39 protein-coding genes (1 of these 39 only partly in view) are annotated in these 43,553 nt (G+C 37.7%); 14 read left to right on the top strand and 25 right to left on the bottom strand.

Annotated features, from left to right (window positions below):
* Positions 1 to 404: 404 nt before the first annotated feature.
* Positions 405 to 1,187 (top strand): YdcF family protein, encoded by a 783-nt coding sequence (locus tag ACR1PO_RS18535; RefSeq protein WP_433987736.1) that lies wholly within the window; start codon positions 405 to 407, stop codon positions 1,185 to 1,187.
* Between the two features lie 35 nt (positions 1,188 to 1,222).
* On the opposite strand, the gene ACR1PO_RS18530 is transcribed toward ACR1PO_RS18535, so the two are convergent.
* Entirely contained in the window at positions 1,223 to 2,098 is an 876-nt protein-coding gene (locus ACR1PO_RS18530; protein WP_433987735.1) for a YDG/SRA domain-containing protein, read from the bottom strand.
* Positions 2,099 to 2,323: 225 nt separating this feature from the next.
* Entirely contained in the window at positions 2,324 to 2,719 is a 396-nt protein-coding gene (locus ACR1PO_RS18525; protein WP_433987734.1) for a VOC family protein, read from the bottom strand.
* A gap of 99 nt (positions 2,720 to 2,818) precedes the next feature.
* On the opposite strand from ACR1PO_RS18525, the gene ACR1PO_RS18520 reads away from it, so the two are divergent.
* Both ACR1PO_RS18520 and ACR1PO_RS18515 read left to right on the top strand, forming a co-directional pair.
* The gene (locus tag ACR1PO_RS18520; protein ID WP_433987733.1) at positions 2,819 to 3,373 is read left to right on the top strand and encodes an SMI1/KNR4 family protein; all 555 of its coding nucleotides are present in this window, start codon (positions 2,819 to 2,821) and stop codon (positions 3,371 to 3,373) included.
* A gap of 27 nt (positions 3,374 to 3,400) precedes the next feature.
* Positions 3,401 to 3,994 carry a hypothetical protein gene (locus ACR1PO_RS18515; protein ID WP_433987732.1) on the top strand — a complete coding sequence of 198 codons (594 nt, stop codon included), beginning with the start codon at positions 3,401 to 3,403 and terminating at the stop codon, positions 3,992 to 3,994.
* A gap of 302 nt (positions 3,995 to 4,296) precedes the next feature.
* Here the strand turns inward: ACR1PO_RS18515 and ACR1PO_RS18510 are convergent, their stop codons facing one another.
* From ACR1PO_RS18510 to ACR1PO_RS18490, 5 genes are all read right to left on the bottom strand, one after another.
* On the bottom strand, positions 4,297 to 5,256 hold the full coding sequence (locus ACR1PO_RS18510; protein WP_433987731.1) for a DUF6624 domain-containing protein: 960 nt from the start codon (positions 5,254 to 5,256) through the stop codon (positions 4,297 to 4,299).
* A gap of 122 nt (positions 5,257 to 5,378) precedes the next feature.
* The gene (locus ACR1PO_RS18505) at positions 5,379 to 6,617 is read right to left on the bottom strand and encodes a hypothetical protein (protein ID WP_433987730.1); all 1,239 of its coding nucleotides are present in this window, start codon (positions 6,615 to 6,617) and stop codon (positions 5,379 to 5,381) included.
* Between the two features lie 132 nt (positions 6,618 to 6,749).
* Entirely contained in the window at positions 6,750 to 7,457 is a 708-nt protein-coding gene (locus ACR1PO_RS18500; RefSeq protein WP_433987729.1) for a hypothetical protein, read from the bottom strand.
* Positions 7,458 to 7,624: 167 nt separating this feature from the next.
* A complete protein-coding gene (locus ACR1PO_RS18495) occupies positions 7,625 to 9,118 on the bottom strand; it encodes a BspA family leucine-rich repeat surface protein (protein WP_433987728.1) in 1,494 nt (497 codons plus the stop codon).
* A gap of 485 nt (positions 9,119 to 9,603) precedes the next feature.
* Positions 9,604 to 9,888 (bottom strand): bacteriocin-like protein, encoded by a 285-nt coding sequence (locus ACR1PO_RS18490; protein WP_002979306.1) that lies wholly within the window; start codon positions 9,886 to 9,888, stop codon positions 9,604 to 9,606.
* Between the two features lie 449 nt (positions 9,889 to 10,337).
* Here ACR1PO_RS18490 and ACR1PO_RS18485 point away from each other — a divergent pair, with 449 nt between their 5' ends.
* The gene (locus ACR1PO_RS18485; protein WP_433987727.1) at positions 10,338 to 11,126 is read left to right on the top strand and encodes an XRE family transcriptional regulator; all 789 of its coding nucleotides are present in this window, start codon (positions 10,338 to 10,340) and stop codon (positions 11,124 to 11,126) included.
* A gap of 70 nt (positions 11,127 to 11,196) precedes the next feature.
* Here ACR1PO_RS18485 and xth read toward each other — a convergent pair whose 3' ends face one another.
* Positions 11,197 to 11,976 carry an exodeoxyribonuclease III gene (gene xth, locus ACR1PO_RS18480; RefSeq protein ID WP_433987726.1) on the bottom strand — a complete coding sequence of 260 codons (780 nt, stop codon included), beginning with the start codon at positions 11,974 to 11,976 and terminating at the stop codon, positions 11,197 to 11,199.
* A 192-nt stretch (positions 11,977 to 12,168) separates the two neighbouring features.
* On the opposite strand from xth, the gene ACR1PO_RS18475 reads away from it, so the two are divergent.
* A complete protein-coding gene (locus tag ACR1PO_RS18475; protein ID WP_433987725.1) occupies positions 12,169 to 13,401 on the top strand; it encodes a YaiO family outer membrane beta-barrel protein in 1,233 nt (410 codons plus the stop codon).
* On the opposite strand, the gene ACR1PO_RS18470 is transcribed toward ACR1PO_RS18475, so the two are convergent.
* The 7 genes from ACR1PO_RS18470 to ACR1PO_RS18440 form a co-directional block, all read right to left on the bottom strand.
* Positions 13,398 to 16,835, bottom strand: coding sequence for a sulfatase-like hydrolase/transferase (locus ACR1PO_RS18470; protein WP_433987724.1), 3,438 nt, complete (start codon positions 16,833 to 16,835; stop codon positions 13,398 to 13,400). The genes ACR1PO_RS18475 and ACR1PO_RS18470 overlap by 4 nt on opposite strands.
* On the bottom strand, positions 16,829 to 17,896 hold the full coding sequence (locus ACR1PO_RS18465; protein WP_433987723.1) for a HEAT repeat domain-containing protein: 1,068 nt from the start codon (positions 17,894 to 17,896) through the stop codon (positions 16,829 to 16,831). Before ACR1PO_RS18465 ends, ACR1PO_RS18470 begins: the two co-directional genes overlap by 7 nt.
* A 9-nt stretch (positions 17,897 to 17,905) precedes the next feature.
* Positions 17,906 to 18,262 (bottom strand): response regulator transcription factor, encoded by a 357-nt coding sequence (locus tag ACR1PO_RS18460; RefSeq protein WP_433987722.1) that lies wholly within the window; start codon positions 18,260 to 18,262, stop codon positions 17,906 to 17,908.
* Between the two features lie 12 nt (positions 18,263 to 18,274).
* Positions 18,275 to 22,183: a response regulator gene (locus ACR1PO_RS18455; protein ID WP_433987721.1), complete on the bottom strand. Its 3,909-nt coding sequence runs from the start codon at positions 22,181 to 22,183 to the stop codon at positions 18,275 to 18,277.
* Positions 22,184 to 22,584: 401 nt separating this feature from the next.
* Positions 22,585 to 23,400 carry a ferritin-like domain-containing protein gene (locus tag ACR1PO_RS18450; RefSeq protein WP_433987720.1) on the bottom strand — a complete coding sequence of 272 codons (816 nt, stop codon included), beginning with the start codon at positions 23,398 to 23,400 and terminating at the stop codon, positions 22,585 to 22,587.
* A gap of 24 nt (positions 23,401 to 23,424) precedes the next feature.
* Entirely contained in the window at positions 23,425 to 24,135 is a 711-nt protein-coding gene (locus ACR1PO_RS18445) for a ferritin-like domain-containing protein (protein ID WP_433987719.1), read from the bottom strand.
* Positions 24,136 to 24,210: 75 nt separating this feature from the next.
* Complete coding sequence (locus tag ACR1PO_RS18440) at positions 24,211 to 24,780, bottom strand: fasciclin domain-containing protein (protein WP_433987718.1); 570 nt, start codon at positions 24,778 to 24,780, stop codon at positions 24,211 to 24,213.
* A gap of 291 nt (positions 24,781 to 25,071) precedes the next feature.
* Between ACR1PO_RS18440 and ACR1PO_RS18435 the strand changes: the two genes are divergently transcribed.
* A complete protein-coding gene (locus tag ACR1PO_RS18435; protein ID WP_332386717.1) occupies positions 25,072 to 25,641 on the top strand; it encodes an RNA polymerase sigma factor in 570 nt (189 codons plus the stop codon).
* A 1-nt stretch (position 25,642) separates the two neighbouring features.
* Positions 25,643 to 26,464 (top strand): anti-sigma factor, encoded by an 822-nt coding sequence (locus ACR1PO_RS18430; RefSeq protein ID WP_433987717.1) that lies wholly within the window; start codon positions 25,643 to 25,645, stop codon positions 26,462 to 26,464.
* Between the two features lie 89 nt (positions 26,465 to 26,553).
* On the opposite strand, the gene ACR1PO_RS18425 is transcribed toward ACR1PO_RS18430, so the two are convergent.
* From ACR1PO_RS18425 to ACR1PO_RS18415, 3 genes are all read right to left on the bottom strand, one after another.
* Positions 26,554 to 27,954 carry an alkaline phosphatase gene (locus ACR1PO_RS18425; protein ID WP_433987716.1) on the bottom strand — a complete coding sequence of 467 codons (1,401 nt, stop codon included), beginning with the start codon at positions 27,952 to 27,954 and terminating at the stop codon, positions 26,554 to 26,556.
* 76 nt (positions 27,955 to 28,030) lie between these two features.
* Positions 28,031 to 29,233 (bottom strand): GTP-binding protein, encoded by a 1,203-nt coding sequence (locus ACR1PO_RS18420; RefSeq protein WP_433987715.1) that lies wholly within the window; start codon positions 29,231 to 29,233, stop codon positions 28,031 to 28,033.
* Positions 29,234 to 29,236: 3 nt separating this feature from the next.
* Positions 29,237 to 29,575, bottom strand: a complete 339-nt coding sequence (locus ACR1PO_RS18415; RefSeq protein WP_433987714.1) for a MerC domain-containing protein — start codon at positions 29,573 to 29,575, stop codon at positions 29,237 to 29,239.
* 87 nt (positions 29,576 to 29,662) lie between these two features.
* Here ACR1PO_RS18415 and ACR1PO_RS18410 point away from each other — a divergent pair, with 87 nt between their 5' ends.
* Positions 29,663 to 30,052, top strand: a complete 390-nt coding sequence (locus ACR1PO_RS18410) for a Fur family transcriptional regulator (RefSeq protein WP_002979333.1) — start codon at positions 29,663 to 29,665, stop codon at positions 30,050 to 30,052.
* Positions 30,053 to 30,103: 51 nt separating this feature from the next.
* Here ACR1PO_RS18410 and ACR1PO_RS18405 read toward each other — a convergent pair whose 3' ends face one another.
* Complete coding sequence (locus ACR1PO_RS18405) at positions 30,104 to 30,589, bottom strand: hypothetical protein (protein WP_332386722.1); 486 nt, start codon at positions 30,587 to 30,589, stop codon at positions 30,104 to 30,106.
* Between the two features lie 523 nt (positions 30,590 to 31,112).
* Positions 31,113 to 32,321 carry an SH3 domain-containing protein gene (locus ACR1PO_RS18400; RefSeq protein WP_433987713.1) on the bottom strand — a complete coding sequence of 403 codons (1,209 nt, stop codon included), beginning with the start codon at positions 32,319 to 32,321 and terminating at the stop codon, positions 31,113 to 31,115.
* Positions 32,322 to 32,523: 202 nt separating this feature from the next.
* Between ACR1PO_RS18400 and ACR1PO_RS18395 the strand changes: the two genes are divergently transcribed.
* Positions 32,524 to 33,015, top strand: a complete 492-nt coding sequence (locus tag ACR1PO_RS18395; RefSeq protein ID WP_332386724.1) for a hypothetical protein — start codon at positions 32,524 to 32,526, stop codon at positions 33,013 to 33,015.
* 62 nt (positions 33,016 to 33,077) lie between these two features.
* Here the strand turns inward: ACR1PO_RS18395 and ACR1PO_RS18390 are convergent, their stop codons facing one another.
* The 3 genes from ACR1PO_RS18390 to ACR1PO_RS18380 are packed head-to-tail and all read right to left on the bottom strand — an operon-like array spanning position 33,078 to position 34,685.
* A complete protein-coding gene (locus ACR1PO_RS18390) occupies positions 33,078 to 33,305 on the bottom strand; it encodes a hypothetical protein (RefSeq protein WP_433987712.1) in 228 nt (75 codons plus the stop codon).
* Positions 33,306 to 33,321: 16 nt separating this feature from the next.
* Entirely contained in the window at positions 33,322 to 33,780 is a 459-nt protein-coding gene (locus ACR1PO_RS18385; RefSeq protein ID WP_433987711.1) for an NUDIX hydrolase, read from the bottom strand.
* A 50-nt stretch (positions 33,781 to 33,830) separates the two neighbouring features.
* Positions 33,831 to 34,685 carry an AraC family transcriptional regulator gene (locus ACR1PO_RS18380; protein ID WP_433987710.1) on the bottom strand — a complete coding sequence of 285 codons (855 nt, stop codon included), beginning with the start codon at positions 34,683 to 34,685 and terminating at the stop codon, positions 33,831 to 33,833.
* Positions 34,686 to 34,774: 89 nt separating this feature from the next.
* On the opposite strand from ACR1PO_RS18380, the gene ACR1PO_RS18375 reads away from it, so the two are divergent.
* The 5 genes from ACR1PO_RS18375 to ACR1PO_RS18355 all read left to right on the top strand — a co-directional run bounded on the left by ACR1PO_RS18375 (position 34,775) and on the right by ACR1PO_RS18355 (position 39,503).
* The gene (locus ACR1PO_RS18375; RefSeq protein WP_433987709.1) at positions 34,775 to 35,758 is read left to right on the top strand and encodes a polysaccharide deacetylase family protein; all 984 of its coding nucleotides are present in this window, start codon (positions 34,775 to 34,777) and stop codon (positions 35,756 to 35,758) included.
* 278 nt (positions 35,759 to 36,036) lie between these two features.
* Positions 36,037 to 36,426 (top strand): DoxX family protein, encoded by a 390-nt coding sequence (locus tag ACR1PO_RS18370; protein ID WP_433987708.1) that lies wholly within the window; start codon positions 36,037 to 36,039, stop codon positions 36,424 to 36,426.
* Between the two features lie 410 nt (positions 36,427 to 36,836).
* Complete coding sequence (locus ACR1PO_RS18365; protein ID WP_433987707.1) at positions 36,837 to 37,775, top strand: NAD-dependent epimerase/dehydratase family protein; 939 nt, start codon at positions 36,837 to 36,839, stop codon at positions 37,773 to 37,775.
* Positions 37,776 to 37,897: 122 nt separating this feature from the next.
* Positions 37,898 to 38,806, top strand: a complete 909-nt coding sequence (locus ACR1PO_RS18360) for a helix-turn-helix domain-containing protein (protein WP_433987706.1) — start codon at positions 37,898 to 37,900, stop codon at positions 38,804 to 38,806.
* A gap of 7 nt (positions 38,807 to 38,813) precedes the next feature.
* Positions 38,814 to 39,503: a type 1 glutamine amidotransferase domain-containing protein gene (locus ACR1PO_RS18355; RefSeq protein WP_433987705.1), complete on the top strand. Its 690-nt coding sequence runs from the start codon at positions 38,814 to 38,816 to the stop codon at positions 39,501 to 39,503.
* A gap of 284 nt (positions 39,504 to 39,787) precedes the next feature.
* On the opposite strand, the gene ACR1PO_RS18350 is transcribed toward ACR1PO_RS18355, so the two are convergent.
* On the bottom strand, positions 39,788 to 41,305 hold the full coding sequence (locus ACR1PO_RS18350; RefSeq protein WP_433987704.1) for a TSUP family transporter: 1,518 nt from the start codon (positions 41,303 to 41,305) through the stop codon (positions 39,788 to 39,790).
* 5 nt (positions 41,306 to 41,310) lie between these two features.
* A protein-coding gene (locus ACR1PO_RS18345) for a TonB-dependent receptor (RefSeq protein WP_433987703.1) crosses the window boundary here: on the bottom strand, positions 41,311 to 43,553 show its 3' portion. Its footprint extends 634 nt past the window's final position; only the last 2,243 of its 2,877 coding nucleotides appear in the window; its start codon lies off the right edge, out of view — the gene reads right to left on this strand; the stop codon is at positions 41,311 to 41,313.

Raw genomic sequence — 43,553 nt, 5'->3', positions numbered from 1 at the left:
AAAGAGAAGAGGGTTTTTGTCTGCTTTTGGCGGCCGAAACACACAAGATTAAATCCTTCTCTTATATTTAATTGGAATTTTTTGTTTTTTCTTTACAAAAATGTCTGTCCAAAAATATATGAAGTACGGTCATAAAAATGGAAATACTTTTCTGCTTTTTCATTAGGGTAGGAATTTTCTCTTTATTAACACACTAAAAAGTGTGTTGTTTGATGATTGCAAATGTATAAAATAATTGTATAAACAGAAAGGTAAATTGATGAAATTATTCTAATAAAGTTTAATGGTTTGTTGCTGTCAATGGATTATGATGATTCTGTAGAGATATAACTGAAAAGCTTTACTCAGGAAATTGCCTTATCTTTGAGGATCTGATGTTTTCAAAACTAATCAATATATCATAGATGAAATTTCTACTGGACCTTTTATTTCGTGTTTTACAGCTTTTTACAGAACCTTATTTCTTGCTATTTCTTGTGATCGTGCTCATTGCTCTGATGAAAAAAAATAGTAAACATAGAAAACTGAGAATGGGAATGGGCATATTTGCCGTTTTGGTGGTCATTTTTATAGGAAATGGTTTTCTGGGCAAACTGATTTCAGGATATCTGCAGAAAGGCTACCTCAATGTTTCTAAAGTCAGGAATACTACTTCTCCGCATCCCGTTATAGTTGTATTAGGCGGAGGGGTTGTAGATATAGACCATATAGAAAAGCTGCATACAATGTCTTATTCAAGAATGGTAACGGCCTACCAGCTGTATCATGCATACAAAACAGATCATAAATCCTGTAAAATATTAATTTCAGGAAAGGGAAGAGGGAGTATCAGTGAAGCGGAATTATTTCGGGAGAATTTTAAAAGAATGGGGGTGGCAGATACTGACATTATTAAGGAAGATAAAAGCATGAACACGTATGAGAACGCAAAATATTCCAGCGGGATTTTGAAGCAGATGGCTCCTTCCAGTATAGATCTGGTGACCTCTGGCTTTCATATGAAAAGATCTGTTTCTCTGTTTCAGACATTTGGATTACATCCTGTCCCGAACGCATCGGATTTTATTGATACTGAAATTACGCTGATTCCTAACAGCTACAATGCTGCTTTTACTTTTGTCATGCTTAAAGAGGTCCTGGGAATATGGCAGGTGCAGCTGTATAACAGTTTGGGATTGAATGGATAAAAAATGTAAGATTATTTTAACTGAGAGACAAATTTTTATTCAAAACCATGCGTTTGACGGTGATATTGTAAGTTAGAAAGATTTAATTTATGGTTATTATTAATTATCAGCTGTCCAGATAAAGCTCCAATTAATTGTAAATTATCAGTAATTGAAAACACACCTTTATCAAACATGATATGGTGGTTAGGGCAAAGACAAATAAGATTATCAGGATTATCATCTCCATCATGAGGTTTACCTAGCGGTTTAATATGAGCGCCTTCAGCATAATGACCTAATTTAGTTGGGATGGAGATCAGGCAAACTTGGCATTTGAAGTTATATAATTTTTTTATTTGCCACGCAATTTTAGTATCGCGTACGATTCTTAAAACAGTGCTTTCTGTTCTTTTTTTGACTTTTTCAGAATAGTCAAGTTGAATTTGACGAGTTGTCTTTTTTATTTTATTATTACCAGAATATTCCAGACGAAATCTGCAAATTTTAAAACCACTTTTACCAGTTTCCTCCCAAGCATCAACAACACTATATAACCCAGCATATGTATAACCTTCTGGAGGTGAAAATTCAGACTTATGTGTTGATCCGCGTATAACACGTACAGGTAATCCTTGATCCATATTTATTAAAAGTCCTGCATTTCCTTTTTCCCAAGTTTGATCTTTTATTTGTTTTCCTGTATTACTATCATTGCCACCAGCTCCTGTGTAAACAATTTCTTCTCCGAAATCTAAGTCATCTTCATAACCTCCAGAAAGAACAATAGCAGCAGTACCTTCTTTCGCATTCCCATCAATTCCTGCTCCCCAATTTCTATGAAAACTTGTAGACATCATTTCTTTTCTATTATTAAAATGATAGCCTTCGTCAATACCTTCAATCTCACCAAATATAATAGGTTTACTCACGGTTGTTTTTATTTAACTACAAATTTATGATTTTGAGTTAAAAAAATAATCATAAGCAGGTTTTTATAGTATATTTTATGGTTAATATACATGCTTATGCAAAAACTAAAAGCCCAAATAAAGCCCTGTTTTTCAAACCAGTAACTATGCTATCTGACTGAAAATAGAGTGGATATATGGGCAAAAATGCTTTCAGGTCTAACATCTGAAAATATGGGTTAAAAACTACATAAAAAATACATTAAACTTGTGTCCATCAGGATCCGCAAATACAAAACCATAATAATTTTCCCCAAAACTTTCAGGTTCTGAGACGATGGTTCCGCCTGCGTTTTTGACTTCATTGGCCCAACTGTTTACCTGTTCTTTACTTTCTGCAGAAAGGGTAAATATGATTTCGTTGGAGTTTTGCGGATCTCCAAAGTTCATGGTATTTAAATTTCTTTCGATGATATTTTTTAAGAAAAAATGGATGACGAATTCATTTACTCCGAAAAAAAAGCTGACCAGTTCATTGGAACTGTGCGGATTATTAGGCTTGAATCCCAGTTCTGTATAAAATTTCTGTGTGCGTTCAAGGTCGGTTACAGCCAGATTGGCCCAGATCATTTTAGGTTTCATATTATTTATATTTTGGTTAGGATAAAGATATTATGTTTAGCTATCATAAAAACTGTCATGTGGCAAGATTTTGTATTTTTAAGATGTAAATGAAAAATTATGGAAAATACTCTTCAGGAATTGGATATTCATCTCAAAAGAATAAGACCTGATTTTTACAATAGCTTACAGGATTCATCCGGGGAGAATGCTATAAATAAACTGGAAGAGAAATATAATATACGGATTCCTCAGGATTTGAAGACATTATATCTGTGGAAAAACGGGCAGGAGAGTAGTTCTTATGATGCCTTTGTGAACAATTCTATTTTTATGCCGTTGGAGCAGTCGCTGGATACTGCTCAGGAACTTACCTCAATGATTGGGACGGATTTTGACATCAAAAACTGGTGGAACCGCCATTGGATTCCGATCTTTCATAATGGTGGCGGAAGCTATATCTGTTATGACTCAGAAGGAACTTTTACCGGGAATAAAGGTCAGATTCTTGAATTCTGGAACCGGGACGCCGACAGAAATGTAATTGCTTCCAGCCTTGAAAACTTTTTAAGAAAGCTCAACGATTATTATAAAGGATTATCTGCAGATCATACAGATGAATTTTTTACTGTGGAGAAAGAAAATGGTTATCCTTTAAATTTCCCGTTATTGTGATTTAACATAATATATAAATGGAAAATAATGAATAAAAATATCATCTATAAAATCAATGCATTAGGAGGAAATGCGGAGACTAACAATGCTTCTGAAAATTTTGCGGAAAACTGGAAGAATATAAGGTTCAGCAATCATCTTTATCATAAAGACTGGCAGCTGTACGGGATTGATGAATTTTATGAATCCCATAAAGGGCTTTATGACCGGGATAAGCAGAAATTTTTTGAAAATCTGTTGGGACATTATTTTTCTGATCATGATCAGGCATATGGACAGCATTTTTACAAGAATTGGTTTTTCACGCCATTTAAAGAAAATTCAGATGATTATGAAGAACTGGACGGACTTGTAGAAGAAAAAGAATTACGTGAAGTTGTAGAAGGTGCTGAAATGGAATTTATCTGTATATTTTATTCTTATGGATATCCTGATCATTTTTTTGTATGTACGACAGATCCTGATCAGGCGAATCCGACCGTTTACAGCACAGACCATGAAGTATATTTCCAGGAAATTGAAAACAGGGGAAAACTGGAAGATTTTCTGGACAGATTCATGACCCAAGAAGAGTTCTCAGAAACCGTTACAACATATCTGGAAGAAAAAAATAATGAATAAGGGATTCTCAGGCGATTAATACTCTATTTCAGGATTATTATAAAAAGTCCTATAATTTATATTATGTTAAATTGTATGGTGTTTTAGTTTCAAAGATTCAAAGCACATCTTAGATTGCATTGTTTTTAAGTTCTTGATTATTGCATCAGGTTTTCAAGTAATAATCAACTCTATTCCTGGTTTTCCTGAATAGCTTTTGTTCATCTATCTGTGTTGATGTTTGCAAAAATGGCGGATTAAGGAATCTTTAAATGGAACCTTAATCCGCCATTTTTGCAAACTGCTGTTAACAGTCGTATTTTCTATTTATTTTTATTTAATTTTTCTAGTTCTGGTAATTCACTTTTGTATTTTTCAACATCCCAAACTAAATCCCAATTTTTAACGTAGTCAGAGATTGGACCTAAGCCAACTTCTGTTCTTCTTTTATCCACATTGTCAGGATCAATTAAAGGTAAAACATAGTAAGTTTTATTATTCTGATTGATTCCTATCTGACTTCCGTATATTTGTTTTCTGCCTTCCCGGATTTCTATTCTGTCAATTAACAAAGCTAAAGAACCCGGACTTGCATTTCCTTTTGTTACAGCCTCTTTCATCATCGGCAAATATTTTTTCTGCGTTTCCAGATCTGAATGTTGAATGACAAGAAATAATGCACTGTTGGCTTGTGCGCCTACTTTGTCTTTACCAACCCAGCCTTTTTCATCCAATATTTTTTTTACTTTTATTAAATTAAGTGAGTCTTTCTGCATTGTTATTTTCCAAAGGTCATTCATTTCCTTAGATTGTGGACCGAATTTTTTTTGCGTTTCATCCATTTGCATTCTGTATTTTTGGTCTTCCTCAAGAATTGCCAATAATTCAGCCTGCAGGGGTTTGTCATAATTGGCTTCTATTGCCGCTACTTTTTTTTCTAGCTTTTCAATAGTTTTCCCCCACTCCTTTTTTGAATGTAAATTTTCTAAATCAGTATCAGAATTTAAGTGCTTTAGATTGGTCCAGCCTTTATCTATTGACAGGTTCAGCCATTTAAATGCTTTTTTTGTATTTCCTGCTAAAGCAGATGAGCATGCGCCATTATATAAGTCACTGGGATTTTCGCTTTCAATTTTAAAAGCTTTATCATATACATCAGCTGACATTTTATAATTTTTTGCTCTGTATAATTGATCGGCCTCACTTATTAATTTTGAATATTCCTGAGCATTAATGCCTGTGAATAAAAATAATAATAACAAAGTATAAATCGTGTTTCTCATTTTTTCTGTATTTAATTCTTAAGTTTTAGATGGTTACATTTTTTTTCAAATTTACATATTAGGTCGGTTTAATTTATATGACTTAACTCCATTATTTGAAATTATTTAAGTTTATATATATCTTACCTGTTGAACGGATATTCATTAACCCAATGAAATCCTCTTTTATTTAACGGGTAATCTTCCTTTTTCTTTCTTATTGTTTTTATTTTCACAGAATCACGGCCTTTATTTCCTGTAAAAATAATACTATCTTTTTGAACACTGTAATGCAGGTAGGCATATATGTTCTGTTCATATGTTTTGCGAAGCATAAGTGTTTTTTTTCCGGTATCTAAAACACTCTGAAATATTTTAGTACTGTCATTATTCAGAATTATATTTGTCTGCCCCGGATAACTGATTACTATTTTTTTCCAGCCCAGAGAATCATTGCAAGGTATTTTCTGGTTATTGATAATATACTGATCAACAATATATGCTCCTTCCATTGGGACTGCCGGCGGTGTATAAAACAGCGCAGATGAAGAGCTCGATATAAAAAAAGCTATTACAAGCCATTTGAGTGTAGTAAGTGTAATTCTCTTCCATTTTTTGTCGGATGTTCTTTTTTGAAAACGTAATTGCGATGGCTGATGCAGTACAAAAAAACGATATAAGGCGATGGCATCACCGCTTACAATAAAGACACAAAACAAAACAATATGGCTGGAAAATATTTTTACCGGAACGTCATAAAAGAAATTCAACAGTGCCACATTGATCATCACCGTCATGGAAAAAAGTGCGCCAAAAGTTTTGGTTCTCCTGAAAAGAAGCAAAAGCCCCCCAATAACTTCCAGCAATCCGGAAACAAAGGTATAACCAGTGGAAGCTCCCATCATGGTCCATACCACACCCATTGGCGACATATCTCCAACTCTTTCTTCCAGCCTGCCAATTGTGTTAGCGGGAAACTGCCCGTCGTGAAGTTTTGCAAAACCATACGAAAGCATGACCATAGCAACATAATAGCGTGCGATTACTACCGTAAACCAATGAAAGTCTTTAAATGTTCGCTGTTTTTTATCCGCAAGAAGTATAACGACTGCAGTTATTACAGCCAAGCCTACATTTACAAGCACTACCCAATAATCCAATGTAGTATCGCCACTGCCGGTCATTTCAATATATTTTACCTGCTTTTGGTGAAAAACATTTTTACACAACCACAAAACGCTACTCTTATAGACTCCCCCAAAAGGTGAAAACTGTGAGGTAAAAATAAAAAGGTACACATAAGAAATAACACACAAGCGCAGGAAACGTACTACAGCATTATGCTTTCTTTGATTGGAAAAATTGATAGATTTTGTATCCATTTAGTAATATTTATTTTAAGGAAAAGAGTTCTGCATTTAAGCACATAATTTTAAATCATTTTTTGAGATTGATACTCTTTGAAAATGATCTTAGCATGCCATTTCTTCTTCCCAAAAATGTAAATATAATTCTTAGTTATTATTGTTAATAATCGGAGCAAGCTCTTTTTTCAATTCTTCAAATTTCTCCTTGCTCATCATATCAATTTCCACGAGTTCTTTTGCTTCTTTTAATTTTGCAATCGCTTCTTCCCTGGTCATTTTTCTATTTTTTAAAAGAATTTCGCCAGACTCAATTCCTAACTCCGTATCCATGACACTTAAATATTTATTAATTCCAAAAGCCCTGTCATTTATTTCTCCCAAAACCATAACTACGTACAAAGGCTTATTTTTGCTGCCTCTGTGATAAGTTTTTATTTCTCTGACAATAACTTTGGTATTTTTTAAGCTGATATCTGCCATATTCTGTGCTTCACCACCCATGGCAGACATAATACTTCCAAATCCGGCTGGTCTTCCCATTTGTATAAATTCATAAGTCTTTTTGGAAGTACTTCTCGATTGCGAAATCCCTCCTCTTGCTTTATTTCCATAACTTCCGGAATAGGTTCTTGTACTAAGTTCCTCAGAGGTAGGAGATCCTAATATTAAAGTATCACCTACCTTCACACTGTTTTTACTCGTTGTTATATATTCCTTAACCTGAGCGCCATTTTTAATAGTGTTGAAGAAATTAATATCCTGAGTATTTTCGTAGGTCAGTAAATCAATATTTTCCTGAGCCTGAATATTTACTATCGATAAAAGAATAGTAAAAAAAGTAATTGCTTTTTTCATAATTATTATTGTGTATATTGGAATTCGATTCTTAGTTTGCAGTTGGTTATTCTAGTTTACACAAATATAACACAGTTATTTATATATAAAATATGAAAAACCATAAAAGCTCCAAAATCCGCAGATTTTGGAGCTGAATTTAAAAAGGTAATCTTTCGGCTAATCTGTTATTGTTTGGTAATTTTATTGAAAAAAGTATCACCTTTAAAGATATAGTCTCCTGAAGGATATTCAGTCAGATCGACGGTATTTTTCCCTTTTCTGAACAATATATTTTTAATGAGGTTACCGTTATTATCATATAAATAAACATTTTCATCTACTGAGGATTCCACATTGATCACTCCTGTCGTTGGATTAGGATAAGCGGAAGTTTTTGTTTTTGGGGAAGCTTCTCTTGTTGACAGAAAGCAACCTGAAATATAGGAATCTCCGATAATATTAAACCCTTTGTTGATCAGCTGGGCTCTGGCCAGCATCGCTTGCGGTGTAGAATAAACCAATCCTGCTGCATCTATAGTTCCTGACGTTATTGTTGAGTTCGCCCATGTAGGATTATTATTCAGAGCGATGAGAAAATTGCTGTAGTTCGTACATGATAAGCCCGCATTTTTAAATCCGAAATAGATTGAATTCCAGCTGAAGTTCTGAAGCTTGGTATTCCACGCAGAAATATCCTGGTCAAAATGCGAAGCACCTGCAAACATATTAAATCCGGCGAAATAATCAACCTTACTTACATCCCAGTTTCCGATGGGCTGATTGAATGATACTGCATTTTCAAACATATGCTCAAAATCTGTTACTTTACCTGTATTCCAGTTATCAAGTGGCTGATTAAATGCTGCGGCATTATAGAATGTATAGCGGAAATTGGTCGCATTTTCTGTATTCCATGAATTTAATGGCTGGTTGAAAGCTGTGGCATCTGCAAACATGGAGGAGAAATCAGTTCCGGATGTTGTGTTCCATGCTGAAATATCCTGATTGAAAGAAGAGGCAGAAGAAAACATGCCGCTAAAATTGGTTACTTTTGAGGTATCCCAGTTTCCGATATTCTGATTAAACAGTGTCGCTCCGCTGAACATACCGCTCATGTCCGTAATACGGAATGGATTCCAGTAAGAAAACGAAGTATGGCCTGTCAAAGATGAACAGTTAAGGAACATTTGTGATAAACTGGTTATCTGTGTCAAATCAGGAGTATCTGCAGCCGTTACGTTAAGATTGGGACAGTTGGCGAATGCTCTGTCGAATTGCTGAAGCCATGTCGTATTTCCCCACTGGCTGAGTTCTATGAGTTCCTGATTTCCACCCGGAGGAATGATGTCGGTATTGGCCCTGAATCCGTAAAATGATCCGTTACCGCTGGATACTTTTAATTCGTAAGTGGCCTGCAGAGGATCTGGATGGAATGATGGCCCGAAATATATGAGTAAAGGTTCATTGCTGCTAGAGGTTGTATAATCAAACATCCCATTATGCTCAGGATATCCTACTTCGTGCCAGTAAATGGTGTAATCGGTTCCTGTGCCACCGAATCTTATTGAATGATCAATGACGCCGTTTGCATTGGGTTTCCAGATGGTAGTAAATTCATTCTGCGCATACGAAACGCAAAATAAAAGGAGAAAAATGATTATTAGTTGTTTTTTACACATAATTTAAAAAAGTTGTTTTAAGGTTAAAATTGGGTTAAGTAAGACAATTAATTTCCCGGGATTCTTTATCTTATTTCTGATACAAAGATACTGGCGCACAGCGACAAAACTCGTCGTGTTATAATTTAATGGCTTGTTTTTTTAAGTTTTTTTTGATGTAAAAACCCTCTGAAAATTACCCGGAAATGGTAATGACACAATTTGTTTTGTAATGCTGATTTTGATAAGAAAGGATGCCATAGAAACATTGGCAAATGCAGACTAAGTAAAGGAAAAAAGAGGGTGTTATTCAGATTTACAGATTACAGCAAATACAGACCTGGTTATAACTCTTCATACCTGCCCTGTTGATAATAAGTTGCTGAAATGATCGGAAATAAAGAAATAAATAGGAATAAATATTCTTAAAGAAATTATGGACTAAGGGCATAAAAAAACCGCTCTGAAAAGAGCGGTAAATTTTTTAATGTCAAATTGTTTGCTGGTTAGCAAGTAGAACCGCACTCAAGTAATTTGATGTGGATTACACCGTTAACAACACATTGTGTCTGGCATAAAGCGTTAGTTACAACAGTGCTTACACCGCCTACTACTCCACCTACTGTAGATCCTACGCCAGTTACAACACCACCAACGATAGTACCTACACCGCCTACTACTCCACCAACTACACCTCCTAGTCCACCTAGAAGTCCGCCGATTGGATCTAGTAATCCGTTACCTGAAATAGCTTTTAATTCGTTTCTGTCCAATTTTTTTAAGTTTTTCATAACTATAATTTTATATGATTATTACATCACGAATATATGAATAATATTTATACCATTGCAAATTATTTTAAATAAATTAATTATTTGTTTTTATTGTTTAATATTTCATTAATATATGGTCATTTTAATAAAAATATGATTTTCACTTATATGTGATTGATTTTCTAAATGTTAAAAAACATAATTCAATTTATGAAATTTGGAGTTATTATTTTTGTATTAAATTATATTTATTGTTGTTTATTTTTTAATTCATGTAAAATCATTATAATTCCTCTTAAATAAGGCTTGAGAGGATGGGAAATGAGTCTGTAAACTGCTGCCATTCATTCATTTTGGAGGAGATTGTCAAAATAATAGATAAAATTTGCTCCCTTCTGATAGCAAAACCTACCTGAATCATTGATAACGGAATCAAATTTTGTATTTTTGCTGACATACTTTAATCAATGTCAGTTTTTTCAAATAATATACGCTTTTTAAGAGCCAGAAGAAAGCTCTCCCAACAGAATGTAGCCGATGAATTAATGATTTCAAGAGTACGGTATTCAAAATATGAAAACGGAATATCCGAACCTCCTATCGAGCTGCTGGTAAAAATCTCCAAATATTTTCATGTAAGCATTGATCTTATGCTGTCTGTAGATCTGGAGAAACATCCGGTGGATGAAATGCTGAAACTTCCGGATAACAGGATCGTTCTTCCGGTAGCGGTAGATACTCATGGAAATGATACCATTGAAATTATTCCTCAGAAAGCTTCCATGGGGTATCTGGAGGGATACAGCGATATCGAATACATTGAAAGTCTTCAGCGTATTGCACTTCCTTTTCTTAACAACGGAAAATACAGGGCTTTTCCTGCAGATGGTGATTCTATGCCGCCGTTCAGAAACGGGTCTTATATTGTAGGGAAATATATAGAGGGCATCAGTGAACTGAAAGAAGGTAAAACCTATGTTTTTGTTACGCTGAATGATGGTATTACTTACAAGCGTTTTAAAGAAAGGAAAGAAAATGCAATCTGTGTAAGTGCTGACAATTCATTTTATGAGCCTTATGATATTCCTTTTGAAGAAGTAGTAGAAATCTGGCAGTATGCTTCAGGAATTTTCCCCGAAGATTTTGAACCGGGTGATTATGAAAACTATAATTTCAAAGAAATGTTCCGGGAACTGAGAAAGGATATCAGAGATCTTGATAAAAAGATCACAGGCCGCCGTCGTAAACAGTCATAAAATCAATATCTATTATAAAAATGCTCCTGGTATAAAACCAGGAGCATTTTTATATAGTACGTTTATGGTATTATAACTCCTCAGAAAGTTCAATCCATACGGGAGCATGGTCGCTGCTTTTCTCCCAACCCCTTACATGACTGTCTACTCCACCGCTTTGTAACCGGGACTGCAGATACGGACTTAATAAAATATGATCCAGCCTTATCCCTGCATTTCTGTCATAAGCTTTGTATAAATAATCCCAGAATGTATAGATTTTTTCGTTCGGATAGAGGCTTCGTATAGAATCCAGCCAGCCTTTTTTCTGAAGATCTTTATATGCTTTTCTTACTTCTGTCCGGTATAATGCATCATTTTCCCAGCGTTCGGGTTTATGGACATCAACAGGCTCCGGAATAATATTAAAATCGCCGATAAGAATGGCAGGAAGTTCCATTTTAATGAGCTGATCGGTTCGTTTTTTAAAACGTTTGAGCCATGATAATTTATAATCAAACTTAGGTCCGGGATAAGGATTTCCGTTAGGAAGATACAGACAGCATACCACTATCTGATCTATAATAGCTTCTATATAACGGCTTTGAATGTCCTCAGGATCACCCGGTAATGACCTTTGCACTTCTGTAATTTCTTTGTTTTTTGCCAGTATGGCCACTCCGTTCCAGCTCTTCTGTCCATTCCAGATGGCCTGATATCCGGCGTTATTGATGTCCTGCAAAGGAAAACGTTCCTGAGGTGCTTTTAATTCCTGAAGGCAGACAATATCCGGTGAAGCTTCTTTCAGCCATTTCAATAAAACAGGCAGGCGGCCATTGACTCCGTTTACGTTATAGGTTGCTATTTTCATGATGAAGGTTTTTGGAAAATCAATTTTTTTTAATTACGACAATAATTATTCCATCATAAATATCTATTAGGTGGTATTTTATGAAATAATAATCTAAAAAAATAAGTTTTGATGAATAATCTCTGGGCTGTGAGGTAAAAGTTCAATATATTTGTGATACAAGATATAGCTCATTAATACTAAAATTCCCCGATGAAAAGATATCCAGCCTTTTTATTAGCATTACTTTTTCCTGTTACAATGTATGGACAGCAGAGTCTCACTGCTGACGAATTGTTTGCTAAAGCCCGTACCACGGCCTTTGAACAGAAAGACTATACAACTTCTATAGCGCTGGCTAAAGAAGCATTGGAAAAAGCGCCGAATTATACGGATATTTCAGTTTTTCTTGGGAGATTATATACATGGAATAAAGATCTGGCTGCGGCGAGAGCTGTATTTGAAGACCTTGGAAAAAGAGGTGTTCAGGATGAAGATTATTTTCTGGCCTACGCCTCATTGGAATACTGGAATGATCAGAATACAAAGGCTATCGAAATTATTGATAAAGGACTTTCCTATCATCCAAAATCTGAAGCACTTTTGCTGCTGAAGGCGAAAGTATATTTTGGGATGGATCATTATGAGGAAGCTGATCAGGCTGTAAAGACTCTTTTATCCATCAATCCTAAAAATACGGAAGCAAGGGCTCTTGCTGTGAGAATAAATGATCTTTCTTCTAAAAATGCGGTTGGAATAGTTTATAATTATTCCCATTTTGACAAACAGTTTGATGACGACTGGCATATTGTGGGAGTAAGCTATAAGAGAGTAACTCCTATTGGTTCTGTGATTCTTCGCGGGAACTATGCCAATAAGTTTGCACAGGGAGGAACGCAGATTGAGCTGGAAGCTTATCCGAGACTTTCGAAAATGTTTTATCTGTATGTTGGCGGAGGATATTCTGATGATGTCGGTCTTTTCCCGAAATACCGTACCGGAGTTTCCCTGAATGCCAATCTTCCCCACAGCTTTGAAGCTGAACTAGGTTACCGTCAATTGTATTTCAGCAACAGCATCTGGATGTATACTGCTGCTGTAGGGAAATATTATAAAAATTTCTGGTTCAATCTGCGTACTTATATTACGCCGGACAGCAAAAATATTTCGCATTCTTATACGGCAACGGTACGATACTATACAAAAGGTGCCCAGGATTATTTTGCTTTTCAGGCCGGAACGGGAATCAGCCCTGAAGAAAATCGTAATAACCTCCTGGAAAATGAAACTTTTAAGCTTAAAACCTTTAAAGTAGGTGCTGAATATAATTTCTCTTACCGCACCAATCTGTTTTCTGTAGGAACCATGTATTATAATCAGGAATTCCGTCCGGGTGAGAAAGGAAATCAGTTTGATATTACTTTGGGCTACACCAGAAAGTTCTAAAACTTTGATTTCATTTTTTTCTTAAAGTTAACCATTACCGAATCAGGCATCAGTTTTTTAGTAGAATAAAACTTTGCATTCATACTTTTATACTGATTGAATCTGCCATTGATTTTAGTCATGGCTGCTGCATCACTGGAAGGATCTTCTTCCAGGTTCTTAAGCGTGAAAAGCTGTCCGTCATGGATATAATACTTTTCAGATACGAAATCAATAAGCTGGTTTTTACTCTGCATCATAGGAATTCCGGCCTTGCTGATTTCAGCATCTGCAGAAAAGCCTCTTCCCACCCATGTCACGGTAGAAGGTGTTTTGATTTGATAATTATTCCTGTAATAGGCCAGAATGGAAGGTGCAATATCAAAATGGCTCACTGTTTTATAAAAACGTTTTGGTTCCTTTAATAAAGGTGAATAGATTAACAAAGGAACATGGTACCTGTCAATTTTAGACTGTAAAGTAATTTCAGGCATACTGTGATCTCCTGTAATGACAAAAATTGTATTGTTATAATCCGGGCGTTTGCTGTAATTTTTGAAGAAACCTTTAATCGCATCATCGGCGTTCAATACTGAAATGAGCTGATCTTTATGAGCGGTTGCCCATTTTTTCTGCTCTGGAGTTAGAATCCCGGAATTAAGCCTTTGATTGTACAACTTTTCATAATAACCTTTATTATTGATTAAAAAAGGATTATGGGTTGAAAGCGTAAGGATCATATTGAAATACGGTTGATTCCATGGTTTTTGCTGCTCCTGCATTTTACCAAAAACGGCCTGGTCTTCATATCCCCAGCTCTCTCCGTTGCTGGCAGGAAGTTTACGGTACGGACTGCTGAATAATGCTTCATCCACAATATGATCTACTCCACTGTATTCCAGAAATTCGCGATACCGGTCGAATGATGTATGGCCTCCATAATAGAACCCTGTTTCAAATCCGTTCGCTTTAAGAATATTGTAAAGATTGAAGTTTTCTGGTGTTTTTTCTATTTCAAGAAATCCGTTTTTCCCGAAAGGAAGTGATCCGGTCAAGGACGGCAATGCTCCGAATGTTCTTCCTGCTGAACTTAAACTGTTTTCCCAATACAAACTTTTATTAGACAGAGAATCAAGGTAAGGAGTAAAGTTACCGATGTATCCTTTGGGCGATGTATACGCATGTCCGAAGCCTTCCATTATAAGGAAAACAAGATTGGGAACCTTCCCGGATCTGTTAAAATATGATCCCAGGAAATCCGGGGTATTTTCTTTTCTCCAGAACGGAAAGTTTTTATCAAGCATTTCCGCATTGGCAGCATAGTCTTCATTTTCGCTTAGCAATTCAGTAAGCTCCGGATGATCACTGATGAAATTATCTTCGTTGGATTTAAAGAAATAAGCCCATTTACTTTTTGCTGCATTCTGATTAAACTCACTTTCAGAGCTCAGAATTTTGGATCCTACGATATCGGAAGGAATAAAAAAGGCTGCTAATCCCAATACCATGATTATCAATCCCGGATATATTGTTTTTAAAGCGGTTTTCCCGGCAATCCATAAAGGAATCAGTGAGCCGGCTATTAAAATTCCCAGTAATGCAAAGTTCTTGAAGTTGAGCATTCCGCTGGCCTGTAAGATTTGCTTTATTTCTTCTTTGCTGTAATATAAGATATCTGCCCCCAATACATTACGTGTTTCAGAAAAATACAGGAATAAGATATATTGGGTAACAGCTACAATGAGCAGGGTTACTATCCCCAGAATCCTTGCCCAGCCTTCTTTGATAAAATTGATGATCAGATAAATAAATCCGATACAGAAGGTCAGTCTAAGAGCAAATAAAATATTTTCTGTGAAAAGATGGCCAATGATAGCCGGAGTTTCAAATTTTGGAAAGATATACTTATACCATAATGATTCTGCAACTATGCCAGCCAAATATAAGGCAAGGAAAATCAATGCCAGTATTCCCCACTTTTTAAGCCCCACCTGAAGAATAGCGTATATTCTTTCTTTCAGAGGTAAATTTTGTGTACTTTGATTAAAGCCTTGTCTGGTCATTTCACCCCAGCCGTGCGATTTTTTAAAATAATCTATAAACCCGTTTACACCCGCTTTCACCACAATAGGATGGAAATAAAAAGGTTCGGAAAAGGCGGTGAAGATTAATCTGAGAAAGTCTTTCCTTTTGGTATAAACCTGATGGCTTACAAGATCCACCAATATAGCATAGATAGAATACAGAAAGCCCATTGAGATCACAAGAGCGAACAGAATTACAAAAAACGGCCAGTTGATAATTCCCAGCAATAAAAAGATGATAAAGATAATATACCCTGAAAATTCGATAAGTGGTCCCAAAAATTCAAAGAAAAACCAATACGGAAGACTGATCATTCCTAGTTTTCTGTATTTCGGATTGAACATCAGCTTCCTGTGTTTCCACAGGGTTTCCATCGTTCCGCGCATCCATCTGTTTCTTTGTTTTCTGAGAATATCTTTGGACTCGGGAACTTCTGTCCAGCACAAAGGATCCGGAATGGTAAGCACTTCATAAGGTTCGTTCCTTTCTTCCATGTATTTCCTCATTCTTACCACCAGCTCCATATCTTCTCCCACTGTACTTTTATCATAACCTCCACATGCCAGCACAATTTTTCTGTCAAATACGCCAAAAGCACCGGAGATCAGAATCAGACCGGACGCACGGGACCATGCCATACGACCGAGTACGAAAGCTCGTATGTATTCCAGTGCCTGTGTTCTCCCCAGCAGGGTTTTCGGCATGTTGACACTTACTACTTTTCCGTTTTCAATGACACAGTTATTGGCCAGACGAATTACTCCACCGCAGGCGATGAACTTTTTATCGGTCTGCTCCAGCATGGGTTTTGCCAATTTTAAAATCGAATCCTGCTCCAGAATACAATCCACATCAATGCACACCAGATATTCCCCGGAAGAGATATTGACTCCCACATTTAAAGCATCTGCTTTTCCACCATTTTCTTTATCAACAACAATAAGCTTTTTAAAGGCCGGATTTTTACTTTTATAAACTCCTCTTACGGGATTGGTTTCTATTTTTCCCTGAATGAAATAAGCCACCGATTCCAGTTCATAAGCTTCGATCAGCTTTTGTATGGAATCATCCTTACTTCCGTCGTTTACAATAATAATTTCCAGATTATGATAGTAAAGGGATAACAGGGAACGTACATTTTCCACAATGGTCATGCCTTCATTATAGGCCGGCGCAATAACGCTGAATACCGGGGCATTGGGATTGGCCGCAATGATACTGTAATCTGTAAATGTATTTTCTTTTTTGTAACGCAGCACAGCGCCCAGTGCATATATTCCTATCCACCCATAGATAAGGGTTACTGCTGTTCCGTAAATTAAAAACAGCCAGATAACAACTTCATAGGTGATGTGTGAGAATTCTAACATACTTTTTCCTGTAATGCGTATTTAATGATTTGAATTAATTCTTCAGAAGAAGTTTCCTTCTGTAATACTTCTGCCAGATACTCATGCTTTTCAAGTGCACATAAAGCTTCTGCGGCATACACTTTCAATCCTGAATCACTGCCATTCAATAACTGATCTTTCAGAAAATCCGTACTGCGCTGATCTTTTGACTTTTTCATGACTTTAAGGATCTCTTTCTGAACTTCAACCGGCTGGTGCGGATAGATTTCTATAAGATGGGCAATCGTAGAGGAGTTTTCCAGTGATAATAAAGTCTGTACCGCCTGTATCCGTATTTCAGGAGAAGAATGGTCCAGCAGATTAATAACAGAAGGATAAAGGGATAATATCTGAAATTTCCTTAACAGTTTAAGGGTGAAAATAACTACAGAATCATTAGATCTTTCCATCCAGCTTTTAATATGATCTCCTGAGTTATCAGGAATCTGAGTAATTGAAATTAGTAAACGAAGCTGCTGCCATTCTGATATGGTGGATGTAATGCTGCTCAGGAAATGAAGGCCTTCAAATCCTTTAAAGTGAACCATTGCATATTGTGCTTCCTGATATACCTGAGCTGAAGGATGGCTTAAAAATGGAGCTATTTTAGGCAATGCTTCTTCTACATTCATAGCGGTAAGTTCCTGTATCCCTCTTGCAATTAAGTGCACTTTTTTTTGACAGAGCTTTTTTAACGCTTCTTCCTGAAGTCCATATTTCCGGAATAAATCTTTCAGTTTGTTTTGAGCTGCTCCGGAAAATTTCTTCTCGGATTCTGCCAGCTTCTGAAGGAACAAATTTCTGAATATAGAACTGCCTGATGCTGACGAGAAATTATCATCCGGAGACATTTCGTCTTCACCATATACAATCACTTCTGAGATTCTTTTATTGATTACTTCTGACCATCTGAAAGCCTGCACGGATTCTCTGTACTGGTAAAAACTGTAGATCAGCACTGCAATAATCAGCAGTAGAACCAGAGACAGCATCCCCAGAAAAACAAGAAAAAGAAAATGTACAGAAGTGGTGAGAAACATGGTTATCGTTTATTTTGAAGAAAATCTTTTTATTCTTAGTATCAATTCATTGGGACTGAATGGTTTTACAATAAAATCCGCTGCTCCGAGGTCAAAAGCATTCAGTACCACTTCTTCCTGTCCCATGCTGGAAAGCATGATCACCGGGATCTGCTTGCCCATGGTTTTAATAGCTGAAAGTATTTCAATTCCGGAAGCAAACGGCATCATAATATCTGTGATGGCCAGGTCTACATCTTTTGTTTTAAGGGTTTCTATAGCGTCTTTTCCGTTACGGGTAAGAATCACTTCGTGCCCTTCTTTTAATAATTTGTGCTCAATCGTTTTTAGAATCAGTTCGTCGTCTTCGGCGATTAGAATCAGCATAATTTTATTTTTTTATTGTATTAAATTTTTAATGAATTGTAATCCTGTTGTGATCTCCCGGATAATTTCTTTTTCCATGGAGGTAAAATCCATGCCAGGTTCTGTTTTCTTTTCCCAGTCAGCTGTACGTTCAGTAAGTTTTATCAATCCTGCCGTTCCTGCCGTTCCTTTAAGCTTGTGAAGGATCATTTTCAGGGCTGTGCTGTCTTTTTCTGCAGTGCTTTTTCTGATATTTTCTTCAGCCTGAGTAAGTTCCTGTATCACAAGGTTCAGAAATATTTTTTTGAAATCTTCATCATCATCACCCATATGTTCATTCAGAAGTTTTATATCAAAATATTTTTCCTTATCTGATGATTCTTCCGAAGGAATGTCATTTTCATTAAGAATGTATTTTTCCAGTATTGCCAGCAGATCTGCCTGTCTTAAAGGCTTAGGCAGGAAGTCATTCATCCCGGAATCCATACACTTTTCTTTTTCTCCCAGTACATTTCCTGCAGTCACACCAATAATCGGAACACCGGCATACTCCGGAAGTAACCGGATTTGTTTCGTTGCTTCAATACCGTCCATTACCGGCATCTGAACATCCATTAAAATGATATCAAATATTTTTTCTTTACACTGCTCCAATGCCTGAAGACCATCAGTAGCTTCTGTGAGCTGTGCATCAGGGATTAATGAACGTACCATTTTATTATTCAGCACCATATTCACAGGATTGTCATCTACAAGTAAAACCTTAGCAGACTGCATTAACTTTGGTGCTTTTGTTTCCGGCTGCGTGTTACTGTTTATCTCTTTTTCAGTATTTTTTACAGCAAGCTTCAGCGTTTTATAAAGCTCTTCAGATTTGATCGGTTTTAACAGAAAGAACGAATTGTTTTCCTGGCGGAAAGAATTGATCACGTCATGCTCTTCAGAAGAGGTATGAAGAATAATCAGAGGAGATGATTCATTTTGTTTATCAAACAACTCCCTGATTTTTTCTATGGTTTCCAGTCCTGAAATGACCGGCATATGATAGTCCATCAGAATCACATCAAAACGTTCTCCTGCAAGCAGTATCTGAAGGGCTTCCATTCCGTTGGCGGCAAGCTTTGAGTCCACATTTTTATAAGCGAGCATATGCTGAATAATGATCCTGTTGGCCTCATTATCGTCTACAATCAGTACCTTGTTTATCTTCAGATCTTCATCTTCCTGGTGTTCAGACATCTCGTAAGGAACCTGGATGTCAAAATAGAATGTAGATCCTTTATGAAGCTCACTTACCAATGACAGACTGCTTCCCATATAGTTCAGGATATTGTTGGAAATGGTCAATCCAAGGCCGGTTCCTCCGTACTTTTTGCTGATAGAGCTGTTTTCCTGGGTGAAAGCATTGAAAATATGCTTTTGTTTTTCTTTAGGAATACCAATTCCGGTGTCTCTTACAGAAAATCTCAGGGTAATATTTTTACTCTCAATACTCAGTTTTTCTACTTTAAGTTCTATTTCCCCTTCCTGGGTAAACTTCACGGCATTTCCAAGAAGATTGATCAGAATCTGTTTGAGTCTCGATTCATCCAGCCAGATGGTTTCGGGAAGTCCCGGTTCTATATTTAAAAGTAATTCTATATTCTTTTTCTGAGACTGATAAAGGATTACATTGATTACCTGGCTGACAATATCATATACATTGGCTTTTTCAATGGAAAGATCCATTTTTCCGGATTCTATTTTGGAGAAATCAAGGATATCATTGATAATGTTCAATAGATTTTCACCGGATTCATTAATATAATTAAGATACTGAGTCTGTATTTCGTTCAATGGTGTCTTTAACAGAAGATCCGAGAAACCGATAACACCATTTAACGGAGTCCGGATTTCATGGCTCATATTAGCCAGAAATTCTGACTTCGCCCTGCTGGCAATGTCTGCCATTTTCTTGGCATTTTTAAGTTCCTTATTGATCTTCACAGAAGCTGTAATATTCTGTGCAGAAACAATAATCCCACCAATAACATTGCTGGAAAGATACCAGGGAGTAACCTCCACATTATAATGCTGAATAGATTCCTTGCCGGGAATTTCTATCGCCATATCTTCATTCTTGTAGGCTTTTCCTGCCAGGGCATCCCGGTATATTTTTATTCTTTCATCGGGTACATCCGGAGAAATCTTAAACATGTTCTCCCCGATGAGCCTGATGTCGTTCATCTGGAATTCATCTTTCCAGCTGCTGCTTACTGACAGATAATTAAGATCCTTGTCAAACATGGCTACCGTAGCAGGAACATAGGCAACAAATGCCTGAAGCATAGCCTCTTTTCTGGCCAGTTCGAGGTAAACTTTTTTGAAGTTGTCAATATCCTGTATGATTCCGTAGACTCTGGTACATACTCCTCCTTCAAATTCCGGTATTCCTTTTACCCTTACCCAGATCATGACGCCGTCATTTCTTATCAGCTGTAATTCTTCATCGTAGGGAACGCCTTCTTTCACAGCTCTCTCGAATAAGGATTCCAGCTTTTCCCGGCTGTTTTCACTGTAGAAGCCCAGCGCATTCTCAAAATCCGGCTGGAAATTTTTATCTATTTTATGAATTTCTCTGGTAGACTGTGACCAGATTACAGTGTTGTTTTTGAGATTGACTTCCCAGCCTCCCACCTGGGCAACGGCACTGGTCTGTTCCAGCATCTTTTTGGTATGAACCAGATCTTTTTCCAGGGTCACTCTTTCGGTAACATTCAGTGCGGTACTGACTACGTACGGTTTTCCTTCCTTATTGATCTCCACAAGGTTATGGTACATCCATATTACTTCATCACCTCCTTTTGTTTTCAGGATCATGGTCCCGAAATCTTCACGGTTTTTGTTGATGCGCTCCAGATATTGTTCAAGAAGATACCAGTTTTTTTCAGGAACCAGGTCTTTTAAATTCAGATCTTCCACCTCTTCGGCAGAATATTGAAGAGTTTCTCTTCCTTTTTCATTGACGGCGATGATATTTCCTTCCATATCATGCATACTCATCAGTCCTATTGCATTTTCGAAGAAGCTTCTGAAACGGCGTTCGGAGCTTTCCAGTTTTAGTTTTTCTTCAATACGCTGGGTAATATTGATTCCGAAGCAAAAAATATCTGAATGGCTCTGGTTCAGTTTTAAATACCATTCAACAATAATGGTTTGGGTATCACTGATATTGGTAGAAGTGGTAAAAGTAACCTCTTCATCCGTATCAGGAAGATTTTTAGAGAGCAATTGCAGCTGGGAATTATGACTGCCTACCAGGTCAAGGAAATTCTGATTAAGAACCTGGCTTTTATTTATTTGAAATGCGTTTTCAAAAGCAGGGTTAATGTCTTTCAGGAAAAAATCTTTGTCCAGCACACAGATCAGGTTATTTGAAATGCTGAAGGTTTGCTGAAAATATTCGGCCTGGATGTTTTTCCGTTTCCCCATCAGAAGTTTCGTGACCGCTTCCCCTATTTTTTTTAGGGTAGAGATCTGGTCTTCCGTAATAGTTTTAGGCTTATAATCAATTACGCAAAGCGTTCCCAATGCAAATCCTTCGTCATCTAACAGGGGTACTCCTGCATAAAACCGGATTCCGCCTGCCAGTATGAGTGGATTATCAGAAGATCTTTCATCCAGTAAAGTGTCATTAATGACTACGATATCCCCACTTGCGATAGAATACTGACATACTGTATTTTTCCTGTCTACAAAATCCAGGGCAATCCCTACACAGCTCTGAATGGTTTGGGTTTCGCTTTCCATCATGGCAATAAGCGCTGCCGGGCAGTCGGTCACCAGACACGCTGTTTCTGCAAAAACGTCCAACTGGGGATCTTTTTCCAGGTTTAAAAGATCAAAAAACTCCAGTTTTCTCATTCGGTCTTCTTCATTCGCAGGAATTGGGTACTTCTTCATATGTTATTTCAACGGTTAGAGATTTTTCTTTTTTGATTATTAAAAAATGATAATCAAGTCCTTAAAGTTTATATTTTTAATATTTTTAAGTGCTTTAAATTATTATTTTAATAAGTAAAGCAAAATACGAAATAATTTTGTATTCCGTTGCAGTAAATTTGTTAATAAAGGAATATGCATGGTTATTTTAAAAGATTTAAAGAAATTTTAAAGATATAAAGAAGTAATAAACAATATAAAATAAAAAGTACCACATGTGATCATATGGTACTTAGTGTTTGAATCAGGATGAAAAGTAATGCTTTAACAGTGTTTTTTTAAGGCCTGACGATTGATTTTTAAAGTCCATTTCCGGATGAGCCCGGAAATGGACACACCACTTATCATCATCCAAATCACAACTATACTATGAACAGAGAGGCAATAGTCTGTGCATCGCTGCCGCTTAAAATCTCATCATAAGCTGCAGAACCGGCTGCAGCTCCAAATAAGGTTCCTGTATTGAAACCCGCCTGATTGGTATTATCTTCTCCTGCATAAACAGGATTGGTTGCAGAAGGCATACTTCCCCCATCGGCAAGCTCTATCCATCCTTTGTTTGCTCGCATTCTTCTTACCTGCGAAGCATGTCTGGCTTCTACAGAATGAATCTGTAAGGCTGCCTGAAGCACAACCTTATTGGACATTACATTTCCTGCCTGTCCTTTATATGCCCTTACTCCCGTATCTTCAAAGGCCTGAGCAAGAATCAGAAACTGATTATAATCTGTAAAAGGAGTAAAATTTCCCCCAGCGGTAAAATCAAAAGTCGGTTTGTTTCCCGGAGTCGTTCCTAAGGAAGTCAGTGTACTTTTCAGAAAACCTACATGAGCAGATTCATGCTTTGAGATCTGCATAAAAACGGTCCTGTCTGCATTCGGAATAAGTCCCGGTGTAGACAATCCTATGCTGTAATATTCATTTTCAAGGTATTCCAGCACCAATGCCAGCTGCAATGCATCTGTAAGGGTACTTTTTAAAGCCATACCTGCAAATGCTGTTTTTGAGGTTTCTGCTTTAGCCGGAGTTGCCATCAGTGCACCCAGTCCAAGCGGAACTGCTGCTACTGCTGCTTTTTTTCCGAATAGAGACATATTGGTAATGGCCTCAAGTCTTGATGCTTCCGTTGTGAAAAATTTATCATGGGAAAGCTTATCCAGTAATCTAAGAATATTCATAATGTGAGTTTTTAAGGTGAATGATTAGTTGATGCCTCTTTCTTTCCAGGTAAAAGGTGTTTTGATGAATGCTCCGGCAGCCATTACGACATCTTTGGGCTCTTTTGCGAGGTCAAGTCCATTGGCATCTATCGCGTCATCTCCTGAAAAATCTGCAGAGCCGGGATTGATGATATTTCTGATAGCGGAAGCATGTCTGGCTTCTACAGAAACTATTTTACCGGCAATAACAAGGTATGCCGGGTTGGAAATATATTTTCCCGCGCCATTATAAGCGGCTACCCCCGTATCTTCCAATGCTTTTGCTGTGGCCAGAACTGAGCTCCTGTTATTAAAATTCACATTCGGATACTGGAATTCGAGCTTAGGCAGCACATGATCTGTAGCTCCGCTGATGGCAGCTTTGAAGAAATCCCTGTGTATCACTTCATGATGGTACAGATCTGTAAAAAGTTCTTTTTCAATACTGGAAATTCCCGCATAGAAATTGTTAACTACTTTCGTATAAAAGTCGGCTTCAAGCTGTTCAAGTGCATAGGCGTAATTTAATACTCCTACATCCCCTGTTCCAAGGTCATACTTGGATTCTTCTATCATCTGGAAATCATCATTATCATCACAACCGATAATGGTAAGGCCTGCGATGGCCAATCCTACTCCACTTAATTTTAAAAAGTTTCTTCTGCTGGTATCAAGGGTAGCTCCCTGATTAGAAACGTGAATGGTTCTTTTCATACTATTTATTTTTTAGTGTTGGGTTTAAGAGAAAGAAAAACAGCATACTGATATGCTGTTGAATCTCACAAGTTGTTATGGCATCAGAACTGTATCGATAACATGAATCACACCATTAGACTGGTTTACATCCGCAATGGTTACTTTCGCGTTGTTTCCTTTAGCATCTTTTATATAAAGGTCTTTTCCTTTGGTCCAGAAAGTAAGTTCCTCTCCCTGTACCGTTTTCATCATACTTTTTCCTTTTCCTGCTTTTACGGCTGCCCAGATTTCTTTAGCACTGTATCTTCCGGGAAGAACATGGTACGTTAATATGCTGGTAAGTGTTGTCTTATTTTCAGGTTTTACAAGGTTTTCAACGGTTCCTTTGGGAAGTTTTGCAAAGGCCGCATCTGTAGGTGCCAGTACTGTAAAAGGTCCTGCCCCCTCTAATGTTTCTACCAATCCGGCAGCTTTCACTGCTGCCACAAGTGTTTTGTGATCTTTGGAATTGACAGCGTTTTCAATAATATTTTTGGATGGATACATGGGGGCTCCTCCCACCATTACTGTTTTTTCTTTCATCATTTGTGCAGTTACCTTCCCGCTGAAAGCAAATGATAGAGCTACCATTGCCAAGACTGTGATTTTTGATTGTGTGTTCATTGTATTGATTTTTTTATTGATTATATTTATTTGTGCTTTAATGTCATTTACGAGGTTGGTTTTATTTTAGATTGAAAAAGATTGAAATTTATTTCATCTATTTGATTTTCAGCTGGTTATTTTTTTATATTGTAATTTAATAAGTACATCAGGACGTTTTCTGAATTATCTTTCTATTCTTTTCTGAATGAAATATCTTGTATTGAATATTTTTAAATGATTTCTTTAAAATTGTGTATGAAATAAAAGATGTTTAGGATTTTGTTGACTATATGTTTTATTTTATTACATTTGGACAGAAAAATAAAAGCTATTAAAACAACCTATTCTGAAGAAGAGCTTATCGTTTTATTAAAAGAAAAAAACGAAACTGGTTTTCATTATCTGTATGACCACTATTCTGGTGCGCTGTACGGAATTATTCTTCGGATTGTTCAGTCTAAAGAATATACTGAAGAAGTTATTCAGGATGTTTTTGTTAAAATATGGAACTCCATTCATCAGTATGATGCTTCCAAAGGGAGGTTTTATACCTGGATGATCAATATTGCAAGGAATACCGCTATTGATTATTTAAAGTCTAAAGGATTCCAGAATGAGCTTAAAAACCAATCACTTCCGGATTTCGTATATAATACTGCAGAACTTTCAACAACGAATAATTCTTCCGACTATATCGGATTCAATAACGTTCTGGAAGGGCTGGAAGCAGATAAGCAGGAACTTATTGATCTTGCTTATTATCAGGGATATACCCAGCATGAGATATCTGAGAAGCTGAAGATACCCCTGGGAACTGTAAAAACAAAAATGCGGAATGCACTGATGAAATTAAAGGATTTGCTAAAAGATTATCAATAAATTGAACACTAAAGAATACATATCATCCGGAATTATAGAATCTTATATTCTTGGCCATGCTTCTCCCGAGGAAGCAGGGATTTTGGAGTGTGTGATGAAGAACAATGCTGAAGTAAAAGCAGCTTTTGAAGAAGCGCAGAAAACTTTGGAAGATCTTGCTACGGCACAGACGGTAGCACCTCCGGTTGATCTGAAATCTAAGATATGGAACAAAATTCAGAAGGAACAGACTGTTGAGGAAGTTATCCCTGCCCTTTCAGCAGATATTCCGGAAGCAAAAGATCAAAACGAAGATATTCCGGAGTATAAAGCTCAAGTAAATACCCCCTGGAAAACGTATGCAGTAGCAGCTTCTGTACTGTTTCTGGTAAGTGTTGCCGGTAACTTGTACTGGATGAACACTCAATCTGCGAATCAAAAAGAGATGGCTCTGCTGGCAGCAGATAAAAAGCATCAGGATGAGGCCATACAGAAAATGAATCAGAAACTTGAGATGTTCTCCAATCCTGATATGAAGATGGTTATGCTGAAAGGAGTAGAAAAGCATGCGGATGCCAAAGCAATGGTTTTCTGGGACAAAAAAACAAAAGAAGTCTATCTGAATGCTGAAAAGCTTCCGAAAGCTCCTGAGGGAATGCAGTATCAGCTTTGGGCTATAGAAAACGGAAAGCCGGTGAGTGCAGGAATGTATACCGAAGATAAAGACAGCAGAATTGCTTTAGCCAATATTCCCGATGCCCAGGCCTTTGCCATAACTCTTGAAAAAGAAGGAGGCAGTAAAGTGCCTACCATGGAAAATATGTTTGTAATGGGGGAAATATAGCCTTCTTATAATAAAAACAAGGCGGACACAATCAAATCCGCCTTGCCATCTCCCAAATAATTAAATATGAAAAAATATGAATGTTTTGTTTATACAGGGCATGCTTTCAGCATCAGATCATGCAGATCTGTATTTTTAATAAACGGCTGTAAAATTTCATTTCCCGGGCCATAAGCCGTTACTTCCACGTAATCTCCGGAATGGTCCATACTGATCCATCCAACAGAATTCCTGCTTTTCTGAATTTCCGAATATAGTTTAAAAGGCAGCTTTTTATAATTATAAAGACCTCCTTCTTCCCCTTTTTCAAGACCGTTGTAAAAGCTCAGCAGATGTTTGGCTTCATCATCATTCAGGATAATTTTGTTACTTTCATAAATCCAGTCTTTAATATCATTCATTGAATAGTCTTTCTGAATCTTGTTCAGAATATATTCATTGGTATATTGATACCCTGAAATACTGTTAAAGTTTTTGGTGGCATCCGTACCATAAATAGTTCCGGGATTGGCATTACCATGATCTGTAGTGATGATTACCAGGGTGTTTCCATCTTTTTCAGCAAAATCCAAAACCGTTTTTACGGCTTCGTCAAATGCCAGCTGATCGTGAATCAATGCAGCAACGTCATTGGCATGGGCTGCCCAGTCTACTTTTCCGGCTTCTACCTGAAGAACAAAACCCTCCGGATGATCCTTCATCTGGTTAATAGCTGTATCGGCCATTTCAGCAAGAGTTGGAGTATTTTTATATTCCTGCAGATGAGCCCTGTCAATACTGTACGGCAGCGCTCCTGTACTGAAGATTCCTAACAGCTTCTCTCCTTTTCTGACTTCTTTCAGGTCGTTTTGTGTTTTCAGAATCCGGTATCCCTTTTTGCGATAAACAGAATAGAGATCTGTCTTGTCTTCTCTTTTGGCAGGATTGAAAAACTCGTCACCTCCGCCTAAAAGCACATCCAGTTCCAGGCCGGCATAGATCTCAGCGATTTGAGGTTCTGCATTTCTTCTGGAAGAATTTACACAAAAACCAGCAGGAGTTGCATGGGTAACGGTAACGGTAGTCACACAGCCTGCTTTCTTGCCTCCTTTTTTATATTGCTGCCATATCGGAAGATGCTTCTCACCGTTAGGTCCTATATTCAGTGTCCCGTTTTTTACTCTTATCCCTCCTCCAAAAGCTGAACTTGCAGCAGCAGAATCTGTTACTATAGAGCTTGCTGAGGCTGTATCCATCAGGGCACGGGTTACTTTTTTCTCATGATACAGATTGAGCCAGTTACTTCCCCTTCCTAAAATATTCCGGGAATACAGGTCTGCCATTGAAAGTGTTCCCAGACTCATCCCGTCACTGACCATAAAGATGATATTCTTTGCCTCTCCGGTCTTCGTTTTTTCACTATTCTTTCCGAAGCTCCAGAGATCAGCGGGTGATAAGGTTAATAATCCTGAAAGTATTGCAGAACCTTTTAGAAATTTTCTTCTGTCCATATTGTTTTGAATAATGTACCAAGTTATCGCATTTAACTTTTTACCGATACATTGTTGCATTAATTAAAAGTTAATTTTAAATATCCTTTGGAAAGGGATCTTCAAAGCCTTGTTTTTTGTCAAACAATTCTTTTTCCCTTTCATTGATAAGGCAATGCTGAAGATCAGACAGCATTTGATCTTTATCCAGATTCTGCCCAATAAAGACCAGTTCATTAACCCTGTCACCCCAGTTTTTGTCCCATCTTTTTTCAATAAAACTTTGATTTTCCGTAAATGAAGAATACTGTACTCTATGGCTTAGCGGCATGCTGCTCCACCATACCCCTGCCTTTTCCAAACGGAAAGATCCTCCTGCCTGAGAAAAGTTCAGGGCATCATCAGGTCTTGACGCCAGCCAGAACAGACCTTTCGCTCGTATTGTTCCTTCAGGATAATGATGGTTCAGGTATTCCCATAATCTTACCGGATGAAAAGGCTTTCTGTCTCTGAAAACGATTGAACTTATTCCATATTCTTCCGTTTCGGGAGTGTGGTGCTCCGATTGCAGTTCTTTTTGCCAGCCGGCAGATGATTGCGCTTTGTCGAAATCAAAAAGCCGTGTATTTAAAATCTGCTGAGGATCAATTTTACCAAACTCTGAGTGTAAGAGAACCGCATCCGGATTTAACTTTTTTATGGCAGCCTGTAAAAAGCCAAGTGTTTCCGCATCTATAAGATCTGTTTTGTTTAAAATAATCACGTTGGCAAATTCGATCTGATCGGTCAGAAGATTAACAATTGTCCGGTAATCGCCTTCCATATCCGTAAGATCACGGTCCATCAGCAGTTCATTAGAACCGAAATCTTTTATGAAATTAAAACAGTCTACTACCGTTACCATGGTATCTACATAACTGAAACGGGAAAGGTCTATTCCGCTTTCTTCATCAATGTAGGTAAAGGTTTGAGCCACAGGAACCGGTTCACTGATTCCTGTACTTTCAATAAGAAGATAATCAAAACGGTTTTCGCCGGCAAGGCGTTCCACTTCTACCATCAGATCTTCACGAAGTGTGCAGCAGATGCATCCGTTGCTCATTTCTACCAGTTTTTCTTCTGTTCTTGAAAGGGTATTTTGATTTTCAACAATAAGGGCATCAATATTCACTTCGCTCATATCATTCACAATGACAGCTACCTTCAGTCCTTGCCTGTTGTGTAAAATATGGTTCAGTAATGTGGTTTTACCGGCTCCCAGGAAACCGCTCAGTACCGTTACAGGAAGTTTTTTTGTCATTTTTTAATGTTTGTGATTTTTAAAATTGATAAGGTGGCCGGTTATTAAGCCTGCAGTTCCGATATAGATCAATGGCACATGAATCTCCAATAGTATATCGGTGAGGATGGAAATAGAGATGAGAAAAACAGAAGTCCAGAATAAAATCTTTAGCCAGCGTTTTTCTATCTTTTTGGTTACCCTGAAAACAACAACAGCCCCAATACAAAGAAACACGAGATCAATATAAGGATTGTGTGATATTCCTAAGGGAACAATTAATAATAACGGGAAAACAATACAATGAATCAGGCATAGAACAGCAGCGGAGATTCCTACAGCATCAAGAATTTTTGATTTCATAATAGTCCAGAATTAATTTTCTTATTGTAACTTTGTTGCAAAAGTAGAAATAAAAAATTAAATATCGCAACTTTGTTGCATTAAAATATGAAACAGGTCAGAAATACGCATGCCAAGACTGAAATTTTAAACCTTATCAATGGTTCGGATGTAGCCCTTACGCATTCTGATATTCAGAAGAAATTAGGTGATCTGTGTAACAGGGTAACCATTTACAGGGTATTGGAAAGGCTTGAAAACGAAGGTGCCATACACAAGATCGTTAATATTGACGGGGTGGTAAATTTTGCAAAGTGCAGCGGAAAATGTACACATGAACAGCATTTTCACAATCATGTTCATTTCAACTGCAAAGAATGTCATTCTGTAACGTGTATTGAAAATGCGATTCCGGAAATCAGTTTGCCGGAACACTTTATTGCACAGGAGTACAATTTTATTATCAGCGGGATATGTCCGAAATGTGCTGATGCTTAAAGCGAAAAGGTAAAAAAGCGTATTGATCTGCTTTTTTACCTTTGTGATTTGTTATAAGGAAGAGATATAGACTTCTATTTTGGTTCCATCATAATTGAAGGTACCGTCAGCATTCTTTTTACCTAATACCCATTTCATGTCTACAGGTACAGACCATGCAGATCCTAATGAAAATCCATTAACGGATCTGATTTCATTTCCTTTTCCTGTAGTAACTGCTGAATGAAACCAGCTTTTATCAATCAGTCTGTAGAAACCGATTGCTTTTCCTGCCGGGATTGGCGAATATCCGTCCCATTTTTCCCCTGCCGGATAGTTAAATACGGTTAACCATTTTTGCCCGGCTGATTCTGCCAGTTGAGAAGGGCTTATAGATGCACCGCGCATATATAATGCATACGCTACAGCATCATGACATACTCCACTGTTGTATTTCGAAATATTTTCTGCTCCTGAAAGAAGAGCATGCGCAACGGGCGCTCTTTCAGATAAGGATAGCTGAGCCTTCCTGGCTCCTTCCGGTGTGATAAATGACATATAATAATATTTTGTTTGGTGTGGTAAAGATACACCTTTCAAATTTAATCACTTATGTTGGATAATATTTTAAGTTTTGGCTGAAGCCGTTGATAGGGTCATTAATCAATAAGCGGGTTAAAACCCGCCTCTATTGATACATAAACCTGTATTATATCTGAGAATGGTATGAATATTCAATAGGAACGGGCTTTAGCCCGATCTAACAATTGCATCCAGATAGTTCGGCTTCAGCCGAAACTTAATATCGTATAGGTTTGGCTGAAGCATTTGAAATGGCGGATGATGAAATAAGCGGGTTAAAACCCGCCTCTATTGATACATAAACCTGGTATTATATCTGAGAATGGTATGAATATTCAATAGGAACGGGCTTTAGCCCGTTCTAACAATTGCATACAGATAGTTCGGCTTCAGCCGAAACTTAATATCGTATAGGTTTGGCTGAAGCATTTGAAATGGCGGATAATAAAATAAGCGGGCTTTAGCCCGCTTCTATTGATAAGTATAATTAAGGATTCATTTAGCAATAGTACATACATTCATAGCTGAAAAGCTTTCCGTCTTTAAAGGTAAAAATAAAAAGTCCTGCATCCCCATTCTGGATATGATATTCGTGTGGAGAGGAAATCCAGCGTGATGAAAGCAGATCCCCAAAACGGGTTACAAAACTCCTTTCATCATAATTGGAATCCATACGCTCATTTCCTAAAACCAAAGCTTCACCGTTGGTAAAAGACATTTTGTAGATGCTTCCGGAAATTTTTCCTTTATATTCTTCAAAAGCAACGATGATGTCAGGTGTTTTATAGAAGTATTGAGGTTCCCATCCGCATTCCGGCATATCGGGAATATCATTCACTCTCTGCATTTCCAGTTTTTTCATCTGGGAGTCTGTTATTTTGCCGTCAAAAAGTGCGGTTTCTTTCCATAAGAAATGCATGTTCAGGGTTTTTAATTTCTTTTCATAGTCCTTTGTTCCAGGTTTTTTTGCAAACTGCTCTGCCAGAAGAAGTTCAAAGTCGATATCTGTTTTCGTGTTTTCTATACCGGCATTGGATTCTTTCCAGTACTGTAAAGCCTGTTTAAGATTTTTATCCTCCATCCAGGCGATTTCACGTAACCTTCCAGCCTGCGTCAATTCTTTTTCTTTGTTTTTACCTTTTACTGCAAGATAGTCTTTCAGCACTTTTTCGTAGGTAAGTTCAGAACCAAGGTACTTCATCTGGATATATTCCGGATTTTCATGGAAATGATCACCAATATAAACCCAGCCATCCTGATATAAAGGAACATAATCAATACAGACCAACTCATTTAAAGCAGCTCTCCGTACCGGCGTACTTTCTGTTGTAGGACCTTTTCGCACCCGAAGTTCCGATACCTGTATATAGAAATGCGGACATTGCTGTCCCTGCGGCCCACGGTAGAAATACTGGGCTGGTTCGCCGGAAGATTTATTACCGTGCATGGTTTTTTGTAAAGGCTGGCGGTCTATGAAACCGATATCCCCGTTGCTTACCTGTACTTTGTATTGTGTCTGGGTAGAATCCAGAAGATAAACAGGTGCTTCTGTAGAAAAGATTCCTAAAAGATCTTTATTATTTCCTTTTTCACGGAAGAGATGTCCCCATTCTGATGTATAAACCGGCTTTTCACCTGGTTTCTGAGCCATAGTATTGTAAAAGCAGCATTGAATGATGCCGGTTCCTAATAATATCTTTTTCAACATATTGTCATTGGTGCAAACCTTTTTAGAAAAGGTTTTGTTATTATTATACTGTTATTTCCTTCAAAATTACTGAAAAATCAAGGGCTTTCCTACGATTATTGTTATTCAGAATCGGTATAAATTCCATGCTATTCATCATCTCCCATTGGGTAAAGTAAATAAAAATACTATTTTTATCGGCCAAAAAAAGTAAAGACTAATTATGCCGACTGATGCTTCTCATAAGCTGATTCCGATGACCACTTTCGTGCTGGAGTATTATTCTCACGAAGGGTATGCCGATCTTCAGATTTTGAATCTGATGAATAATTATGCCAATTTCTTAAAGAAGCGCTTGACTCTTGGAATGTTTGTTCCCGTAGACCGTAAAGGGAATATTCTGAAAGAACCTAAAAATTATACGGAATGGAAATCCCTGGGGCATAATGACGGGAAAAGAACGGATGTTGCCGGATTTGAAGAATATGCAGAATATCAGAAGGCAGAACAGAACTGTATGTTTGAGGGCTTTAAGGTAGATTATAACGGATATTCAAAGGTGAGAATCATCGCTGCATATGATCCTTCCATTGAATTATCTTTTAATAAAAATGATCTGATCCCTACAGGATATAATGATGTGGAATCACTTACAGTTTTTGATGATATTTTTTTAACATCCAGTGCATTAAAAGCGATCGGAATAAAAAGGTAAAACTTTGAGATATATAAAATAAAACGTTTATCAGCCTGATAAACGTTTTATTTTTTGATATATTACCGTACACATTCTTCCGAATGGCAGTGATAACCTGAAGGACACAACCCGTTAATGCAGGGACCTGCAGCATCAGGATAACATCTTTCATCTGCCCGGCAATGGGAATGGGGCGGGCATAGAGAAAGCAGGTTCCCAAGGCAAACGCCTACGGGAAGAGGAAGATTAAGCTCAATACCGATCTCCCCGATAATGTTTTTCAATGTTTTTCTGTTTAATTTTTTCATGGTTTTGTTTTAGGTGTTATTGATTCATTATATGTTCAAGTTCTGTGATAAAATCTTTCTGCGCTGTATTGATGCGCTGCTGCGCTTCTTCTGAAGGGAACCATTGCCATTGATCTACTTCCGGAATTTCCATTATATTACCGGATTTGGGAGGCCATTCCAATGGAAAACTATTGCTGTAAAGACCTGAAGTGTCAAGATCGCTTTCTAAGGCCCAGGCATAAACGGTTTTTCCTCCTTTCTGCCTAATGGGTGACAGTTCGATAAACTTTCCGTCTAGGGTTTTACCCGTTTCTTCTTCAAATTCTGTCAGGGCGCGTTCCAATGGATTTTCATCAGCAAGAATTTCACCTTTGGGAATAGACCATGCTCCAAGGTCTTTATTTTTCCAGAAAGGACCACCGGGATGTACCAAAAAATAATACAGACTGTTTTTTTCTTTTTTAAAAAGCAAAATACCGGCACTTGTTTTCATGGACGTAAGGATTTGATTATTAAAGATATGAAAAATATATAACCGGATGGTCAATAGGATATACTTTTCTTTTTAAACCCAGAGGGTGACATTTGTTTGTATGTTTTGAATATTTTATTGAAGTGGCTTGCATCATTGAAGCCCAGTTTGTCGGCAATTTCACTGATATTATAACGGCTTTGAAGCAAGAGCTTTTCAGCAGTTTTTATTTTATGCTGCATAACGTGCTGCTGTATGGAAAAACCTGTCTGTTTTTTGATATAAATACTGATATAATTGGGTGAAAGCATAAATTCTTCAGCCAGGTTCTCAATTTTCATTTTATCAGCATCCAGAACGTTGACATTGATATAGTACAGTATCTTTTCAATTCTGCTCAGATTTTGGGTCATCCATTCTTTGGCAGTACTGGTATGTATTGTATTTCGGATCAGAATTGTAATAACGGATGAAAAAAGATCAGCCGTGATCTCTTTATTGTACATGTTTTTATGGTTGAATTCATATAGAAGAATCCGGGCCAGCCGTAACAGGTGTACTCTATCTGTTTTATTTTTAATCACGGATTCATATACAAAAGAATGGTTTTCCATCAGAAGCTGAACCATTTTTTTAAGCTCATTATTTTGGTGGGACAAATGGTTCTGCCAGATATACTGTTCGGTAAATTTTATATAAATGAAACGTGTTTTACCTGTAATGGTGAATTCATGGGCATCACTTGGCCTCAAAAGGAAAACATCTCCTTTTTTGTAGGGAAAAGTTACGTTGTTGAGGTGATGAAATCCTTTGCCATGCTCTATAATAATCAGCTCATAAAAGTTATGGTTATGATATTCAACATCCCATATTTCCTTTTCAATACTGAAAACATTAAAAGAATTAAAATTAACAATTCGCTTCATAAAAAATGGATTTTTACAAATTTACCATTAATTTTTACAATACAGACTGAGTCATTATTGATGAATTTTGCCTTATCAATACATTCAAAATGAAATATATAAAACAATCAGTATTGTTGCTTGCTTCAACAATCGTTTTAATGTCCTTTTCCGACCATCATGATAAGGATAAAAGAGAGAAAAAGGAGCTGTCTCAGGCACAGGTTCCAACCAAAAAATACTGGCCGAACGGGGCTCAGCTGGTTATTTCCGTTTCTATGCAGTTTGAAACAGGCGGACAGCCTGAAGGTGCTGAAAGTCCGTTCAGCGGTACTCCCCTGCCCAAAGGACAACCTGATCTTCCCGCAGAAAGCTGGTACCGGTATGGCGGGAATGAAGGAATTTACAGGATGCTGGATTTATGGAAAAAGTATGATATCAAAGTAACTTCTCATGTGGTGGGAACTGCTGCTGAAAAGTATCCTGATGTGGCTAAAGCTATTGCAAAAGGAGGTCATGAAATTGCCGCTCACGGCATTGCCTGGGATAATCAATGGAATAAAAGTTATGCTGATGAGCTGAATTTTGTAAAACAGGGTGTAGATGTAGTGGAAAAGATTACCGGGCAGAAAGCGGTAGGTTATAACTGTAATTGGCTGAGAAGAGGCCCGAATACCCTTAAGGTATTGCAGGAACTGGGTTTTTTATATCATATAGACGACCTGAGCCATGATGAGCCTTTTATTACAAAAGTAAAAGGGAAAAATTTTGTGGTCATTCCTTATACGTTACGGAACAATGATATCGTTACTATAGAAGGAAAGCATTGGAGCCCGGATCAGTTTCTGGCACAGCTGAAGTTTGAATTTGACCGCCTGTATGAAGAAGGAGCTTCTAAAAGAAGGATGATGAGCATCAGTTTTCATGACAGAATTGGCGGGACGCCGGCAATGGTACATGCCATGGAGGAATTCATCAGATATACCAGAGAAAAGCAGGGTGTCGTCTTTATGAGAAAAGATGATATAGCAAAAATGGTGATAAATGATCCGGATACTCCGGTTGATAACAGTGAAGAAAAGTTTAATAAGTAAGGAAGCTGGAGGCTGGAGGAAGGAAGTTATTGAAGGCCTTAAAAACAAGTTACAGCATAATTGATAAACACAATAAAGTGAATCATAGCAGATTTATACCTTCCGGCATCCGGCTTCTATCAAAAAAATATAAGTAAGGAAGCTGGAGGCTGGAGGAAGGAAGTTATTGAAGGCCTTAAAAACAAATTACAGCATAATTGATAAACACAATAAAGTGAATCATAGCAGATTTATACCTTCCGGCATCCGGCTTCCCGCTTCCATCCAAAACTACCTTTATGAATAATACAAAAACAGCCTATTTTTTCCTTCGTGTGTCGATGGGAATCAATTTTTTAGGACACGGATTGGTCCGACTGGTAAAATTACAGGATTTTGCATCAGGAATGATGAAAGGTTTTGAAACAAGCTGGCTTCCACAGCCGTTGGTTCACCTTTTTGGCGTTACGCTCCCTTTTCTCGAATTTACAATTGGTGTGCTGCTAATTATTGGATTTAAAACCCGTATTGCTGCCATGGCCGGAGCCTCCCTGATTATCCTGCTCCTTTTCGGAAGCAGTACTGTTGAAAACTGGGAAGCAATGGGGATTCAGATGATCTATGCAGGTCTGTTCTATATTCTGATCAGCAGAATTGAGGATAATTACCTGGCTTTGGATCGAAAATAAGATCAGTAAGGCTGAGAGCGTAAAGAATTATACCTGATTATTATAAAGTTGTTTAAACTTTACCAAACCACAAAAGTCACAAAAGGCTTCATTTTAAAGCACCTAAGCTCATTTAAGTAAGTTTAAAATGATACCGCAGGAAAGTACACACTAAGTGTTGTATGAAAAATTGAAGTGTTTAAAACTTTTGTGCCTTTTGTGGTTAAAATAATGATCCATTGCTGTATTTTTACTTACTCAGCCTGATTATTTTCCTGCTTTATTACATTGTTCAGAGATTATGTTACAACTTCCATAGATTCAGCTACTCTGTTTTTATAATTATGCCCGAATTTTGTATCAGAAATAAAATCAACTGAAAGTATTCAATTGATTTTCAGTGAAACAGCTAACCCTCAAAATAAAAAACGATGCAAACTATATTAGGTGCCAATGGGCAGATTGGTGAAGAACTGGCAAGAGAACTGAAGAGAAATTATACTTCAGACATCCGCATTGTGAGCAGAAATGCCAAAAAAGTGAATGAAACTGATACTCTGTTTTCAGCAGATTTATCAGATAGAGAAAAAGCAATAGAAGCCGTGAAAGGAAGTGAAATTGCTTATTTTACCCTTGGGCTTCCTATGGATACAGATTTGTGGGAAAGACAGTTTTTGACCATCATGAAAAATGTTATTGAAGCCTGTAAAATCAACGGAACAAAACTGGTGTTTTTTGATAACACGTACATGTATCCTCAGAATAATGAGATTCTGACGGAACAAACCCGTTTTGCTCCTGTAGGAAGAAAAGGAATCGTAAGAAAGCAGATGGCAGATATGCTTTTGGAAGAAATGAAAGCCGGAACAATAGATGATGCTGTTATCTGCAGGGCCCCTGAGTTTTATGGCCCGGGAAAAACCCAAAGTATTACCAATACCCTTATCTTCAACGCCATTAAAGATGGTAAAAAACTAAAGGTTCCTTTGAGGGATGATAAGATAAGAAGCCTTATCTGGACCCCTGATGCCAGCCGTGCAACTGCTCTCATTGGAAATACACCGGATGCCTATGGCCAGACCTGGCACTTACCGGTGGATAGCCACAAGATGAACTACAAAGAATTCATTGCTCTGGTTTCTCAGGTCTACGGGAAAGAATTCAGGTATTCTGTGATTCCGAAGCTGGCTTTTAGTATAGGATCACTGTTCAGTAAAAATGCAAAAGAACTAAAAGAGCTGCTTCCAAGATATCAATATGATAATCTGTTTGATGACTCAAAATTCAGGAAAAGATTCCCGGAGTTTCAGGTAACGGCCTACAGACTGGGAATAGAACAAATAAAAAAAGAACAGCAAAAAGCAAAATAATCCTGTTAAAATAAGTACCTTAGAGACGCCATCACCGCAACCGAAGGGCAAAATATTCCCCTCCTTTGGAGGGGTGGCAAAAATTCCAAGAATTTTTGACGGGGTGGTAAAAAAGAAATAAAATGAAAGCTCCCGAAAAAGTAACCTCGATCACAGCATTGCATAAGTATCTGAACCTGAAAAGACCCTCACATCCTTTGATCAGTGTATTTGATTTTAATGAGGTGAATATTGATCCTGAAACGATCCTGAGTTCAGTAACCACCGATTTTTACGTAGTTTCCATTAAAAAAGACTGTGCGGGAAGATGCAAATACGGACAGCATTATTATGATTTTGAAGATGGGATCATGTATTTTATTGCTCCTCATCAGGTACTGCAGTTTGAAGATATACTGCTTGCTGAGGTAAGGGGAAATGTATTGGTTATTCATCCGGATTTTCTGCAGGGATATCCGCTGGCTTCCACAATAAAAGATTATGGCTACTTTTCATATACCACTAATGAAGCGTTGTACCTCTCGGAAAAAGAAGAAAAATCTGTGACGGATATTCTGGATAATATCAGCAGGGAAATTGAAGCCAATATGGATGGCTTTACCCAGGATTTACTGGTATCCAATATCGATTTGCTGTTGAAATACTGCGACAGATTCTACAACCGCCAGTTTTTAACCCGGAAAAAAGTGAACCATGATCTCTTGACCCAGCTTGAAAGTTTACTGGACGATTATTTTAAAAATGGAAAACTGCTGATCGACGGGATTCCTACGGTACAATTTGTGGCAGCTCAAATGAATATCAGCCCCAACTATCTGAGTGATATGTTAAGGGTTAATACGGGACAGACCACACAGCAGCATATTCAGAACAGAGTGATTGAAAAGGCTAAAGAGCTGCTTTCCACTACCAGTTTATCTGTTTCTGAAATTGCTTATAATTTAGGATTTGAACATGCTCAGTCCTTCCACCGTTTATTTAAAAATCAGACTGCTGTTTCACCGCTAGAATTCAGAAAATCTTTTAATTAACATTATCATGATGAAAAAAATATTGCTAGTCGTAACGAACGTAGATCAGTATGCCAGCGGTTATCTTAAAACAGGTTTATGGCTGAGTGAGCTTACCCATATTTACCATGCTGCAAAGGAGCTAGGTTGGCAGATGGCCATAGCTTCCCCTAAAGGCGGAAATACTCCTGTTGATCCGGAAAGCCTGAAACCTCTGGTCCTGGATGGGATTTCAAAAAAATATTATGAAAATCCTGAATTCATGGATGAACTGGCCCATACAAAGAGCCTTGATGCGGTAAAGAATGAATCTTTCGATTGCATTTATCTGGCCGGCGGACATGCAACGATGTATGATTTCCCTGATAATATAACTTTACAGACGATGCTCAGAGACCAATATGAAAATAGTAAAATGGTTGCAGCGATCTGCCATGGAGTCGGAGGATTATTGAATGTAAAACTTTCGGATGGTGAATACATGATTAAAGATAAGAATATCACAGGATTCGACTGGTTTGAAGAAACTTTGGCAAGAAGGAAAAATGAAGTCCCTTTTAATCTTGAAGCCGCCCTTAAAGAACGGGGGGTACATTATAAAAAAGCTTTTATTCCGATGACTTCCAATGTTGTGGTTGACGGTCATCTGATTACAGGACAAAATCCTTTCAGTTCCAAAGAAATGGCTAAAGTAGTAGTTCGTGAACTTGAAAAATAAAAACAGGCAATGATATGATAATAGCTTTGGCTATACATCCGTTCAAAAAGAATCAATTTATTCATTCCTGTCTTTGCTTCCTTGAAATGGTAAGTTAATAAATTAGATTCTTTACGTTTTAAAAAGCACTCAAAAGTAAAAAAACAAAGTTTTAATGGTTTCAGATTTTTACTGAAAATGAGTAATAATACTATCAATAAATCCTAATTATTGATTTTTCTCCCTATGATTCCTCGGATTAAAGTAAAACATTAAAATCTTCGCGTTATTTATGATGCTGTTCCCTATGATAAAAAGGATTTTATTATTGTCACCAGACTCATCATGATCACCACTATTCCCACTACCACAAACATTTTCTTTGTCGGAAGCTTTGATGTAAGCATTGCTGAAAACGGAGCTGTAAAAACACCACCCAGCAAGAGCCCTAACACAATATTCCAGTGATGGATACCAATGGTAAAGATGAAGGTCACTGCACTTGTTATAGTCAGTAAAAATTTGGCAACAGTAGAGCTTCCCACAACATAACGGGGAATCCTTCCCTCTTTGATCAGCGTTCCGGTTACCAACGGGCCCCATCCTCCTCCTGCAAAAGAATCTATAAAGCCGCCAGCCAATCCTAATATTCTGAGATTGGTTCTCCGTTTGGTTCTGATTAGCCCTGACTTTTTATCTCTGAATGCATTTTTTAAGATATTAATTCCAAGATACAGAGTGTAGCAGGCAATAATCGGTTTTACAATGTGAGCATAATGTTCGCCATAATGGGAAAGTGTTAAAGCACCGATGACAGAACCTACAATAGCCAGCGGAAACAGTACCCAAACCATTTTCTTATTGACATTTCCCAATTTATAATGACTGAAACTTCCGGCAGCAGTAGTAAAAGATTCCGCAGAATGAATGCTTGCACTCACAACAGGTGGCGGTACATTCAGCAGTAAAAGGATGGTAGTACAGATTACTCCATAGCCCATTCCCATAGATCCAGCAACAATTTCTGCCATGAAACCGGCAAACAGCATCCAGTAAAAAATATGGCCGTCTTTGTTCAGAAAATATTGGATATCATCTGAAAGATTAAATTGATAAACTACAAGTCCAAATAATCCGGAAAGAAGTAAAACACCTATGATGGCCAGATAGATATTGGCTTTTCTCTGGGCTGTTTTGGTAATGCTGATCAGTTTTTCAATTTCTTTGTCCGCCTTTGAATAAGTTTTTCCATCCGTCAGGTATTCTGTCGTGATTTTGTTGAGTTCTTTCACTTTATAGTTGAAGTCTCCGGTCAGCTGATTACGGATATGCTGCATATTGTCCAGTACATGATCCATTTCATCAGGGATAACCTCTGTGAAGGTTTCTCTTAATCTTTTAGCGATAGTCGGAGATTTCCCGTTGGTGGAAATAGCAATTTTAAGACTTCCTTTTTTGACAATGGAGCCTAAATAAAAATCACACAGATCAGGCTTATCGGCAATATTCACCAGCACACTTTTTTCCTGGGCTTTTTCTCTGATCTCCCCGGCCAGTTCTATATCATTTACCGCGATAATAGCAAGATCCGTATCATTAAAATCATGATCACTATATGCTCTTTCATGCAGGGTAATATTGGAAAACTGATTTTGTAAGATTCTGACTTCAGGGATAATTTCTTTCGCCACCAGCCTGATGGATGTATCCGGAGAGTTTCCCAGTACTGACTCTAATTTTTCAAGGGCAACCTTTCCGCCGCCAATGATCAGCAGTGAAAGGTTTTCAAGTTTTAAAAATACGGGATATAAAGAATTGCTCATCCTGATTACAGTTTTAAATCATAAGTAAAAGCGAGATAATACAGTCCTCCGATTTCGGGACCTGCTGCATACTGGAAGTAACGGCGGTTCAGCAGATTGGTAGCTCCAATCTTGATATTGGCATGAATTTCAGGCAGCTTCCATGTAGCCTGGGCGTCAATCGTATAATAGGCCGGAATTTCTCCGGATGCCAAAGGACTTTCCCACATAAAACCGCTCTGCCATCTTGCAACAAGCGTAAATCCGATGTTTTTGATAATCTCTCTGTTTCCTACACTTACATTCACCATCCATTTCGGAGTGTTGAAAGCCGTAACAAACAAGTCTGAAGTATTATTGGAAGCCAGATCATTATAAGAAACATTGGTATTAACATTATAATTTCCTGTAATATTATAACGGATTCCAAGAGATGTCCCATAGCTTTTGTAGGTACTGTTGCTGTTGGTATACACCCTGTAACGATCCTGCTTGCTTCTGTCGAGCATTGCAAGGACTGCTGCATTGCTTCCTACCTGGCTGTTTCTAGGCACCGCCACTTCTACCTGTCCAAGGAATCCTTCGTAGATATTATAATAGAAATCCCAGTCCAGCACCAGTTTATTATTGAAAAAAGCAGACTTATACCCTACTTCAAATGAATTGATTTTTTCCGGCTGTAACTTCTGCAGATTGGCTACTATTAAAAGCTGTTTGTTATCCTGAGCTGCCTGACTTTGGGTTTTTCCTGCATCTACGTCTGCATTTACCGCTGAAGTAAATTTATCGATGGAAGCCAATGTGTAGGAATTTTCCAGATAGCCTAATCCGTCATTTACTTTTGAAAGGCCTCCTACTCTTCTTACGTTTCCGTTGTTGACGAATGAAAGTGCTTCAAATAACGAAGGGAAACGATATCCGTTTTGAAAAGATGCCCTGAAATTATGCTGTTTTACCGGAGAATAAACCACACTTATCCTTGGATTAAGTTTGGCTTCAAATTCCGGATTTCTGTCGATCCGTAAAGCGGCATTGATTTTTAATTTATCATCAAAGAGAAGTTTGGTAATCTGTGCAAAAGCTCCATATTTCTGATAGATAACATCTTTTCCGAAGGTACCATCAGCTAAGGGAATATTCCTTTCATTGACAGGACGGTTGAAATCTACAAAATTGTTTCCATCAGGAGTAATGCTATATAAACGGTAGTCCACACCTGCGAGAAGGTTGAATATCTTCACAAATCTGCTGAAATCATAAGTAAGTTCACCCTGATAAAAGCGGGATTTCTGTTCAAGCTTGGCTCCTCCAGTTGCTGGTGCTCCTGCAATTCCAGCATTCGCTGAATCCCAGTTATTGATGCCTATGATGGTGTTCTTTAACTGCTCAAAAGCTGCAGTTCCCGGTACAGCCCTGTTTTTATCGGCGTCCCGGCGGGCAAGGAGGAAAGCATCATTAAGATTGGTTCCGGCATTCAGGCTGTTCTGAAGTGCGGTCTGGAATATATTTTTCCAGTTGGCATTGGAAAGATTGGTCAGATCAAGATTGTCTGCTAAAGGCTTCAGGTTATAGGAATCTCCGGTATTTTCTATGGATACATAGGCTCTGAATGTTAATTCTTTTCCTGTCAGTTCCACTTTATGATTCTGAACCGTGGCATTCTGCAGACGGATTTTGTTTCCTCTCTGAAAAGTTCCATCCAGCAAGCCGTAACGATATACATAGGATGCTTTCCACTGATCTCCGAAACGGTAATATAATCCTGCATCAAGCTTAATGTTCTTCACATCAGGACTCACAAGATCTTTTTCAAGATATCCTGTTCTGGAAACATTGAACGTGGTTGGTTTGCCGTTATAATCCACTTTTACGGCAACACGGTTGTTTCTTTCGTCACCGTATTTATTCCAGAGATCTTCAGCGGGATTATTGGGCAGTGAAAAATTTGGATTGGCGGTAACTAATGATCCCAGGTTCTGATCGGTCTGATTATTGGAAATCCAGTCTGTTCCGCTGAAATAGGAAGCGTTTACCTTTACGGCAAAGTTTTTATTGAATACTTTTGCAAACCGTATGGCGCTTTCACTCAGGGAGCTTATTTTGTGGCTCACATTATCTACATGGTTAACTCCGCCACGGAAATAAACGCTTATTCCTTCGGAGGTAAACGGATCTTTGGTCTGTAAGCTCGCGAGTCCGTTAATGGCATTCATTCCGTACAATGCTGAAGCGGCTCCGGGAGTTACTTCCATCGACTGAATATCCAGTT

Origin of the sequence: Chryseobacterium amylolyticum, from assembly GCF_051011775.1 — a bacterium.
Classification (GTDB): Bacteria; Bacteroidota; Bacteroidia; order Flavobacteriales; family Weeksellaceae; genus Chryseobacterium.
The sequence above is the reverse complement of the archived record's forward strand: the minus strand, read 5'-3'. Positions and strand labels throughout refer to the sequence as shown.

Bases quoted from the DNA above. Each gene is read 5' to 3' on its own strand.
- ACR1PO_RS18510 (WP_433987731.1), bottom strand. From the start codon at position 5,256: ATGAGAAACACGATTTATACTTTGTTATTATTATTTTTATTCACAGGC.
- ACR1PO_RS18495 (WP_433987728.1), bottom strand. From the start codon at position 9,118: ATGTGTAAAAAACAACTAATAATCATTTTTCTCCTTTTATTTTGCGTT.
- ACR1PO_RS18465 (WP_433987723.1), bottom strand. From the start codon at position 17,896: ATGTTTCTCACCACTTCTGTACATTTTCTTTTTCTTGTTTTTCTGGGG.
- ACR1PO_RS18370 (WP_433987708.1), top strand. From the start codon at position 36,037: ATGAATAATACAAAAACAGCCTATTTTTTCCTTCGTGTGTCGATGGGA.
- ACR1PO_RS18350 (WP_433987704.1), bottom strand. From the start codon at position 41,305: ATGAGCAATTCTTTATATCCCGTATTTTTAAAACTTGAAAACCTTTCA.
- ACR1PO_RS18470 (WP_433987724.1), bottom strand. From the start codon at position 16,835: ATGTTAGAATTCTCACACATCACCTATGAAGTTGTTATCTGGCTGTTT.
- ACR1PO_RS18460 (WP_433987722.1), bottom strand. From the start codon at position 18,262: ATGCTGATTCTAATCGCCGAAGACGACGAACTGATTCTAAAAACGATT.
- ACR1PO_RS18515 (WP_433987732.1), top strand. From the start codon at position 3,401: ATGAATAAAAATATCATCTATAAAATCAATGCATTAGGAGGAAATGCG.
- ACR1PO_RS18400 (WP_433987713.1), bottom strand. From the start codon at position 32,321: ATGTTGAAAAAGATATTATTAGGAACCGGCATCATTCAATGCTGCTTT.
- ACR1PO_RS18405 (WP_332386722.1), bottom strand. From the start codon at position 30,589: ATGTCATTTATCACACCGGAAGGAGCCAGGAAGGCTCAGCTATCCTTA.
- xth (WP_433987726.1), bottom strand. From the start codon at position 11,976: ATGAAAATAGCAACCTATAACGTAAACGGAGTCAATGGCCGCCTGCCT.
- ACR1PO_RS18390 (WP_433987712.1), bottom strand. From the start codon at position 33,305: ATGAAAAAATTAAACAGAAAAACATTGAAAAACATTATCGGGGAGATC.
- ACR1PO_RS18380 (WP_433987710.1), bottom strand. From the start codon at position 34,685: ATGAAGCGAATTGTTAATTTTAATTCTTTTAATGTTTTCAGTATTGAA.
- ACR1PO_RS18450 (WP_433987720.1), bottom strand. From the start codon at position 23,400: ATGAATATTCTTAGATTACTGGATAAGCTTTCCCATGATAAATTTTTC.
- ACR1PO_RS18500 (WP_433987729.1), bottom strand. From the start codon at position 7,457: ATGAAAAAAGCAATTACTTTTTTTACTATTCTTTTATCGATAGTAAAT.
- ACR1PO_RS18455 (WP_433987721.1), bottom strand. From the start codon at position 22,183: ATGAAGAAGTACCCAATTCCTGCGAATGAAGAAGACCGAATGAGAAAA.
- ACR1PO_RS18425 (WP_433987716.1), bottom strand. From the start codon at position 27,954: ATGGACAGAAGAAAATTTCTAAAAGGTTCTGCAATACTTTCAGGATTA.
- ACR1PO_RS18475 (WP_433987725.1), top strand. From the start codon at position 12,169: ATGAAAAGATATCCAGCCTTTTTATTAGCATTACTTTTTCCTGTTACA.
- ACR1PO_RS18365 (WP_433987707.1), top strand. From the start codon at position 36,837: ATGCAAACTATATTAGGTGCCAATGGGCAGATTGGTGAAGAACTGGCA.
- ACR1PO_RS18525 (WP_433987734.1), bottom strand. From the start codon at position 2,719: ATGAAACCTAAAATGATCTGGGCCAATCTGGCTGTAACCGACCTTGAA.
- ACR1PO_RS18410 (WP_002979333.1), top strand. From the start codon at position 29,663: ATGAAACAGGTCAGAAATACGCATGCCAAGACTGAAATTTTAAACCTT.
- ACR1PO_RS18385 (WP_433987711.1), bottom strand. From the start codon at position 33,780: ATGAAAACAAGTGCCGGTATTTTGCTTTTTAAAAAAGAAAAAAACAGT.
- ACR1PO_RS18360 (WP_433987706.1), top strand. From the start codon at position 37,898: ATGAAAGCTCCCGAAAAAGTAACCTCGATCACAGCATTGCATAAGTAT.
- ACR1PO_RS18445 (WP_433987719.1), bottom strand. From the start codon at position 24,135: ATGAAAAGAACCATTCACGTTTCTAATCAGGGAGCTACCCTTGATACC.
- ACR1PO_RS18355 (WP_433987705.1), top strand. From the start codon at position 38,814: ATGATGAAAAAAATATTGCTAGTCGTAACGAACGTAGATCAGTATGCC.
- ACR1PO_RS18505 (WP_433987730.1), bottom strand. From the start codon at position 6,617: ATGGATACAAAATCTATCAATTTTTCCAATCAAAGAAAGCATAATGCT.
- ACR1PO_RS18395 (WP_332386724.1), top strand. From the start codon at position 32,524: ATGCCGACTGATGCTTCTCATAAGCTGATTCCGATGACCACTTTCGTG.
- ACR1PO_RS18490 (WP_002979306.1), bottom strand. From the start codon at position 9,888: ATGAAAAACTTAAAAAAATTGGACAGAAACGAATTAAAAGCTATTTCA.
- ACR1PO_RS18440 (WP_433987718.1), bottom strand. From the start codon at position 24,780: ATGAACACACAATCAAAAATCACAGTCTTGGCAATGGTAGCTCTATCA.
- ACR1PO_RS18535 (WP_433987736.1), top strand. From the start codon at position 405: ATGAAATTTCTACTGGACCTTTTATTTCGTGTTTTACAGCTTTTTACA.
- ACR1PO_RS18375 (WP_433987709.1), top strand. From the start codon at position 34,775: ATGAAATATATAAAACAATCAGTATTGTTGCTTGCTTCAACAATCGTT.
- ACR1PO_RS18415 (WP_433987714.1), bottom strand. From the start codon at position 29,575: ATGAAATCAAAAATTCTTGATGCTGTAGGAATCTCCGCTGCTGTTCTA.
- ACR1PO_RS18485 (WP_433987727.1), top strand. From the start codon at position 10,338: ATGTCAGTTTTTTCAAATAATATACGCTTTTTAAGAGCCAGAAGAAAG.
- ACR1PO_RS18520 (WP_433987733.1), top strand. From the start codon at position 2,819: ATGGAAAATACTCTTCAGGAATTGGATATTCATCTCAAAAGAATAAGA.
- ACR1PO_RS18420 (WP_433987715.1), bottom strand. From the start codon at position 29,233: ATGACAAAAAAACTTCCTGTAACGGTACTGAGCGGTTTCCTGGGAGCC.